Annotated in this window: 68 protein-coding genes (1 of these 68 running past the window's edge); 23 read left to right on the top strand and 45 right to left on the bottom strand. The window is 75.5% G+C overall.

The window, feature by feature from the left end:
* The 4 genes in view from ACFVXN_RS06300 to ACFVXN_RS06285 are tightly spaced (at most 52 nt apart) and all read right to left on the bottom strand, a layout consistent with a single transcriptional unit that may run on beyond the window.
* Window positions 1–806 carry the 5' portion of a siderophore-interacting protein gene (locus ACFVXN_RS06300; RefSeq protein ID WP_389228994.1) on the bottom strand. Its footprint begins 43 nt before the window's first position, so 806 of the gene's 849 nt are visible here — the first part of the coding sequence; the start codon lies at window positions 804–806; the stop codon falls past the left edge of the window.
* Between the two features lie 43 nt (window positions 807–849).
* Entirely contained in the window at window positions 850–1,428 is a 579-nt protein-coding gene (locus ACFVXN_RS06295; protein WP_389228991.1) for a hypothetical protein, read from the bottom strand.
* Between the two features lie 52 nt (window positions 1,429–1,480).
* On the bottom strand, window positions 1,481–1,882 hold the full coding sequence (locus ACFVXN_RS06290) for a pyridoxamine 5'-phosphate oxidase family protein (RefSeq protein ID WP_389228988.1): 402 nt from the start codon (window positions 1,880–1,882) through the stop codon (window positions 1,481–1,483).
* Window positions 1,883–1,927: 45 nt separating this feature from the next.
* Window positions 1,928–2,359 (bottom strand): Lrp/AsnC family transcriptional regulator, encoded by a 432-nt coding sequence (locus ACFVXN_RS06285; protein WP_389228985.1) that lies wholly within the window; start codon window positions 2,357–2,359, stop codon window positions 1,928–1,930.
* Between the two features lie 69 nt (window positions 2,360–2,428).
* On the opposite strand from ACFVXN_RS06285, the gene ACFVXN_RS06280 reads away from it, so the two are divergent.
* Complete coding sequence (locus ACFVXN_RS06280; protein WP_389228982.1) at window positions 2,429–3,109, top strand: LysE family transporter; 681 nt, start codon at window positions 2,429–2,431, stop codon at window positions 3,107–3,109.
* A 21-nt stretch (window positions 3,110–3,130) separates the two neighbouring features.
* Here ACFVXN_RS06280 and ACFVXN_RS06275 read toward each other — a convergent pair whose 3' ends face one another.
* The 6 genes from ACFVXN_RS06275 to ACFVXN_RS06250 form a co-directional block, all read right to left on the bottom strand.
* Complete coding sequence (locus ACFVXN_RS06275) at window positions 3,131–3,643, bottom strand: GNAT family N-acetyltransferase (RefSeq protein ID WP_389228979.1); 513 nt, start codon at window positions 3,641–3,643, stop codon at window positions 3,131–3,133.
* A gap of 25 nt (window positions 3,644–3,668) precedes the next feature.
* Window positions 3,669–4,346: a response regulator gene (locus ACFVXN_RS06270; RefSeq protein WP_389228976.1), complete on the bottom strand. Its 678-nt coding sequence runs from the start codon at window positions 4,344–4,346 to the stop codon at window positions 3,669–3,671.
* Window positions 4,343–5,689, bottom strand: a complete 1,347-nt coding sequence (locus tag ACFVXN_RS06265) for a sensor histidine kinase (protein WP_389228973.1) — start codon at window positions 5,687–5,689, stop codon at window positions 4,343–4,345. The genes ACFVXN_RS06270 and ACFVXN_RS06265 overlap by 4 nt, the downstream gene beginning before the upstream one ends.
* Before the next feature lie 35 nt (window positions 5,690–5,724).
* Entirely contained in the window at window positions 5,725–6,573 is an 849-nt protein-coding gene (locus ACFVXN_RS06260) for an ABC transporter permease (RefSeq protein WP_389228970.1), read from the bottom strand.
* Entirely contained in the window at window positions 6,570–7,523 is a 954-nt protein-coding gene (locus tag ACFVXN_RS06255) for an ABC transporter ATP-binding protein (RefSeq protein WP_389228967.1), read from the bottom strand. The genes ACFVXN_RS06260 and ACFVXN_RS06255 overlap by 4 nt, the downstream gene beginning before the upstream one ends.
* A 146-nt stretch (window positions 7,524–7,669) precedes the next feature.
* Window positions 7,670–8,113, bottom strand: coding sequence for a MarR family winged helix-turn-helix transcriptional regulator (locus ACFVXN_RS06250; protein ID WP_389228963.1), 444 nt, complete (start codon window positions 8,111–8,113; stop codon window positions 7,670–7,672).
* 60 nt (window positions 8,114–8,173) lie between these two features.
* Between ACFVXN_RS06250 and ACFVXN_RS06245 the strand changes: the two genes are divergently transcribed.
* Window positions 8,174–8,548, top strand: coding sequence for a VOC family protein (locus tag ACFVXN_RS06245; RefSeq protein WP_389228960.1), 375 nt, complete (start codon window positions 8,174–8,176; stop codon window positions 8,546–8,548).
* 3 nt (window positions 8,549–8,551) lie between these two features.
* Here the strand turns inward: ACFVXN_RS06245 and ACFVXN_RS06240 are convergent, their stop codons facing one another.
* The 5 genes from ACFVXN_RS06240 to ACFVXN_RS06220 form a co-directional block, all read right to left on the bottom strand.
* Complete coding sequence (locus ACFVXN_RS06240) at window positions 8,552–8,989, bottom strand: VOC family protein (protein ID WP_389228957.1); 438 nt, start codon at window positions 8,987–8,989, stop codon at window positions 8,552–8,554.
* 275 nt (window positions 8,990–9,264) lie between these two features.
* On the bottom strand, window positions 9,265–9,738 hold the full coding sequence (locus tag ACFVXN_RS06235; protein ID WP_282944100.1) for a hypothetical protein: 474 nt from the start codon (window positions 9,736–9,738) through the stop codon (window positions 9,265–9,267).
* Window positions 9,739–10,229: 491 nt separating this feature from the next.
* Entirely contained in the window at window positions 10,230–10,742 is a 513-nt protein-coding gene (locus ACFVXN_RS06230; protein ID WP_389228953.1) for a PspC domain-containing protein, read from the bottom strand.
* 2 nt (window positions 10,743–10,744) lie between these two features.
* Window positions 10,745–11,062 carry a PadR family transcriptional regulator gene (locus tag ACFVXN_RS06225; RefSeq protein ID WP_389228950.1) on the bottom strand — a complete coding sequence of 106 codons (318 nt, stop codon included), beginning with the start codon at window positions 11,060–11,062 and terminating at the stop codon, window positions 10,745–10,747.
* A gap of 317 nt (window positions 11,063–11,379) precedes the next feature.
* A complete protein-coding gene (locus tag ACFVXN_RS06220) occupies window positions 11,380–11,973 on the bottom strand; it encodes a TetR/AcrR family transcriptional regulator (RefSeq protein WP_389228947.1) in 594 nt (197 codons plus the stop codon).
* A gap of 98 nt (window positions 11,974–12,071) precedes the next feature.
* On the opposite strand from ACFVXN_RS06220, the gene ACFVXN_RS06215 reads away from it, so the two are divergent.
* On the top strand, window positions 12,072–13,028 hold the full coding sequence (locus ACFVXN_RS06215) for an NAD(P)-dependent alcohol dehydrogenase (RefSeq protein WP_389228944.1): 957 nt from the start codon (window positions 12,072–12,074) through the stop codon (window positions 13,026–13,028).
* A 58-nt stretch (window positions 13,029–13,086) separates the two neighbouring features.
* Here ACFVXN_RS06215 and ACFVXN_RS06210 read toward each other — a convergent pair whose 3' ends face one another.
* Complete coding sequence (locus ACFVXN_RS06210) at window positions 13,087–13,716, bottom strand: TetR/AcrR family transcriptional regulator (protein ID WP_389228941.1); 630 nt, start codon at window positions 13,714–13,716, stop codon at window positions 13,087–13,089.
* Between the two features lie 98 nt (window positions 13,717–13,814).
* On the opposite strand from ACFVXN_RS06210, the gene ACFVXN_RS06205 reads away from it, so the two are divergent.
* Both ACFVXN_RS06205 and ACFVXN_RS06200 read left to right on the top strand, forming a co-directional pair.
* Window positions 13,815–14,738, top strand: coding sequence for an ABC transporter ATP-binding protein (locus tag ACFVXN_RS06205; RefSeq protein ID WP_389228938.1), 924 nt, complete (start codon window positions 13,815–13,817; stop codon window positions 14,736–14,738).
* 1 nt (window position 14,739) lies between these two features.
* Entirely contained in the window at window positions 14,740–15,495 is a 756-nt protein-coding gene (locus ACFVXN_RS06200; RefSeq protein WP_389228935.1) for a hypothetical protein, read from the top strand.
* A 57-nt stretch (window positions 15,496–15,552) separates the two neighbouring features.
* Here the strand turns inward: ACFVXN_RS06200 and ACFVXN_RS06195 are convergent, their stop codons facing one another.
* The 5 genes from ACFVXN_RS06195 to ACFVXN_RS06175 all read right to left on the bottom strand — a co-directional run bounded on the left by ACFVXN_RS06195 (window position 15,553) and on the right by ACFVXN_RS06175 (window position 19,422).
* The gene (locus ACFVXN_RS06195) at window positions 15,553–15,888 is read right to left on the bottom strand and encodes a VOC family protein (protein WP_389228932.1); all 336 of its coding nucleotides are present in this window, start codon (window positions 15,886–15,888) and stop codon (window positions 15,553–15,555) included.
* Between the two features lie 104 nt (window positions 15,889–15,992).
* A complete protein-coding gene (locus ACFVXN_RS06190; RefSeq protein ID WP_389228929.1) occupies window positions 15,993–16,505 on the bottom strand; it encodes a hypothetical protein in 513 nt (170 codons plus the stop codon).
* Between the two features lie 146 nt (window positions 16,506–16,651).
* Window positions 16,652–17,431: a DUF4184 family protein gene (locus ACFVXN_RS06185; RefSeq protein ID WP_389228926.1), complete on the bottom strand. Its 780-nt coding sequence runs from the start codon at window positions 17,429–17,431 to the stop codon at window positions 16,652–16,654.
* Window positions 17,432–17,520: 89 nt separating this feature from the next.
* Entirely contained in the window at window positions 17,521–17,937 is a 417-nt protein-coding gene (locus ACFVXN_RS06180; RefSeq protein WP_389228924.1) for a DoxX family protein, read from the bottom strand.
* Between the two features lie 75 nt (window positions 17,938–18,012).
* Window positions 18,013–19,422, bottom strand: coding sequence for an MFS transporter (locus ACFVXN_RS06175; RefSeq protein ID WP_389228921.1), 1,410 nt, complete (start codon window positions 19,420–19,422; stop codon window positions 18,013–18,015).
* A gap of 75 nt (window positions 19,423–19,497) precedes the next feature.
* On the opposite strand from ACFVXN_RS06175, the gene ACFVXN_RS06170 reads away from it, so the two are divergent.
* Window positions 19,498–20,175, top strand: a complete 678-nt coding sequence (locus ACFVXN_RS06170; protein WP_389228918.1) for a TetR/AcrR family transcriptional regulator — start codon at window positions 19,498–19,500, stop codon at window positions 20,173–20,175.
* A gap of 22 nt (window positions 20,176–20,197) precedes the next feature.
* On the opposite strand, the gene ACFVXN_RS06165 is transcribed toward ACFVXN_RS06170, so the two are convergent.
* The 4 genes from ACFVXN_RS06165 to ACFVXN_RS06150 form a co-directional block, all read right to left on the bottom strand.
* A complete protein-coding gene (locus tag ACFVXN_RS06165; RefSeq protein WP_389228915.1) occupies window positions 20,198–20,548 on the bottom strand; it encodes a hypothetical protein in 351 nt (116 codons plus the stop codon).
* Between the two features lie 444 nt (window positions 20,549–20,992).
* Window positions 20,993–21,703, bottom strand: a complete 711-nt coding sequence (locus tag ACFVXN_RS06160) for a helix-turn-helix transcriptional regulator (protein ID WP_389228912.1) — start codon at window positions 21,701–21,703, stop codon at window positions 20,993–20,995.
* Window positions 21,704–21,743: 40 nt separating this feature from the next.
* Window positions 21,744–22,139: a nuclear transport factor 2 family protein gene (locus tag ACFVXN_RS06155; protein ID WP_389228909.1), complete on the bottom strand. Its 396-nt coding sequence runs from the start codon at window positions 22,137–22,139 to the stop codon at window positions 21,744–21,746.
* A gap of 68 nt (window positions 22,140–22,207) precedes the next feature.
* Window positions 22,208–22,933 (bottom strand): alpha/beta fold hydrolase, encoded by a 726-nt coding sequence (locus tag ACFVXN_RS06150; RefSeq protein ID WP_389228906.1) that lies wholly within the window; start codon window positions 22,931–22,933, stop codon window positions 22,208–22,210.
* 91 nt (window positions 22,934–23,024) lie between these two features.
* On the opposite strand from ACFVXN_RS06150, the gene ACFVXN_RS06145 reads away from it, so the two are divergent.
* The 5 genes from ACFVXN_RS06145 to ACFVXN_RS06125 all read left to right on the top strand — a co-directional run bounded on the left by ACFVXN_RS06145 (window position 23,025) and on the right by ACFVXN_RS06125 (window position 27,093).
* Entirely contained in the window at window positions 23,025–23,744 is a 720-nt protein-coding gene (locus tag ACFVXN_RS06145; RefSeq protein ID WP_389228903.1) for a helix-turn-helix transcriptional regulator, read from the top strand.
* The gene (locus ACFVXN_RS06140; protein WP_389228900.1) at window positions 23,741–24,190 is read left to right on the top strand and encodes a MarR family winged helix-turn-helix transcriptional regulator; all 450 of its coding nucleotides are present in this window, start codon (window positions 23,741–23,743) and stop codon (window positions 24,188–24,190) included. Before ACFVXN_RS06145 ends, ACFVXN_RS06140 begins: the two co-directional genes overlap by 4 nt.
* Window positions 24,187–25,170 carry an alcohol dehydrogenase catalytic domain-containing protein gene (locus ACFVXN_RS06135; protein WP_389228897.1) on the top strand — a complete coding sequence of 328 codons (984 nt, stop codon included), beginning with the start codon at window positions 24,187–24,189 and terminating at the stop codon, window positions 25,168–25,170. The genes ACFVXN_RS06140 and ACFVXN_RS06135 overlap by 4 nt, the downstream gene beginning before the upstream one ends.
* A 951-nt stretch (window positions 25,171–26,121) precedes the next feature.
* Entirely contained in the window at window positions 26,122–26,379 is a 258-nt protein-coding gene (locus tag ACFVXN_RS06130) for a hypothetical protein (protein ID WP_389228895.1), read from the top strand.
* Between the two features lie 141 nt (window positions 26,380–26,520).
* Window positions 26,521–27,093, top strand: a complete 573-nt coding sequence (locus ACFVXN_RS06125; RefSeq protein ID WP_389228893.1) for a VanZ family protein — start codon at window positions 26,521–26,523, stop codon at window positions 27,091–27,093.
* Here ACFVXN_RS06125 and ACFVXN_RS06120 read toward each other — a convergent pair.
* Window positions 27,090–27,773 (bottom strand): SDR family oxidoreductase, encoded by a 684-nt coding sequence (locus ACFVXN_RS06120; protein ID WP_389228890.1) that lies wholly within the window; start codon window positions 27,771–27,773, stop codon window positions 27,090–27,092. The genes ACFVXN_RS06125 and ACFVXN_RS06120 overlap by 4 nt on opposite strands.
* Window positions 27,774–27,839: 66 nt before the next feature.
* Between ACFVXN_RS06120 and ACFVXN_RS06115 the strand changes: the two genes are divergently transcribed.
* Window positions 27,840–28,220 carry a MerR family DNA-binding transcriptional regulator gene (locus tag ACFVXN_RS06115; RefSeq protein ID WP_389228887.1) on the top strand — a complete coding sequence of 127 codons (381 nt, stop codon included), beginning with the start codon at window positions 27,840–27,842 and terminating at the stop codon, window positions 28,218–28,220.
* A 30-nt stretch (window positions 28,221–28,250) separates the two neighbouring features.
* On the opposite strand, the gene ACFVXN_RS06110 is transcribed toward ACFVXN_RS06115, so the two are convergent.
* The 6 genes from ACFVXN_RS06110 to ACFVXN_RS06085 form a co-directional block, all read right to left on the bottom strand.
* On the bottom strand, window positions 28,251–29,147 hold the full coding sequence (locus ACFVXN_RS06110; protein WP_389228884.1) for an oxidoreductase: 897 nt from the start codon (window positions 29,145–29,147) through the stop codon (window positions 28,251–28,253).
* Window positions 29,148–29,181: 34 nt separating this feature from the next.
* Complete coding sequence (locus tag ACFVXN_RS06105) at window positions 29,182–29,859, bottom strand: uridine kinase (protein ID WP_389228881.1); 678 nt, start codon at window positions 29,857–29,859, stop codon at window positions 29,182–29,184.
* Entirely contained in the window at window positions 29,856–30,500 is a 645-nt protein-coding gene (locus tag ACFVXN_RS06100) for a methyltransferase domain-containing protein (protein WP_389228878.1), read from the bottom strand. Before ACFVXN_RS06100 ends, ACFVXN_RS06105 begins: the two co-directional genes overlap by 4 nt.
* Before the next feature lie 5 nt (window positions 30,501–30,505).
* On the bottom strand, window positions 30,506–30,844 hold the full coding sequence (locus tag ACFVXN_RS06095) for an ArsR/SmtB family transcription factor (protein ID WP_389228875.1): 339 nt from the start codon (window positions 30,842–30,844) through the stop codon (window positions 30,506–30,508).
* Window positions 30,845–30,848: 4 nt separating this feature from the next.
* Window positions 30,849–32,075 carry an MFS transporter gene (locus ACFVXN_RS06090; RefSeq protein WP_389228872.1) on the bottom strand — a complete coding sequence of 409 codons (1,227 nt, stop codon included), beginning with the start codon at window positions 32,073–32,075 and terminating at the stop codon, window positions 30,849–30,851.
* Between the two features lie 151 nt (window positions 32,076–32,226).
* Window positions 32,227–32,625: a hypothetical protein gene (locus tag ACFVXN_RS06085; protein ID WP_389228869.1), complete on the bottom strand. Its 399-nt coding sequence runs from the start codon at window positions 32,623–32,625 to the stop codon at window positions 32,227–32,229.
* A gap of 116 nt (window positions 32,626–32,741) precedes the next feature.
* Between ACFVXN_RS06085 and ACFVXN_RS06080 the strand changes: the two genes are divergently transcribed.
* From ACFVXN_RS06080 to ACFVXN_RS06070, 3 genes are all read left to right on the top strand, one after another.
* Entirely contained in the window at window positions 32,742–33,272 is a 531-nt protein-coding gene (locus ACFVXN_RS06080; RefSeq protein ID WP_389228866.1) for a PadR family transcriptional regulator, read from the top strand.
* Entirely contained in the window at window positions 33,269–34,654 is a 1,386-nt protein-coding gene (locus tag ACFVXN_RS06075) for a DHA2 family efflux MFS transporter permease subunit (protein WP_389228863.1), read from the top strand. The genes ACFVXN_RS06080 and ACFVXN_RS06075 overlap by 4 nt, the downstream gene beginning before the upstream one ends.
* Before the next feature lie 88 nt (window positions 34,655–34,742).
* Window positions 34,743–35,318: a hypothetical protein gene (locus ACFVXN_RS06070; RefSeq protein ID WP_389228860.1), complete on the top strand. Its 576-nt coding sequence runs from the start codon at window positions 34,743–34,745 to the stop codon at window positions 35,316–35,318.
* A gap of 323 nt (window positions 35,319–35,641) precedes the next feature.
* On the opposite strand, the gene ACFVXN_RS06065 is transcribed toward ACFVXN_RS06070, so the two are convergent.
* On the bottom strand, window positions 35,642–36,022 hold the full coding sequence (locus ACFVXN_RS06065; RefSeq protein WP_389228857.1) for an HNH endonuclease: 381 nt from the start codon (window positions 36,020–36,022) through the stop codon (window positions 35,642–35,644).
* A 34-nt stretch (window positions 36,023–36,056) separates the two neighbouring features.
* Between ACFVXN_RS06065 and ACFVXN_RS06060 the strand changes: the two genes are divergently transcribed.
* Window positions 36,057–36,443 carry a YciI family protein gene (locus tag ACFVXN_RS06060; protein WP_389228854.1) on the top strand — a complete coding sequence of 129 codons (387 nt, stop codon included), beginning with the start codon at window positions 36,057–36,059 and terminating at the stop codon, window positions 36,441–36,443.
* A gap of 25 nt (window positions 36,444–36,468) precedes the next feature.
* Here ACFVXN_RS06060 and ACFVXN_RS06055 read toward each other — a convergent pair whose 3' ends face one another.
* Complete coding sequence (locus ACFVXN_RS06055) at window positions 36,469–36,930, bottom strand: ATP-binding protein (RefSeq protein ID WP_389228851.1); 462 nt, start codon at window positions 36,928–36,930, stop codon at window positions 36,469–36,471.
* 116 nt (window positions 36,931–37,046) lie between these two features.
* On the opposite strand from ACFVXN_RS06055, the gene ACFVXN_RS06050 reads away from it, so the two are divergent.
* On the top strand, window positions 37,047–37,433 hold the full coding sequence (locus ACFVXN_RS06050) for a hypothetical protein (protein ID WP_389228848.1): 387 nt from the start codon (window positions 37,047–37,049) through the stop codon (window positions 37,431–37,433).
* 11 nt (window positions 37,434–37,444) lie between these two features.
* Here ACFVXN_RS06050 and ACFVXN_RS06045 read toward each other — a convergent pair whose 3' ends face one another.
* Both ACFVXN_RS06045 and ACFVXN_RS06040 read right to left on the bottom strand, forming a co-directional pair.
* Entirely contained in the window at window positions 37,445–37,615 is a 171-nt protein-coding gene (locus tag ACFVXN_RS06045) for a DUF1059 domain-containing protein (protein WP_389228845.1), read from the bottom strand.
* 68 nt (window positions 37,616–37,683) lie between these two features.
* Window positions 37,684–38,721 (bottom strand): EAL domain-containing protein, encoded by a 1,038-nt coding sequence (locus ACFVXN_RS06040; protein ID WP_389228842.1) that lies wholly within the window; start codon window positions 38,719–38,721, stop codon window positions 37,684–37,686.
* A 248-nt stretch (window positions 38,722–38,969) separates the two neighbouring features.
* Between ACFVXN_RS06040 and ACFVXN_RS06035 the strand changes: the two genes are divergently transcribed.
* The gene (locus ACFVXN_RS06035; RefSeq protein WP_389228839.1) at window positions 38,970–39,623 is read left to right on the top strand and encodes a maleylpyruvate isomerase family mycothiol-dependent enzyme; all 654 of its coding nucleotides are present in this window, start codon (window positions 38,970–38,972) and stop codon (window positions 39,621–39,623) included.
* A 64-nt stretch (window positions 39,624–39,687) separates the two neighbouring features.
* Window positions 39,688–40,140 (top strand): hypothetical protein, encoded by a 453-nt coding sequence (locus ACFVXN_RS06030; protein WP_389228836.1) that lies wholly within the window; start codon window positions 39,688–39,690, stop codon window positions 40,138–40,140.
* A 10-nt stretch (window positions 40,141–40,150) separates the two neighbouring features.
* Here the strand turns inward: ACFVXN_RS06030 and ACFVXN_RS06025 are convergent, their stop codons facing one another.
* Window positions 40,151–42,274, bottom strand: a complete 2,124-nt coding sequence (locus ACFVXN_RS06025; protein ID WP_389228833.1) for an EAL domain-containing protein — start codon at window positions 42,272–42,274, stop codon at window positions 40,151–40,153.
* Between the two features lie 235 nt (window positions 42,275–42,509).
* Here ACFVXN_RS06025 and ACFVXN_RS06020 point away from each other — a divergent pair, with 235 nt between their 5' ends.
* Window positions 42,510–43,289 carry a glycosyltransferase family 2 protein gene (locus tag ACFVXN_RS06020; RefSeq protein WP_389228830.1) on the top strand — a complete coding sequence of 260 codons (780 nt, stop codon included), beginning with the start codon at window positions 42,510–42,512 and terminating at the stop codon, window positions 43,287–43,289.
* Window positions 43,290–43,312: 23 nt separating this feature from the next.
* Here ACFVXN_RS06020 and ACFVXN_RS06015 read toward each other — a convergent pair whose 3' ends face one another.
* The 4 genes from ACFVXN_RS06015 to ACFVXN_RS06000 all read right to left on the bottom strand — a co-directional run bounded on the left by ACFVXN_RS06015 (window position 43,313) and on the right by ACFVXN_RS06000 (window position 46,336).
* A complete protein-coding gene (locus ACFVXN_RS06015; protein WP_389228827.1) occupies window positions 43,313–44,146 on the bottom strand; it encodes a phosphotransferase family protein in 834 nt (277 codons plus the stop codon).
* Window positions 44,136–45,368 carry an RNA polymerase sigma factor gene (locus ACFVXN_RS06010; RefSeq protein ID WP_389230498.1) on the bottom strand — a complete coding sequence of 411 codons (1,233 nt, stop codon included), beginning with the start codon at window positions 45,366–45,368 and terminating at the stop codon, window positions 44,136–44,138. The genes ACFVXN_RS06015 and ACFVXN_RS06010 overlap by 11 nt, the downstream gene beginning before the upstream one ends.
* Before the next feature lie 53 nt (window positions 45,369–45,421).
* Complete coding sequence (locus ACFVXN_RS06005; protein WP_389230495.1) at window positions 45,422–45,835, bottom strand: YciI family protein; 414 nt, start codon at window positions 45,833–45,835, stop codon at window positions 45,422–45,424.
* A gap of 165 nt (window positions 45,836–46,000) precedes the next feature.
* Window positions 46,001–46,336, bottom strand: coding sequence for a cupin (locus tag ACFVXN_RS06000; RefSeq protein ID WP_389228824.1), 336 nt, complete (start codon window positions 46,334–46,336; stop codon window positions 46,001–46,003).
* 112 nt (window positions 46,337–46,448) lie between these two features.
* Here ACFVXN_RS06000 and ACFVXN_RS05995 point away from each other — a divergent pair, with 112 nt between their 5' ends.
* Window positions 46,449–47,183 (top strand): class I SAM-dependent DNA methyltransferase, encoded by a 735-nt coding sequence (locus ACFVXN_RS05995; RefSeq protein WP_389228822.1) that lies wholly within the window; start codon window positions 46,449–46,451, stop codon window positions 47,181–47,183.
* A 21-nt stretch (window positions 47,184–47,204) separates the two neighbouring features.
* Here ACFVXN_RS05995 and ACFVXN_RS05990 read toward each other — a convergent pair whose 3' ends face one another.
* On the bottom strand, window positions 47,205–48,326 hold the full coding sequence (locus ACFVXN_RS05990) for an AI-2E family transporter (protein WP_389228819.1): 1,122 nt from the start codon (window positions 48,324–48,326) through the stop codon (window positions 47,205–47,207).
* Between the two features lie 238 nt (window positions 48,327–48,564).
* On the opposite strand from ACFVXN_RS05990, the gene ACFVXN_RS05985 reads away from it, so the two are divergent.
* Window positions 48,565–49,560, top strand: coding sequence for a LacI family DNA-binding transcriptional regulator (locus ACFVXN_RS05985; protein WP_389228816.1), 996 nt, complete (start codon window positions 48,565–48,567; stop codon window positions 49,558–49,560).
* Between the two features lie 18 nt (window positions 49,561–49,578).
* Here ACFVXN_RS05985 and ACFVXN_RS05980 read toward each other — a convergent pair whose 3' ends face one another.
* Window positions 49,579–50,247: an MBL fold metallo-hydrolase gene (locus tag ACFVXN_RS05980; RefSeq protein WP_389228813.1), complete on the bottom strand. Its 669-nt coding sequence runs from the start codon at window positions 50,245–50,247 to the stop codon at window positions 49,579–49,581.
* A 102-nt stretch (window positions 50,248–50,349) separates the two neighbouring features.
* Between ACFVXN_RS05980 and ACFVXN_RS05975 the strand changes: the two genes are divergently transcribed.
* On the top strand, window positions 50,350–51,117 hold the full coding sequence (locus ACFVXN_RS05975; RefSeq protein ID WP_389228810.1) for a ParA family protein: 768 nt from the start codon (window positions 50,350–50,352) through the stop codon (window positions 51,115–51,117).
* Between the two features lie 264 nt (window positions 51,118–51,381).
* Here ACFVXN_RS05975 and ACFVXN_RS05970 read toward each other — a convergent pair whose 3' ends face one another.
* Together ACFVXN_RS05970 and ACFVXN_RS05965 are read right to left on the bottom strand one after the other, a co-directional pair.
* Window positions 51,382–51,966 carry a MerR family transcriptional regulator gene (locus ACFVXN_RS05970; RefSeq protein ID WP_389228807.1) on the bottom strand — a complete coding sequence of 195 codons (585 nt, stop codon included), beginning with the start codon at window positions 51,964–51,966 and terminating at the stop codon, window positions 51,382–51,384.
* A 196-nt stretch (window positions 51,967–52,162) separates the two neighbouring features.
* Window positions 52,163–52,633: bifunctional nuclease family protein (locus tag ACFVXN_RS05965; RefSeq protein ID WP_389228804.1), on the bottom strand; the 471-nt coding region annotated here is incomplete at its 5' end.

Genomic DNA, 52,633 nt, shown 5'->3' with positions numbered 1-52,633 from the left:
GCGGGGTCGAGGCCGGCGCCGTCCCACGCGTCCCGGACGGCGCGCACCCGCGTGCTCTCGGTCGCCGCCCACGCGTAGAACCCCGTCCCCAGGTCGGCGGCCGCGGCGCCGTGCTCGTCCACCCAACGACCGAGTGCCGCCGTCAGCGCCACCCCGCCCGGCGCGCCCGCACGGAGCACCACGTGCGCGGACCGGCCGGGCCCGTGCGTCACGTCGTCCAGCGTCGCGGCGTCGGCGGGGTCGCCCGCCTCGAGGAGGACGTCGGCGCGGACGGACCGGGGGAGGGCGGCGAGGATGCCGCGGATCGCCGGGTACGCGGTCTCGTCGCCGGCGACCAGCACCCGGCGGACGTCCGGCCCGGGCTCCCACTGGATGCCGTGCGCGGGCCGCCCCGCCGTCACGTCCGGGCCCGACACCAGGAGCGGGTCCCCGGGCGCGGCGCCCAGCGCCCAGTCGCTCGCCGGACCCGCGGGGTCGTGGACGTAGAAGTCGAGGTCGATCTCCCGGGTCGCGGGCCGCACCTCGTAGGCCGTGTAGCTGCGCAGGACGGGTCGACGGTCCTCGGGGACCGCGCGCCAGACCCGTCGCCACTCGCGTTCGGGCAGGCCGGGGGCGAGCTCCGGGCAGGGACCGCCGAGCAGGATCTTCACGCGCTGGTCGAGGCCGTACGGGGCGAACCGGTCCAGGTCCGGCCCGGTCAGCGTGAGCCGCACGAACCCGGGCGACAGCCGGGCCGTCCGGGCGACGTGCGTCGCGAACAGGGCGTTCGGCGACGCGGTGAAGCTGCGGGTCGGGTCGGGTGGCACCCACCGATTGTGCCCGTGACCAGCCGACCCGCGCCGGGCCCGGTCAGAAGTCGATGAAGCCGGCGACGACCTCCGGCGGCACGCCGTCCGGGCCGGGCGTGCCGTAGAAGTACACCGACCCGAAGCCCCAGAGGTACTCGTCGACCACGTCCGCGAGCGCGCCGTCCTGCGGCCAGCCCTCCTCGTCGACCTGGAACAGGAACCGGTGCCCGTCGGCGAGCACCGCCGCGGCGTACTCGGGCCGACCCTGGATCAGCGCGGGCTGGTCGGCGACGCGGACCAGGCCCGGGCGGTCGTCGTCGTCCGGCAGGGCGGTCAGGGCGGTCGCGCGCAGGCCCGGCCAGCCGAGGTCGGACCGGGAGCCGCGCGGCGCGGGTGCGTGGACGAGGGCGCGCATCGCCATCGCGGGGTACTCGAGGTCGTCGTCGCCGATGTCGAACCCGGCGCGGAGCAGCACGGACACCTCGACGTCCGTGGCCCACGGCGCGCAGCCCGCCGGGAGCGTCAGCACGTAGCGGTGCGTCGCGAGCAGCGGGTGGCTCTCGAGGACGGCAGGAGGCGGGCCGCCGAGCCGTCCGCGGTCCGCGCGGTCGGGCAGGGAGGGCGCGAGTCGCAGGGTCACCCCGGCACGGTAGCGGCAGCTCCGCGGCGCTCGCTCAGGCCGTTGTGCGCGCTCAGGCCAGGTGGGAGGAGGACATCACGCGGTCGACCGCGACGCGCAGCACGACCCGCTCCGGGTCGAAGTCGCGCGGCCGGTACCGCTCGCCGTAGCGGCGCACCGCGTCCGCGATCTCGACGGGGTCGTCCACGACCTCGACGGTCCCCTCCAGCGTCAGCCACCGCCGGCCGTCGACCTGGCACAGGGCCGCGCGGCCCAGCGGCTCGCCCGGTGCGCGGCGGGCGTTGCGCACCTTGCGGGAGGCCCGGTTCGCGGTGACGCGGGCGACGCCCTGGTCCTCGTCCCAGGTGAACGCGACCGGCACGACGTGCGGGGTCCCGTCGGGGCGCAGGGTGGTCAGGGTCGCGAGGTGCCGGTCGGTGACGAACTCGAGCCGCACGGGGGAGAGGTGGAGCACCGGGCGAGCGTACGCGGACCGGCCGGGAGCGGCCCGCCCGCGCGGTCAGTCCCGTCCGACGACGCCGAGGACGAGCCGGGTCTGGGTCGCCTCGACGCCACCGGTTCCCTTGAGCCGCCGGACGAGCGCGTCGATGTGCTGCGCGCTCGGCACCCGGACGCGCAGCTGGTAGTCCCACGCGCCGGTCACGTGCAGCGCCTCGACGACCGCCGGGTCCGCGCGCAGCGCCGCCTCGGCGGACGCCGGGTCGGTGTCGGGGCGCAGGCGCGCGTCCACCAGCAGGTCGAGCCGGGCGTCGGGCACCGCGTGCTCGTCGACGACCACCGTGAACGCGCGGATCACCCCGTCCGAGGTCAGGCGCCGGACCCGGTCCGCGGCGGCGTTCGCCGAGAGGCCGACGTGCGCGCCGAGCTCGCGGAACGAGCACCGCGCATCCTGGCGCAGGCGGTCGAGGATCGCGAGGTCGAGGGCATCCACGCCGCGATTATCGCAGGATCACCGTGGATCCGACAGGGCATCCCGCAGTGCCCCTGCACGCTGGGCGACATGGTGCTGCACGGGGTGGTCGACGGGTCGGGTGGCTGGGTGGCCGCGACGGCGGCGGGTGCCGCGGCCGGTCTGGGCGTGGCGGTGCCGCTCGGCGCGGTGGGCGTGCTGGTGCTGCAGGAGTCGCTGACCCGAGGGCGGGCGCACGGCCTCGCGGCGGCCACCGGCGTCGCGCTCGTCGACCTGCTGTACGCCGTCGTCGCGGTGGTCGCCGGTGGTGCCGCGGCGGCGTGGATCGCACCGCACGAGCAGGTCGTCCGGCGGCTGGCGGCGGCGGTGCTGCTGGCCGTCGCGGGGTGGGGGATCCGCGGGGCGTGGCGGATGCGTCGCGGCGCGGTGCTCGACCCGACCCCGAGTGGGCGCACGCGCGCCGCACCGGACGGGCGCGCGCGGGCCGTGGCGACCGCCGCGCGGTTCGCCGCGGTGACGCTCGTCAACCCCGCGACGGTCGTCGCGTTCGGCGTCGTGGTCGCGGGGCTCGGTGGCGCGCTCGGCTCCGGTGCCGAGCGGACCGGGTTCGCGGTCGGGGTGCTGGCGGGGTCGGCGGGGTGGCACGTGCTGCTGGCGCTGACCGCCGCGCGGCTCGGCCCCCGGATGTCGCCCGGCGTCCGCGCCGGCACCGCGTACGTCGGGCACGGCGTGGTGCTGCTGCTCGCCGTGGGGCTGGCGCTGCCGGGCTGATCGGACCCGAGTCGGTGCGGCTCAGAGGTCCTTGGCGAAGCACCGCGACTGCGGCAGCGCCGTGTCGTACGGCGGGTAGGTGGGGATCCGCGTCCACCCGAGCGCGAGGTAGAGCGCCTCGGCATCGGGCTGCCGGTCGCCGGTCTGGAGCACCATCCGGGTCACGCCGGCCGCGCGGGCGAGGCGCTCGGCCTCGGTCATCAGGGCCCGGCCGGTCCCGCGGCCCCGCGCCGCCGCGGCGACCACCACACGCTTGACCTCCCAGGCGCCGTCGATCGCCCGCAGCGCGAGGTGACCGACGGGCGTGCCGTCGGCCGCGAGGGCGAGCACGGTGTGCCGCACGCTCGCCGGGTCGACGGCCAGCGCCGCGCGCACGGTCTCGCTCATCCCGCTCGTGCCCCCGAGATCGGCGTAGCGGACGGACATCTCGGCGTCCATCTCCGCGCGCATCCGGACGGCGCGGGGGTCCGCCCACTCGACGAGGGCGAGTGCGAGGGCGGTCGCGGGCACGTCGTGCCTCGTGGTGTCGGACATGGCGACGAGGGTACGGCGTGGCCGATCACGGGGGCCCGGCGCGCACCAGGCCCGTCTCGTAGGCGATCACCACCGCCTGCACCCGGTCGCGCGCGCCGAGCTTGGGCAGGATGCGCGCGAGGTGGGTCTTCACCGTCGCCTCCGAGAGGTGCAGGCCCGCGGCGATCTCCGCGTTCGAACGTCCCTGCGCGACGTACCGGAGGACCTCGACCTCGCGGGGGGTCAGCACGGCGAGCCGCGGGTGCACGGCGCCGTCCGGCACCGACCCGGCGCCTGCGGGCAGGGCGTCGGCGAACAGCTCGAGCAGGCGCTGCGTCACCCGGGGGGAGACGACGGCGTCGCCCGCGGCGACGGTCCGCACGGCGGCGACCAGGTCGTCCGGTGCGGAGTCCTTCACCAGGAACCCGCTCGCCCCGGCCCGGAGCGCCGCGAACGCGTACTCGTCGAGGCCGAAGGTGGTCAGCACCAGGACGCGGACCTCGGGGTGCTCCGCCACGACACGTCGGGTGGCCTCGATGCCGTCGGTGCCGGGCATCCGGACGTCCATCACGACGACGTGGGGCCGCATCGCGGCGACGTCCCCGACGACGGCGCCGCCGTCGGACGCCTCGCCCACGACCTCGATGTCGTCGGTGCTGTCCAGCATCAGCCGGAAGCCCATCCGCACCAGGGGGTGGTCGTCGACCAGCAGCACCCGGATCATGTCGGCTCCGACGTCGTCGGGAGGTGCGCGCGGACGGTCCAGCCGGTGGCGGAGCGTCCGGCCGAGACCGTGCCGCCGAACGCAGCCGCGCGTGCGCGCACGCCCACCAGCCCGCGGCCGGACCCGGGGCTCGCCGCCGACGCCGCGGTCACCCCGGGTCCCTCGTCGGCCACCACGACCTCGACCCCGCGGGGGCCGAGACGGACGGTCAGCGTGACGCCGGGGGTGCCCGGGGCGTGCCGCAGCACGTTGGTGAGCGCCTCCTGGGTGATGCGGAACGCGGCGAGCTGGACGCTGGCACCCAGCCGCGCGACGGCGGCGTCGTCGGGGATCGTGGCCCGCACCGGGAGGCCCGCCGCACGGAACCGCTCGACGAGCGCCGTCAGCTCGACGGCGCCGGGCTGGGGCTCGAGCGGGGCCGCGCCGTGCCGGTCGACCTCGTGCAGCACGCCCAGCACCCGGCGCATGTCGTCGAGTGCCGCCTGGCCCGTGGCGACCAGCTCGCGCAGCGCCGCCCGGGACTGGGCGGGTGCGCGGTCCAGCGCGGCGTCGGCGCCGCCCGCGAGGGTCACCATCACCGAGACGCTGTGGGCGACGATGTCGTGCATCTCGCGGGCGATCCGGGCCCGTTCGGCGGCCTGGGCCAGGCGGGCTCGCTGGTCCCGGTCCCGGGCGAGGGCGTTCGCCGCCTCGAGGAACCCGGCGACGTGCAGCCGGCGGGCACGGACCTGGGTGCCCGCCGCCACCGCGACGAGCGCGAGGACCAGGACCGGCGCGGCGGTGTTCTGCACCCACACCGCGTTCCGGGGGGCGTCGGCGGGGTCGAACCCGAGCATCACGGCGCCGACGGTCGTGGACAGGGGCAGCAGCCAGGCGGCGGACAGCAGCGCCGCGACCAGTCCGGCGCACGCTGCCCACGCGACCCGCGGTGGCCGTGCGGCGGCGAGCGCGTACAGCGCGACGGCGGCGCCGACCTCGAACCCCGAGGTGGCGCCGGTGGTCGCGAGCGCGGCGACCCCGAGCGCGGCGAACGCGGCGGCGACCAGCACGGGGCGGTGCCGACGCCAGATCAGGGCGAGTGCGCCGGCGGTCGTGAGCGTGAGGGACGCCAGCTGCATCTGGAGCACCCGCTCCCCACCGAACCAGGCGTGCAGCACCCACATCGAGTCCGCGCCGACGCCGATCAGCAGCGCCCAGCCGGTGAACCCGGCGATGAGCACCACGTCGGTGACCAGCGGGCGGGCGACGAGGAACCGGCGGACCGGCCCGAGCCGCCGCGCGGACAGCTCGGTGAACTCGGGCGCGGGGGCGCCCCCGGGATCGTCGCTGCGCTGGTCCTGCACCACCGCATCGTGCCAGGCGTCCCGGGGGTGCACGGTCAGGCGTCCCGGCGGCGCAGCAGGACGGTCGCGACCGCGAGGACGGCGGCGACCCAGACGAGCATGACGCCGTAGCCCTGCCACGGTCCGAGGTCGGCGACTCCCGACGTGGTGATGACGGACCCGACCGCGTCGGACTGGAGCAGCCGGCTGCCGGCGGTGCCCGGCAGGAGCGCCGCCGCGGCCTGGATCGGCTCCCACGGGATGAGGGACAGGCCGTTCTCGACGACGAGCAGCAGCCCCAGCACGATCGCGATGCCGGCGGCCGAGCTGCGCACGATCGCGGCGACGCCGAACGCGAGGGCGGTGGCGGCGCCCAGGTAGAGGGGCACCCCGAGCAGGAGGCGCGCGTCCTCGGCGCTGGTGAGGTCGATCGACATGCCGGTCTGCTCGAACCAGGGGGAGCTGCCGGCCCACGCGAGGGCGACGGCGGCGACCGACGCGACCATGACGGCACCGACCGTGACGACCAGCTTGGCGGCGAGGGCGGTCGTCCGGTGGGGGACCGCGGTGAAGGTGGACCGGATCTGGCCGGTGCCGTACTCGCCGGCGACCGACAGGACCCCGAGCGTGCAGAACACGAGCTGGGTCAGCGCCACGCCCGAGGTCACGTAGACGGCCCCGACGAGCGAGTCGGCCCCGACGGCCTCGGGCACCTGGGCGATGCTGACCATCCGCGTCACGGCGAACAGCGGCACGAACAGGACCCCCACCGCGAGCGCCCACCAGGTGGAGCGCAGCGTGCGGAGCTTGACCCACTCGGCGGCGAGCAGCCGGCCGAACGTGACGGGACGCACGCGGGGCGTCCGGTGGGCGGGGAGGGTGCCGGCTGGGGCGGGCGTCGTCATCGGGTGCCTCCTGCGGCGGTGCGGGTGCTGGTGCCGGGTCCGGTCGTGGTCGAGCGGTACTCGACGTCGTCGGCGGTGAGCTGCATGTACGCGTCCTCGAGGGACACCTGCAACGGGGTCAGCTCGTGCAGGACGACGCCGGCGTGCGCGGCGGTGGTCGCGATCTCGGCGGCCGCGCTGCCGGTCACCTCCAGCACGCCGGGCTCCACGGCCCGGACGTCGACGCCGGGCAGCCGACGCAGGACGACCGCGAGCTCGTCGGTCGTCGCCGTGCGGACCCGCACCGTGGTGGTCCGGGCCCGCTGCACGACCTCGGAGACCGGCGCGTCGGCGATGACCCGGCCGCGGCCGAGCACGATGAGGTGGTCCGCGGTCAGCGCCATCTCGCTCATCAAGTGGGACGACAGCAGCACGGTCCGGCCCTCGGCTGCGAGGCCCCGCAGCAGCGTCCGGACCCAGCGGACGCCCTCGGGGTCGAGGCCGTTGACGGGCTCGTCGAGGATCAGGGTGCGCGGGTCGCCCAGCAGTGCGGCTGCGATCCCGAGCCGCTGGCCCATGCCGAGCGAGAAGGTGCCGGCACGCTTGCGTGCCACGGCCTGCAGGCCGGTGGCGGCCATCACCTCGTCGACGTGCCGCCGCGCGATGCCGTGGGTGGCCGCGAGGGCGAGCAGGTGGTTCCGGGCGGCGCGGCCCGAGTGGACGGCCTTCGCGTCCAGCAGGGCGCCGACCTCCCCGAGGGGTGCGCGGTGCTGGGCGAACGGCCGGCCGTTGACGGTGACGGTCCCTGCGGTCGGTCGGTCCAGGCCGACGATCATCCGCATCGTGGTGGACTTCCCCGCCCCGTTGGGGCCGAGGAAGCCGGTCACCACACCGGGTCGGACGGTGAACGAGATGTCGTCGACGGCGACCTTGTCGTCGTACCTCTTGGTCAGTCCCGCTGCCTCGATCATGCGTGCTCTCCTCCGTCTGGGCTGTGCTTCGACGGTAGGAGCGGGGTGATCGGCGGCGAGACCGTCCCCGGGACGAGATCGTGCGCGGAGCGGCCTACACCACCTGGATGACGGCGTGGTCCTCCCGGTGCAGGCGGAGGCGCAGGTCAGGGGCGCACGGGGTCCAGCGCGGCGGTGAAGGCGGCGAGGTCGCGACGCACCCGGGCCAGGTCGGTGGGGGAGAGGGCGCCGGTCATCGTCCGCTCGACGGCGGCGACGGCCGTGCTCGCGGACGCCAGGGCGGCCCGGCCGGCGGGGGTCAGGGCGGTGGGCAGCGCGCGTCCGCGGGGGGCGGCGTCCGGGCGGGTCAGCAGGCCGCGGTCCTCGAGGCCGCGCAGCAGGGTGTGCATCGACTGCCGGGTCACGAACGTGGACCGGGCCAGCTCGGACCCGGAGAGCCCGGGTCGGGCCGCGAGCTGCTCCAGGCAGGCGTACTGGGACACCGTGAGGTCGAGCGGTCGCAGCGCCGACTCCATCGCGGCGCGCAGGGCGGCTGCGGCGCGCTTGAGCGCAAGCCCGACGGAGGTCTCGAGGTCCACGGGGGTTGCCATGTCAGAAGTCTGACATAGACTGCGTGATGTCAACCATCCTGACATCCAGAGGAGCACCTCATGCCCACGGTCACCGGACCCGACTTCCTCGCGCTCCAGGTGCGCGACCTCGACGCGGCCGCCGCGTTCTACGAGACCCGCCTCGGTCTGCGACGGGCCGCCACCAGCCCGCCGCACGCCGTCGTGTTCGACACCGCGCCCATCGCCTTCGCCGTCCGGGAGGCGGCGCCGGGCGTGGACCTCGACGCGGCCGCACCCCGGCCCGGCACCGGGGTCGCGCTGTGGCTGCACGCCGACGACGCGCAGGGCCTGCACGACGAGCTCGCCGCCGCGGGCGTGGCGATCCTGACCGCGCCGGTCGACGGGCCGTTCGGGCGCACGTTCACGTTCGCCGACCCCGACGGGTACGCGGTCACCATCCACGACCGGGCGTGACGCTCAGGCGGGACGCAGCTCCTGGGCGAGCATCACGATGATGCCGCTCGGGCCCCGGACGTAGGTCAGCCGGTAGGTGTCCTCGTACGTCGCGACGCCGCGCAGCGGGTGGCAGCCGTGCCGCGCGGCGACCGCGAGGGCCGCGTCGAGGTCGTCGACCGAGAACGCGACCCGGTGCATCCCGACCTCGTTCGGCCGGGTCGGCTCCGTCTCGATCGCGGCGGGGTGCAGGTACTCGAACAGCTCCAGCCGCCCGGCCCCGTCGGGCGTCCGCAGCAGCGCGATCCGCGCGTGGTTGCCGTCCAGGCCGACGGCGGTGTCCGCCCACGTGCCGCTGACCGTGTCGCGGCCCTCGACGGTCAGGCCGAGGTCGGTGAAGAAGGCGATCGCCGCCTCGATGTCCCGGACGGCGATGCCGACGTTCTCGAACCGGATGGTCATGCGGTGCACCGTAGCCGCGGGCGTCGGACGGGACGCGTTCTCGGTGGTCTCCTGTACGCCGATAATGGACGTTATGTCAGATCGTAGTCTGCGTATCGCTCTGACGTGCACGTTTACCGATCCGGCGCGCTCTGTTCGGCTCGGAGCGATGCATCGCCGTCGGGGATCTCGTCTATCCCCGATGGGGCCCACGAGTCGGCGAGCCGATCAGCAGCTGAGTGGTCGCCTGCGTAGCGCGCTTCAGTGCAGCGTCACCTCTCGCCGGTGCGGGACGCCTAGACCGACGCCTCTGCGTCGTCGTAGGCGTCGGGTGTGACGTTCGCGATGAGGTCGCTGGCGACCGCCCGCAGCCGGGCGGCGTCCTCGGGGGCGGCCCCACCGTCCCGCTGGAGACCGAGCCGCATGGTGAGGTCGTCCCCCGACCAGGTGGCGTAGAGCTCCGATCCGGCGGCGTCGAAGGCGGTGTCCTGGCAGATGCTGCCGGTAGCGCCCTCGACGTCGAGCGGCTGAGGTGTCGCGCATCCCTCGGCCCACCGGGCAGCGGCCGCCGGGGCGTCGTCGTCCTGGGTGCGGGTGACGGTCACCGTGAGGGCGGTCCCGACCGCGGTTGTCCATCGACAGCCCAGCAGGTCGGGGGCGTCGGTGAGCCGGGTGGTGGCATCGGTGGGGTCGTTGACTGCGTCTCCGAGAGCCTCGCGGACCGTGGCGTCGTCGACGAAGCTGCACGCCGCGGGCTCTGTGGAGCGCACGGGGTCGGGTTCGTCCCCGGTGCAGGCACTCAGGGTCGTGACGCAGGCCATGCCGGCAACGATCGAGTGCGCCACCACTCGCCAGGCACGGGAGGACGCCTTCGGGCAGCTATCGGTCGTGGGACAGTGCGCGGTACGGATCGACGTGCTCCCCTTCGATGAGGCCACCGGACGAGTCCGAGGGCCGACGCCCGTGGTGCAGACGGGAGGGATCAGCCCCCCCGGCACACGAGGCTAAGAGGTTCCAGGTGCAGCGGCCACCGCGTCGCACACGGGTTCGCTGCGCGAGCACGCACGCGAACTGGACCGATCGGTGCGGAGGTGCCGCGACCGAGTATGACCGAACGTGATACGCAGAGGTGCCAGTAACGACCTGCGTCGTGCACCTGATGTCAGACGCCGCCAGCGCTGTCGCTCCTCGACGCACGAGCCGGCCCTCTCCCCGAGCAGCACGAACGTCACGACGTCCTGCTCGCGCCACGTGGTGCTCGTCAGCGCTGCTTGCGTCGCCGGTCGGCTTCGAGCGCTCGTCGGTACTCGCCGGTGGTGCGGATGCGCGGCGCGAACGGCAGTGCGACGAGGTACGCGACGACGAGCAGTCCCCCGCTGAACAGGCCCAGGATGACCGCGATGCTGCGCAGCCAGTCGACGCGAACGTCGGCACGGGTCGCGAGCCCGAGGCAGAGGCCGCTGATCTGCTTCCCCTCGACGATTCGGCAGAGGAAGGGAGCGCGTGCCACGGGCGCGGCCTCCTCGTCCGGGGAGATAGGACCGAACTGCTCCAGAACGCGCGTCGTCGCGTTCCTGTCGATCTGGCCTCCGTCGTCGAGGACGCGCTGGAGCTGATCGCCGATCGCTGTCTCGACGTCGCGGACGGTCTCATCACCGGCGGCGCTGGCTCCCATCGCCGTGCGCGCCCGTGCGAGGTAATCGAGGATCAGCTCCCGCGCTTCCGCGCTCATCGGGAACGCACCGCCGTGTCCGGCGAGAGCGAGATCAGTCATGGTCATCGTCCTATCGAGTCGAGCGTCGTCGCGAGGGTGTGGATGTATGTGCGGAACGCCTCGAGCTGTCGCCGGCCGAGGTCGGAGATCGCCAAGTACTTCCTGGGCGGACCCGTGGGCGACTCGCGCCACTCGTGCGTGACGAGCCCCTCTCGGCGCAGCCGGCTGATCAGGGGGTGAAGCGTTCCGTCCTGGACCGGGAACCCTGAGGCTCGAAGGGTCTCCGCGATCTCCCCCGCATAGCGCTGCTCGTACTCGACGACGGCGAGGACGGCCGGCTCGAGCATTCCGCGGCGGAGTGCTGCCAGCTTGGCTTCCATATCGGTACCTTACTTCCGCACGGTACCTGGCACAAGCAACGGCCGTGCCCGCACCGGTTCCGTCCATGGCCACGTCACCGCTGTCCTGCGTCGCAGGACGCCCGAGGCCGGAGCGCCGCAGCCGCTCCCCCTCCTGGACGTCGACTCCCGAAGCCGAAGACAGCGGCACGGGCTGACGACGGGCACGCCACCGGGATCGGATCGATGTGCGAGCGTCAGACCCGTCGTCGAGCCGCCACCCGTGGCCGCCGGGGCGCGTGGCCCCTTCCGCTCGATGCGCGGCCCTGCCGCACCCGCCGCAGAGCAGATCCGTCCCGTCAGGTCTCCAGCGAGCGAAGTGCCAGGTCGACGTACCGGCGTGACGCGGTCGCCACGGATGCCGTCGGCGTCGCCGCGATGACCCCGGCGTTCCCGGCGACCAGCAGCTCCAGGTCCTGGAGCCGGACGTCGGCGCGGAGTGCTCCGGACTCCTGGGAGCGCCGGACCAGACCCTCCAGCCGCCCGGCCTCGGCGGCGAACTCCCCTGCTGTCCCGGGCGGGGCGTCGCCCGAGCACGCGCTGAGCACCACGTGGGCCGTGAAACCCCGGTCGCGCACCTGGTCAGCGCAGAACTGGCGGACGACCGCCCGCAGCGCGGACCACGGGTCGTGGTGCGCGTCAGCGGCGGCGAGCAGCCTCGAGCACTCGGCGTGCTGCTCGGCGAAGGCCGCCGCGACCAGGTCCTCGCGAGTCGGGAACCGCCGGTAGAGCGTCGCCGGCGCGACGCCGGCGCGCCGGGCCACCCGCCTGACGGGGGCATCCGTGCCGACTTCGGCGAACACGGCGCGCGCGGCGCTGACGATCGCGGTGCGGTTGCGTTCGGCGTCCGCGCGCAGCGCCGGGGTGCCGCCGGGCAACTGCGACGAACTCACGCCAGCTCCTCCCACATCGCCCACGCAGGTCGTTCGCGGGGACCGTCGCCTTCTACGTTCACGGCCTCACCGTACGTGTCCCACCTGGAGGTCATCCCGTGCTCGCCGCTCGTTACCACCGCCCCGGCACGCCCGACGTGCTCCGCCTCGAGGAGGTCCCGGTCCCGGTGCCCCGGCGAGGTCAGGTGCTCGTGCGGGTGCGCGCCACGAGCGTGAACGCCGGCGAGATCCACCTGCGGTCGGGTCGCATGCGCTGCGCGACGGCGGGACGGCGGGCGATCGGCGTGGGCATGGACCTCGCCGGCGTCGTGGAGGCGGTCGGCGACGGCGTCACCGGCGTCGACACCGGGCAGCGGGTCTGGGGGGTGCTGCCCGCCCGTGCGGCGCTCGCGCCGCTGGGAAGCGCTGCGGAGCTCGTCGTCGTGGACGCAGACCGCCTCGGGACCGTCCCGGACGTCCTGGACGATCCCGGTGCCGTCGCGCTGCTGGGGGGTGGGACCACCTCGCTGACCGCCCTGTTCACGCACGGCCGGCTGCAGAGCGGCCACCGGGTGCTCATCCGCGGTGCTGCCGGTGGTGTCGGGTACGTGGCCGTCCAGCTCGCCCACGCGGCGGGTGCCCACGTCACGGCGGTGGCTCGCGGGTCGGCCGCCGCTGCCGTCGGCGATCTCGGGGCCGACGTGGTGCTGGACTACCGCACTCCCCTGCCGGCGGACCTGGGACCGTTCGACCTGGTGCTCGACACCGTCGGCGGCTCGGGACTCGGGCGGTTCCGACGACTGGTCGCCCCCCGCGGGCGGATGGTGACGATCGCGCCCACGACGCCCGCCGCCGCCGCTGCGGTGGCGGCGTCCGCGGTCCACGGGTCCCGGCGCGTGCGGTTCTTCAGCGGCAACCCGACGAGCGCCGACCTCGCGGCCCTGTCCGAGCACGTGCACCGGGGCGCCCTGCGACCCGTGATCGCCACGACATGGCCACTGGCACGGATCGCCGACGCACATCGGGCGATGGAGGCGGGCGGCGTGGTGGGCAAGCACGTCGTCCTGGTCGCGTGACGTGCTCATCGTCGTCGTGACCGGTGCTGCGGGCGTCGTTGCTCTGCCGGTGGGCCGACTACGCGGCTGCTCCGCGCGCGCCGTAGGCGCGGATGAAGGCACGTGCGCCGTCGGTCATGATCTGGCGGACGTGCGCCGCCTCGGTGCGTCGGCGGGGTGGTTCGTTGAGCACGCGCAGCGCGGTCAGGGCGTGGAAGTGGGCGGCTGCGAGGCGGGGATCGTCGGCGTCGAGCAGGCCGGCGCGGGCGAAGTGGCTGACGCGCTCGGTGAGGACCTGCGCGTGGGCCTCGTCGAGCGGATGGTCCTCGAGCTCCGGCAGCAGCGCCTCGTTCTCGTTGATCAGCCGGACCGCGGCGAGGTAGTCCGCCGACAGCAGCAGCGACCGACCGAGGGCGGTGGCCAGGTCGGTGAGGGCCTGCTCGAGGTCGTCGAGCTCGCGGATGCCTGCCGGGTCGAGGTGCTGCTCGACCAGCCCGCGCAACGTGGCCAGCGCCCTCTCCCCCGCGTCCTCCACGACGCCGAGCAGGAGGCCGCGCTTGTCCCCGTAGTAGTCGTAGACCGTCCGCTTCGACACGCCGGCGAGCGCAGCGACCGCGTCCATGCTGGTGCGCTCCACGCTCGTCTGCACGAACAGCTCCTTGGCCGCCGCCAGGATGGCCGCACGCTTGTGCGCCTGCCCCTGTCGCACGGACCTGCCTCCTTCTGTCGCCATCGCTCCCCTCCGAGCTCCTCGGTGACGGTACACCGGCCGCTCGACATCTACACGACACGGTGTAGTTTACCCACGTGCACTCCTCGAACCCGGTGTTGTTGCAGGCTCACTCCCTGGTCAAGCGGTACGGACGGCTCACTGCTGTCGACGATCTGTCGTTCGCGGTCAGACCGGGCGTCGTCACCGGCTTCCTCGGCCCCAACGGGGCGGGCAAGTCCACGACGTTGCGGATGTTCCTCGGCCTCGACAGGCCGACCAGTGGTGCGGCGACGGTCGGCGGGCTGCGGCTCGCCGAGACGCCGCACCCCATGCGGGTCGTCGGCGCGATGCTCGATGCCCGGGCGGTCCACCCCCGGCGCACGGCCGGGGACCACCTCGCGGCGGTCGCACGCGCCGGCGGCGTCGCGCGGTCCCGCGTGGCGCCGACCCTCGAGCGCGTCGGCCTGGGTGCGGTCGCCGACCGGCCGGCCGGCGACTTCTCCCTGGGGATGAAGCAGCGGCTGGGGATCGCCACCGCGCTGATCGGAGACCCGTCGGTCGTGATCTTCGACGAGCCGCTGAACGGCCTCGACCCCGAGGGGATCCGGTGGGCGCGCTCGCTCATGCGCGACCTGGCGGCAGAGGGTCGCACCGTCCTGTTCTCCAGCCACCTCATGGGTGAGATGGAGCTGACCGCCGACCACCTCGTGGTCGTGCACCACGGGCGGCTCCTCGCCGACCAGCCCCTGACCGCGTTCATCGCGGATCGCACCACCGAGCACGTCCGCGTGCGCACACCGGACCGGCACGGACTTCTCCAGGCGCTCTCCCGCGCAGGCGTGCGCGCCGCACCCGACGCAGCGAGCGCGGACGGGCTCGACGTCCAGGGCGCCACGACGGACCAGGTCGGTCGCGTCGCCGCCGGCGCCGCCGTCGCGCTGTCCGAGCTGAGCTCGGTCCGCGACTCGCTCGAGGACGTCTTCCTCGCCATGACATCGACCCAGAAGGAATCTGCCTGACATGGACCTCTTCGCCTCGGAGTGGATCAAGGCCCGCAGCGTCCGCACCACGTGGCTCCTGGCGGCCGGCACCGTCCTGGTCACCGTGGTGGTCAGCCTGCTCGGCATCAGCGGACTCATGGCCGACTGGCAGGCCGACCTTCCCGCGGACTTCGATCCGGCAGGGATCAGCTTCAAGGGCATCCTCGTCGGCCAGATCCTCGTCGCGACCCTGGGGGCCCAGACGTTCACCAGCGAGTACGCCACCGGTCAGATCGTCACGAGCCTGACGATCGCACCCCGGCGTGCCGTCCTGCTGGCCACGAAGCTGGCCGTCACCGCGGTCGTCGCCCTCGCGACCGCCGTGCTGACCGTGGCGTGCAGCTTCGGCGGGAGCCAGGCGGCACTCGCCGCCGCCGGGCTGCCGACGGCGGACCTCGCCGACGCCGGCAACGTCCGGGCGCTGCTGTGCGCGGCCGGCTACCTGGTCCTCACCGCGGTCCTCGGCGTCGCGCTCGGGGCCATCACCCGCTCGTCCTCCGGCGCGCTGGCCGTCGTCGTGACCGTGGCGCTGCTCGTGCCGGCGCTCGCGCCCGGGCTGCCCGGCGTCGTGGGTGATCTCGCCGGGACCTACTGGCCCACCACCGCCGGGCAGGCCTCGTACACGACCGTCGGGATCGGAGGCCTGAGCGGCTCGGGAGGGCTCGCCGTGATGGCGGTGTTCACCCTCTGGACCACGCTCGCCGCTCACCTCACGCTCAGGACCCGGGACGCATGACGCCCGGTACCCGACCGTGTGCGCCCGAAGGGCCGCCTCGGCCCGCCTCCCCCGCGCTCAGCCCACGCAGAGCTCCCGCCCGTCGGGATCGAGCAGCACGCTCCACGTCCCGTGGGAGTCGGACCGGTGCTCCACGAGCACCGCGCCGAGGGCGCACAGCCGGGTGACCTCCGCCGCCCGGTCGTCGGCGCGCAGGTCCAGGTGGACGTCGGTGACCGTCGTCGGGTCCCGGTCGGGTGCCGGCTGCACGATGAGCAGGAGGTCGTGGGAGCGGACGTGCACGAACCCGTTCCCGCCGTCGACGGCGACACCTGCGAGGGCGGCGGCCCAGAACGCCGCGGTCCGTCCGGGGTCGCGGCTGTTCATGGTCACGGCGCTGAGGGCGAGCGGCATGCCCCTGACGCTAGGCCGCGGGTGCGTGGGACGCCCGGGACCTCGGTCGGTCACGCAGCGCGGACGCCCCGACCGGAGGCCGGCCGACGGGCGTGCGGTCCCGGTCAGAAGTGGTAGGTCGGCGTCCGCACGAGGGTGCCGTCCTCGAGGGGGAAGTCGATCCTCGTCTGCCGGATGTCCGTGAGCAGCCGGATCCGCACCTCGCCGGCGAACTCGTCGTCCGCGTCGCTCCCGTGGCTCTTGAGCGAGCTCATGCCCCCGTGGGGCGGCGTCCGGAGCCCGAGGGGGCGCGGCCAGTCCGACGGGCCGTACGCCGCGAGGTCGCGCGGGATGAACCAGGCCGTGGCGGTCCCGCGGGCGTGGTCCACCCCGGTGATCCGCATGCCGACGCCACGCCACACCGCGAAGGTCCGGACCCCGAAGACCGCGGACGCCTGCGCGCAGGGCACGCGCTCCACCACCGGGTCGGACGACAGGTCGGGCTGCCAGGCGCCGCTCCGGTCGTGCGCGCCGCGGTGCACCAGGAGCGCCTCGGGGCTCACGACCCGGACCTGGTACGTCACGTCGTCGAGCGTCGCGAAGTGCCCCTCCATCAGAGGGTCCGAGGTGATGTCCACCCAGGTCACGGTAGTCGGGCCCTCCCGTCCTGCACGCCCCGGCGATGCTCGCCGACTGCGGGCACTACCCGTGGGTCGAGCAGCCGGCCGCGTTCCGCGAGCGCCGCTCCTCCGGGCTGTCCCGCTCGCTCGCGCCGTGCCGTGCGTCACGTGCGACGCAGTGCCACGGCCACCCGACCCCGCGTGGACCACCACAGCGACGCCGCGACGAGGACCGCCGCCGCGAACGCCGCCAGGCCGACCTTCGCCGCGCCGGACAACGTCGCCTCGAGCCCGGAGCCGGCGCTGCCCGAGCCGCCGAGCACCGCCCCCGTGGCACCCGCGACGACGAGCGCCACCACGACCGCGACCCGCGACCGGTCGAGCGCCAGCCGGCCTCCCCCGCGGTGCCACGCCCGGACGGCCCGCGCGGCCCACACGACCAGGACGAGCAGACCGGCGGCCGTGCTCAGGTGCTGCAGGACCCGGCCTGCGGGCACGTCGCCGACCAGCGGCTCGCGGAACCACGCCACGTGCTGCACGATCACGCCGTCGCCGTGGGTGAAGGCGTCCCAGACCACGTGGGTCAGGACGCCCAGCACGAGCGAGAGGGCGACCCAGGCACCCCGGACCGCGATGCCGGAGTGCGCCCGTGACTCCCCCGCCGGACGCGCGTCCCGTCCGAGCAGGGCGCGCAGCGGCCCCCGGAGGAGGTGCCACAGCCCGAGCAGGACCGCTGCGGTCGGCACCGCCACCGTCAGGGCCCCGGGCCAGGCGTGGGTGGTCGTGGCGTTGACGAACGGCTCGTACCAGGCGTCGGCCGACCTGGTCACCGGGACGAAGTACGGCACGTCCGGGCTCAGCGCACCGGCGACCAGGGCAGCGGGGACGAGTGGACGGCGAGCCAGCGGGAGGACGGCCGCGGGGTGGGCGAGCGTGAAGGGCACCGGGACATGGTGCTGGCGACGACGACGCGCGGTCGTCCACCTGCGGTCGGATCCTGCCGTTGCGGTCGGCCCTCGGTCGCGACGGCTCCTCAGGCTCGCCGCGGCCGGACGGGGGCGACCGGAGCCACCCGCCACCGCAGCCAGGCGACGCTCAGCGACAGGACGATCAGCGCGGCGTTGAGGGCCAGACCGTCGGTGTCGCCCGCGGTGACGTGGAACACCACCGCGCCGGCCTGGAGCAGTGCGCACCCCAGCGCCGCCCAGACGGTCAGGCCCGGGAGGATCCGGGTGAGCGTCGGCAGCAGCACCCCGATCCCGCCGATCACCTCCAGGACGCTGGCGGTGACCACGAGGCCCTGCGGGATGTCGCCGAACTGCTCGACCACGTCCGCGTAGGGCGTGACGAGCTTGTACGCACCGCCTCCGGCGAAGACGAGCACGACGAGGAGCTGGGGGATCCACACGAGCGGGGTGAGTCGGCGTCGGGCGGGAGCGGCGTCGTGCACGTGGTCCTCCGGGGCGGGGCGGGGTGGGTCGGTCGGGATGCGTCGGGCGGCGAGGTGAAGGTCGGTGCGACCCGGTCAGTGCTCGAGGTCGGCGACGGCCGTCCTGGGCAGCAGCGGGACGGCGAGCAGGCAGAGCCCGATCAGCCCGAGCAGGGCCAGCAGCGTCACGGTGACGGCGTCGACGTCACCGCGGGGCAGCACCGCCAGGAAGATGCTCGTCACCAGGGCGGAGCCGACGCCGTTGGCCACCTGCTGCACCGCGCTGAGCGACCCGCTGGCGGACCCGGCCTCCTCGGGGTCGACGTCGCCGAGGGCGGTGTTGAAGATCGAGCTGAAGCAGATGCCCGCCCCGAGACCCATGAGCAGCGTCGCGATCGCCATCTGCCACCACGCCGCGCCGGTCCCTGCCGTCTGGACGACGAGGAGCATCGTGGCGATGCCGGCCAGGACCGCGACCAGCCCCAGGACGACGAGCCGGCGCGCGAGCCGGGCGATCAGGGCGGCCGCGACCCCCGACCCACCCATGATGCCGACCGTGAGCGGGATGAGGTTCAGCGAGGTCTGGGTGGGCGTGTAGCCGAGTCCGAGCTGGAAGAACAGGGAGATCACGTACATCAGCCCGCTGAACCCGGCGAAGACGAGCAGGCCGACGACGAGGCCGGCGGTGAACCCGCGGTTGGCGAGGAGGGTGCGCGGCAGCAGCGGGTCCGCGGTGCGGGCCTGGCGTCGCACGAACGCGGCGAACACGGCCAGCCCGAGGACGATGGCGCTCAGCGAGACCGCGTTCCACCCGGCGCTGGAGCCCTCGATGAGGCCGTACAGCGCCCCGAACAGCGCGACCGCGAGCAGCACGCTGCCGAGGACGTCGATGCGCGTACCGGGGTGGGCGGGCACCGCCGGGAGGTACCGGACCGCCAGGACGAGGGCGAGCCCGCCCAGCACCACGTTGATCAGGAAGATCGGGCGCCACCCGAGCCCGAGCAGGTTCGCGTCGATGAGCACTCCCCCGAGGATCGGGCCCGCGACGGCGAACACGCCGAGCATGGGGGCGAAGACGCTGAACGCCTTCTGCAGCATCGGCTTGGGGAACGTGGCGGTCATGATCGCCATGCCCTGCGGGATGAGCAGGGCCCCGAAGAGGCCCTGGACGGCCCGCGAGGTGATCAGCATGCCGGGCGAGAGCGCGAGCCCCGCCGTGGCCGACGCGATCACGAACCCGCTCATCCCGATGAGGAAGGTCCGTCGCTGGCCGAACCTGTCGCCGAGCCTGCCGCCGAGCACGAGGAGCGATCCCAGGGCCAGGGCGTACGCGGCGCCGAGCCACTTGATGAGGCTGTCGTCGGCTCCGAGGTCGGCGACGATCGACGGCGCCGCGATGTTCGTGATCGTGGAGTCGATGAGGTCCATCGCGTCCGCGAGGAGCACGACGATCAGGATGAGCCACACGCTCCGTGCCGTGATGGTCGGAGTCTGGGTCGTCGTCATGGCGGCCCCCTTTCTGGAGACGAACGGAATCGTAGCGAACATGTTCGTCACGAGCAACGATGGTTCAATGGGCGCATGAGGCGCCCCGAACCGGTCAGCAGACGAGACCGCCCCGCGAAGCCCCCGTTGTCCCGCGCGGCGATCATCGACGCGGCGATGGAGCTCGTGCGGCGGGAGGGGGCGGCGAAGCTGACGATGCGCCGCCTGGCCGCCGAGCTCGACACCGGCCCGGCCTCGCTGTACGTCTACGTGCGGAACACGACCGACCTGAACGCGCTGCTCATCGACCGGCACCTCGCCGACCTGGACCTGCGGTGGGACGCCCCCGAGCCCGCCCGCGAGCGCCTGTACCGGGTGCTCAGCGACTACACGCACCTGCTGTCGCGCCAACCCGCCCTCGCGCAGGCCGCGCTCGTCACCTGGCCCGAGGGGCCGCACTACCTCGACCTGCTGGAGCTGCTGCTCCGGCTGCTGCACGACCTCGGGCTCGAGACCGCGGTGGCCGCGCGCGCCGTCGACCTCCTGCTCCAGCACGCCACGGCCTCCGCCGCCGAGTGGGCCGGGCACGCCTCGGACGACTCCCAGGAGCTGAGCGACCTCGAGTCGACGCTCGCCGCCGCGGACCCGGTCCGCCATCCCACCCTCACCGCGGCCGGGCCGGCGGTCTTCACCGCGGGCAGCCCGGACGAGCGCACCGCCTGGGCGGTCGGCGTCCTCGTCGACGGCATCCTCGCCGGCGCGGCGTCGTCGTGAGGCGTCCGCGTCGGACGAGAGGTCACTCCCGGCAGTCGATCGGCTCCCCGTCGTCGAACCAGACCGGTGCGTCGGCGGTGCCGCGGAGGTCGAGGTGCGCGACCTCGCCGTCCCACGCGAGCGCGTACGCGCCGCGCGAGACCGGCGCGTAGCCGTCGTCGGCGCTGTACGTGCCCACCCGCACCGGGGTCGTCGCACCCGGGGCCAGGACGGCCACCGTGCCTCCGCCCAGGCCCTCGAGGACCGCGACCCGGCAGCCGCTCGCACTCGCGGGGTCGAGCACCCGGAGGTCGGACGAGAACGAGCCGGACCAGAACACGACGACGGCCGCGCACCACGCGACGGCCACGACGAGCGCCTTGCGCGCGTTCACCGGCCACCGGACGGACCAGCGACGGCTCCCGGCGCGCGCGCCGACGTCCTGCGCCCGGAGCTCCGCCAGCGCACCGAGGACCGCCCCGGTGCTGCCGAGCGAGGGCCGCCCCGGCGTAGGTCGGCTGCACCACCAGGTCGCCCAGGACGACCGGCAGGCGGTCGGTGAGGGCCCACCGGGCGACCGGCAGGGTCGTCAGGAGCAGCGCACCGGCGGACCAGCGCAGCGTGCGGGCCCGGCGGTGCCAGCGGGCCGCGCTCGCGGGGTCGTCGGGCAGCGCGGATGCGGGGGCGATCAGCCACCCGGCACCCGTCGAGGCATCCACGCGGCGCACGCTAGGCGGTGCCGCACCCCCGCGTCCGGCACGTCGGCGGGGACCGGCGCGATCGCCGCAGGACCTTCACCGGAGTCCCTCGCGGGTGACGCGCCGGCACCGCCGGCGGCTCACGCGAGGCGCCGGATCGGCCACCGTGCCTGGTCGGCCTCCAGCAGCGCGGGGTCGCGGTCCGGCGCGACCTCGTCGAGCAGCTCCAGCCGGGTGATCCGCTCGATGCGGAAGCCCCTGATCGCGTCGCGCAGCCGGCACCACCCCACGAGCATCCAGGTGTCCGCCCCGCGCAGGAGCCCCATCGTCTCGACGTCGCGCACCGTCGTCGCCGGGTCGCCGTCGCCCGCGTCCTCGCCGACGTAGGTCAGGCGGACCACCCGCCGGGCGGCGATCGCGTCGGACAGCATCCCGAGGGGGACCCCGCCGTCGGTCGGCACGGCGGCGTCGATGACCTGCATCCGCCCGAGCAGCTCCTGGACCGGCGCCCGGTGCTCCTCCCCCATCACCGCCGCGATCTTCGCGCGGGCACGGCGGGTGGCCGCCTGGTACGGCGAGGAGTCGAGCAGCGCCAGCCCGGCGAGCACGGCCAGCGACTCGGCGGCGGTGAGGTTCAGCGGCGGCAGCGAGTACTCCGGGAGGATCGCGTAGCCGCCGGTCGCGCCGTGCTCGGCGTAGAGCGGGACGCCCGCCAGCTGGAGCGACCGGATGTCGCGCTCGATGGTGCGGGTGGACACCTCGAGCTCGCGGGCGAGCCGAGCGGCCGACCACGGTCGACGCGCTCCACGGAGCAGGTCGACGAGGGCGTACTGCCGCTCGGCTCGCTTCATTCGGCCAGGGTGCCAGAGGTGCGGGCGCCGGTCGCGCCGCTCAGGACCGCATGCTCCGCCGGCCGCCCACGGACCAGACGCGTCGGACCCGGCCGTCCAGGTCGAAGTCGAACACGTCCACGCCCCCCGCGCGCGTGCCGCCGGACTCCACGTCCCAGAGCAGCCGGCCGTGGTCGCCGTCGATCGCATCGGCGACCGGGGTGAACACCACGTCCGGGTTCTGGCCGTGCCACCAGGCGAGGTACCGCGCGAAGTCGTCGGCGGTGCGGATGTCGTCCGCCGGGGTGGAGCCGTCGGGCTCGGTGACGGCGAAGTGGATCCGGAAGTCGTCGGCGCAGATCTGGCGGGCGATCTCACCGTCCGTGTTCCACATGGTCAGCCACAGGTCCAGCGAGCGGCGGGCGGACGGGGTCGAGGGGTGCGTGGTCTCGGTCATGCGTCCAGGCTCGGACGTCGGTGCGACAACGGTGTGTCGGTGTTCCGACCGGCTGCCGGCACGCCCGCTCACGACGCCGCGGCGGCGATCACCCGCGCGAGGTCGGCCGGGCGGCTCCACATCGGCCAGTGCCCGGTCGGCAGGTCGACCACGTCGACGTCGTGGAGGCGCGCGACCTCGGCGAACACCGGGTGCCCGGCGCCGGCGAGCTCCATGACCTGCGCGCCGGGCAGCGAGCAGCAGACCAGCGTCGTCGGGACCCGCAGGCGGGCGTCGTCCGTGAGCTCGACCGCCTGCCGGAGCACGCCGACCGGCTCCGGGACGGCCCGGGCGCGGAACCGCTCCAGCGCCGCGTCGTCGAGGCCGTCCAGGGAGGCCTGCTGACCCAGCGCCTCGAAGGGCGGCAGCGGCAGCTCGCCGACGGCGTCGGGGGCGAGCACGGTGCCGGGGGCGACCGGCCCGCTGTCGACCCAGACCACTCGCCGGACCTGCTCGGGGTGCCGGTCGAGCACGAGGCTGACCGGGGCGTTCGCGCCGCTGTGCGCCACGACCACCACGGGTCGCCCGGCGCCCGTCTCGTGGATCGCGCGCTCGACCGCCGCCACCTGGTCGTCGAGGGTGGCCGAGGCTCGCTCGGCGTCGGTCGCGTCGAGACCGGGGAGGGTGAGCGGGACGGCGTGCCGGCCCGCTGCGGTCAGGTGGTCGACCACCTCGTCCCAGGCCCACGCCCCCAGCCAGTGGCCGGGGACCAGGAGGATCGTCGTGCCGTCGGTGGGCTCGGTGTGGTTCGTCATGGGGCGATGCTCGCAGCCCCTGCGGACACCGGTGTGTCACGATCTCTGACATGAATTCGACGGGTTCGACGGGTTCGACGGGGCCGTCGAGGTGAGGCGGGTCGAGCGGCTGCACGCGCTGACCGAGATGCTGCGCCGGTCCGGCCCCCGTGGCTGCACGGCCGACCGGCTGGCCGCCGAGTTCGGGGTGTCGGTGCGGACCGTGAAGCGGGACATCGCCGCGCTCGAGAGCAGCGGCGCGCCGGTCTGGTCGCGCCCGGGACCCGGCGGCGGCTACGGGCTCGCCGCCCGGGCCACCCTCCCGCCGGTCAGCCTGTCGCCCGCCCAGGCGGTGGCGCTGCTCGCCGCCGTCTCGGCCGCCCACGACGCCCCCTACGCCGACCTGGCGACCGCCGGGGTCCGCAAGATCCTCGACGTGCTCGACCCGGTGACCCGCAGGAAGGCGGACGAGCTCGCCGCCCGGGTCTGGGTGGACGCGCCCCCGCCCGCCTCCCGCGCGATCCGGTCGGCGCTCGAGGAGGCGATGGCCGAGCAGCGCGTGCTGCGGATCCGCTACGGAGCGGGCGACGGCGGGACGACCACCCGCGACGTCGAGCCGATCATGTTCGGGTCGCGCGGCGGGCGGTGGTACCTGATCGGCTGGTGCCGGCTGCGCGGCGCCGTCCGGTGGTTCCGGGTCGCGCGGATCGAGCGCGCCGACGTGACGGCGGCGCCCTGCGGCGACCACGGCGTCGACGAGGTGGGCACTCCCCCGCCGACCGCGCGGTCGGTGCGGCATCACGATTCCGGGGAATATACTTCCGTGTCATGAAGTCGACGCGCGGCACGCAGTTCCTCGACGCCCTCGTGCGGTACGAGACGTACCTCTGGAACCATCTCGACCACTGTCTCGCCGAGGCCGACGAGGTCGCGCTCTCGACCCTGTCCGCCCTGCGGGTGGTGCGACGGCACGCCGGAGAGTGCCGGGTGCAGGACCTGCGCGCGGACCTGGGCATCACCGTCGGCGCGGCGAGCAAGCTGGTGGACCGGCTCGAGCGCGACGGCCTGGCAGTGCGCCGCCCGCACCCGCACGACCGCCGGTCGTCGCTCGTGGCGCTCTCCCCCGCCGGCGAGGCTGCGCACACCTCGGGGGTGGCGGTCGTCGACGCCGCGCTGGCGGAGCACCTGGCGGACGCGGTGGGCGTCGACGAGGCCACGGACCTCCTGACCCGCCTGATGGCACGGCTCGGCGCCCCGACGACGGGGGTGTCCCGATGACGACGATGCGTGCTGTGGTCGTCGACGAGCCCGGCGGCCCGGAGGTGCTGCGGGTGCGCGACGTCCCGGTGCCGGTCGCCGGCCCGGGCCAGGTGCTGATCCGCGTGCACGCGTTCGGGCTCAACCGGTCCGAGCTGCACTTCCGCCGCGGGCAGGCCGCCACCGGGTCGTTCCCGCGGATCCCGGGCATCGAGGCCACCGGGGTCGTGGCCGCCGACCCGAGCGGGGCGCTGCCGGTCGGCACCCAGGTCATGACGATGATGGGCGGGATGGGTCGCACCTTCGACGGCGGGTACGCCGAGCTCGTCGTGGTGCCCGCCGGCCAGGTGGTGCCGTTCACCAGCGACCTCCCGTGGGACGTCCTGGGCGCCGTCCCCGAGATGCTCCAGACCGCCCACGGGACGCTCGCGGTCGGCGTGCGGCCCCAGGCCGGGCAGACGCTCCTCGTCCGCGGCGGCACGTCCTCCGTCGGTCTCGCCCTGGCCGCGCTCGGCCGGTTGCAGGGGCTGACCGTGCTGTCGACGACCCGGCGACCCGGGCGCGTGGCCCTGCTCCAGGAGGCGGGAGCGCACCACGTGCTGGTCGACGACGGCCACGTCGCCGACCAGGTCCGGCGGCTGGTGCCGGGCGGGGTCGACGGCGCCGTGGAGCTGGTGGGGACGAACGTCATCGGCGACACCCTGCGCGCCGTGCGCCCCGGGGGCACCGTGTGCTTCACCGGCATGCTGTCGGACGAGTGGGCGATCCCCGACTTCTACCCGATGGACTGGATCCCCAACGGCGTGCGCCTCACCGCGTACTCCGGCGAGGCCGCCGACCTGCCCGCGCCCGTGCTCCAGGCGTTCCTCGCCGACGTCCGGCGAGGCCGGGCGCGCGTCCCCGTCGGCCGGGTCTACCGGCTGGACGACATCGCCCGGGCGCACGCCGACATGGAGGCCGGGGTCGTCGGCGGCAAGGGCGTGGTGCTGGTGCGTCCCTGACCTGCCGGGCAGGCGCGCGGGGGCTCGACCGGTGCGGGCTCCTCGACCGGTCCCCGGAACCTCACCGGCGGGCCGGTCGACCCGGCTCGCGTGACCGGTGTGCCGTGGACGCGCGCTCGTGGCTCTGTCCTGGGTCCCGGGGGCCGCGCCCCCCCCGGTCGAGCAGTCGACGTCCAGCCGTGCGGGACGAGCCTCGTCGTCGCCGTACGAGAGGGACACGCCCTGCAGCGTCAGGCTCGCTGTCTCCCCGTCCCACGTGAGGGTGTGCGTCCCCAGCGTGACCGGCGCGTGACCGGCGTCCGCCAGGCGGCCCGCCATCCGCGACCGGATCGCGCCGGCGGGGGCGACGTGCACGCTGACGGCGCCGGACATGTGCTGGACCACGACCACCCGGCAGCCCTCCGCGCTCACCGGGCGGAGCATGGAGGCGTCGGCGAGGCCGAGCCCGAGCTGGAACGCGACCAGCGCACCCGTCCACCCGGCGACCAGCAGCGCGAGCTTGGCCGCGTTGACCGGCCACCGGATGATCCGCCGTCGGCTCCCCTCGGGGGCTCCCGCCTCCTGCGCGGCGAGGCCCGTCGCGGCGGCGCCGACCGCGACGACCGTCCCGACCAGGGCGACCGCGGGTCCCACGACCACCGGGCCGACCACGACCGTGCCGAGGACCACCGGCACGTCGACCTCCGCTGCCCACACCGCCACCGCGACCGCCAGGAGCAGCAGCAGCGCGGCGGACCACCGCAGGACGCGCGACCACCGCAGCAGGACCGTGGACCGGTGCGGGTCGGTCTGTCCGAGGGCGTGCATGCGGCGAACGCTAGGTCGCGGCGGTGGGGCCGCACGGACGGTCGCCGCCGTCTGAGCAGGACCTCCACCCCGCCCTCGCGTCGTCTCGACCCCACCCGCCCGGATCCCGGACGGCGCGACGACAGCGCCGGTACCGTCGCCCTCGTGGAGACCCAGCCGACCCGTGACGCCGAGCCGACCAAGCCGTGGTGGCAGATGACGCGCACGCCGGCCCCCGGGTTCTGCCTCGGTGCCCTCTGGCTGCTGCTCGGCGTCCTGCGCTGGTGGGGGCTCGACCCGGACCGGGGGTGGGTCGAGCCCACGATCGCCGCCCTGTTCACGCTGCTCGGGCTCGGCTACCTCGCGAGCGCGGCCGCCACCGTGCGACGGCGTGGCGCGACCCGGCCGTCGTCCGGCGGCTGACCCGCAGCCGACGGTCGGACACGTCGGTCGACCACGTCCGACCACGGGTGGATGCCCGGACCCGCTGGTCGGTGCCACGGTGGCACGTCGCCGGGTCACGCCGGCGCGTCACCGCACCCGCGTCCGAGAGGTCCGTCCCGCGTGTTCCGCCAGGTCCCCGTCCTGCCCGTCGTCGTCCCCCTGGCCGCGCTGGTCGCCGCGGTGCTCCTCGCGGCCCTGGCCCGGCGCGGCCGGCTCTCGGCACCGCGCGCCGCGGTCGCCCTGGCGCTGGGGGTGTACGCGGCGGGGATCGTGGCGAACACCGTGTTCCCGATCTTCCTGGACAAGCCTGCTCGCGCCGGAGGCTGGATGCACCACCTGACGCTCGTGCCGCTGGCCGGGTACCAGGTGGACGACGCGCTGATCAACGTCGCGGTGTTCCTGCCGCTGGGGATGCTGGTGCCGCTGCTGACCGCCCGGCCCTCGTGGCGGCGGACGCTGCTGGTCGCGGCGGCCATCAGCGTGGGCATCGAGGCCACCCAGTACGTCACGGCGCACGTGCTCGGCGGCGGGCACCTCGCCGACGTGAACGACCTGCTGTTCAACGTCGTCGGCGGCGCCGTCGGGTACGGCGTGCTCGCGGCGCTCGTGCGGGTCCCGGCGGTCGCCGGGGTGGTCGACCGGTTCCGCTGGGCGGACGCGCCCCGCGCCGCCGCCACCCCGGCGCCGGTCTAGAGGAACCGGGCGTAGAACGCCCGCGGGTCCTCGGCCAGCGAGGCCTTGACCATCGCGCTCCACGCGTCGACGACCACCTCGATCTCACCCTGCGCGGTGGCGTCGAGCACCGTGCGGACGACCTGGGCGGGGTCGGTCTTCGGGCCGTCGATCGCCCGCGCCATGTCGGTGTCGGCCAGCCCGAGGTGCACGGAGGTGACCTGGGTCCGCTGCGCGGCCAGCTCCAGGCGCAGGGCGTTGCTCATGTTCCAGTTCGCCGCCTTGGACACCGCGTACGCGCCGGCGCCCGGCGCCGCGAACCACGACAGCGCCGAGGCGACGTTCACGATCGTCCCGCCGCCGTTGGCCGCGAGCACCGGGGCGAAGGCGCGGACCATCGACAGCGTGCCCCAGAAGTTGACGTCCATCTCGGCGCGCACCCCGTCGAGGTCGCCGAGCAGCGGGGACCCGGTCGAGATGCCGGCGTTGTTGACGAGGAGGTCGACGTCCCCGGCGAGCTCGGCGGCCGCCGCGACCGCCTCCGGGTCGGTGACGTCCAGGGCGAGGGTCCGGGCCCCGGGCAGGTCGATCGAGGCAGGCTCGCGGGCCGCGGCGTAGACGGTGGCGCCGCGGGCGAGCAGCTCGGCGGCGAAGTGGTGGCCGAGGCCGCGGTTGGCCCCGGTGACGAGTGCAGTGGTCATGTCTGGCACGCTAGGACCTCACGCTGACGTCAGGGTCAAGTCCGGGCGACGAGTCGGGGGTACGCGGTGCGGATCGGGGAGGTCGCCGCGCAGGCGGGCGTCAGCGTCCGCGCGCTGCGCTACTACGAGGAGCAGGGCCTGCTGCCGGCCGAGCGCACCGCGAGCGGGCAGCGCCGGTACGCCCCCGGCGCGGTCGAGCGGGTCCGGTTCATCCAGAACCTCTACGCCGCGGGCCTCGGCAGCCGAGCGGTCCTGCGGATCCTGCCGTGCATGGAGCACGGCGTCCTCACCGACGAGATGCACGACCGGCTGCTCGCCGAGCGCGAGCGCGTCCAGGCCCAGCTCGACGAGCTCACCGCGACGCGCGACAAGCTCGACGACGTCATCCGGCTCGGGCAGGCGAACCGCACCGGACCCGGGCGTGGCCGGTGCGAGGAGTCGTCGTGACCGCCCGGTCCCCCGCGAGCGCCGGGTCGCTCAGCCCGGTCCGTCGCTGATCGCCGCGAGCAGCGGCACGACGACGTCGCTGACCGGCGTCGGGATGCCGTGCGCCCTGCCCAGGCGCTGCACCACGCCGTTGCGGGTGTCCCACTCGAGCGGCTGCCCGTGCTCGCGGTCGGCGAGGATCGACGTCCCCCGGTCGACCGGCGCGGTCTGGAACGCCTCGAGGAGCCGCTGCGGCTCGTCGTCGCCGAGGAACGCGCCCTCGGCGCGCGCGACGGCGAGGCACTCGGTCAGGTAGGCGAGCGTCAGCGCCGCGACGTTGTCACGCCGGAACATGCCGGACCGTCGGCCGGTCACCGCCATCAGCCCGGCGGCGGCGTTCTGCAGGAGCTTGCGCCAGGCCACCGTCGGGAAGTCGGCGACGGCGTCGACGGCGACCCTCGTGCCGGCCAGCGCGCTGCCGACGACCTCGGCGCCGGGGAGGTCCGGCACGGTGATCCGGGGCTCGGCGAGCAGGCGCACGGCACCGTCGGGCTGCCGCACGGCCGGGAACCAGACCACGGCGGGGAGGACGACGCTCCCCCGGACCAGCGGCGCGACCGTCCCGACCTGCTCGACGCCGTTCTGCAGCACGCACACGACGGTGTCCGGCCCGCAGAGCGCCGCGAGCCACGATGCCGCCGCGGAGGTCTGCGTCGCCTTCACGGCGAGCAGGACGAGATCCACCGGCTCCCCCACCTCGGTCGGGTCGGTGCGGACCGGACCGGGCACGACGACGACCCCGTGCTCGGACTCGAGCCGCAGCCCCGCCCGCGCCGAGCGCCCCGCGACGAACGGCGTCCGCCCGCGCTCGTGCAGCGCGGCGGCGACGACCGTGCCGATCGCGCCGGGTCCGACGACCGCGACGCGCGGGTGCGGGGCTGTGGTCATGCGGTCCTCCTGCGGCGGGGTGGGCGACTGGTCGCTACGGTGCCACACGCCCTGTCCGGTCGGTGCGGCCGACAGCGGCCGCCGCGGAGCGTGCGGGATCGATCAGCTGCGGGTGATCGAGATCCGCGTGGTCGAGGACGACGTCGGCCCGCGACCACGGCGCGTCGCTGCGGAAGTAGATCCGCTGGGCGCCGAGGTATCTCGCGAGGAGCCGGTCGTCCAGCGGGGCTCCCGCTCGCACGTGCAAGCGCCGAGCGGCTTCGTCCAGCGGGACGTCGAGGAACACGGAGTAGTCCCAGGTCGCACGCAGCTCACGGCGGAGCAGGAACGTGCCCTCCACGAGGACCAGCGTCCTCGTGGCAGGTCCCGCTCCAGCACCGCGCCGAGCTCGGTCGGGGGTCGAGTGCGCGTGGCACCGCACCGGCTCCAGCGCCGCCTGGATCAGGCGTGCGTGGTCGTACGTGTCGAGCCAGAAACCCTCGGGCGAGAACCGGCCGCGCGCGTGCCGGACCGCTGCGGGGCGGAGGTGGTCGTCCGCGTGGACGGCGGTCACTGCGTGGGTGCGGATCGCCACGGCCAGCTCGTCGGCGAAGGTGGTCTTGCCACTTCCGCCGACGCCGTCGACGGCCACGAGCGCGTCGCGGCCCCGTACCGAGTCCGAGATCGAGCGAGCGAGGTCCGCGATGACCTGTGCCCGGGCACTCGGGGTCACGGCGCCCACCGCCCGCTCGGTCGAGCGCTCTCGCCCGTCCTCCGGCACAGCACCGCCGCGTGCGGCCGGTGCCCGGGCCCGGTCCGGCGGTGGGTCTCGACGACCTCGAGGCCATGCTGCTCGAGCGCCGACCGCATGCGCGGCAGCGGCCACCGGTAGGCCGGCGCCACCACATGGTCGAACGCCTCGACCGACGCACCGTCTGCGTCGAAGTACCCCAGGAGGAGCGTCCCGCCGAGTCGCAGCGTGCGGGCGATCTCCGCGAGCGCAACCGGCATCCGCTCCGCCGGGTGGTGGATCGTCGAGTACCAGCAGAGGATCCCGGCGACCGACCCGTCGGGTTCGGCGAGCGCATCGATGTCCCCCACGTCGAACCGCACACCCGGGTACCGCGACCGCGCGTGCGCGACGAACTCGGGCACGAGGTCGACCCCGTGGACGTCCGCGCCCCGTCCGGCGAGGTGCTGCGTCCAGTGCCCCGGGCCGCAGCCCGCGTCGAGCACGCGACCGTCGACACCGGCGACCCAACGGTCGACGAGCTCGCGGTCCGCAGGGTGCGCGGCCGACACGGAGCCGAATCGGTCGGCGTACTCCACGGACCGGCGCGCGTACGCGGCGGCGACGTCCCCGGGCGAGCCCACGGCGGTCAGCGGTGGTGCGGCGGGGTGTCGTAGCGGAGGTGCTCGGCCTGGTGCAGGACGTTCAGCACGAGGGCGTCGACGTGCTCGTTGGTCAGCCGGTAGTGCACCGTCGCGCCGTCGCGGCGGGTCGCGACCAGGTGACCCGCGCGCAGCCGGGCGAGGTGCTGCGACACGCCGGGCACCGGGCGCCCGAGGCGGTCGGCGAGGGCACCGACGGAGAGCTCGCCGTCGTGCAGCAGCGCGAGGATCGCGAGCCGGGTGCGGTCTGCCAGCAGCCGCAGCACGTCGACGGCGGTGTCGAGCTCGGCGTCGGGCACGGCTGCCCGGGTGGTCTCGGCGCTCATCCGCTCAGCCTGCCACGTCCACCGCGGGCTCCGGGGTCGGCCACAGCGTGGCGGTCGCGGCGGTCGCCACGGCGCTCACCGCCGCCAGGACCAGGGCGGCGGTGCCCGGACCCCAGCCGCCCAGCGCCCCGGCGACCGGGTACGTGACGAGCCAGCAGGCGTGCGACAGCGCGAACTGGGCGGCGAACACCGCCGGACGGTCGGCGTCCGGGGTGCTGCGCGTGATGATCCGGCCCACCGGCGTCTCGGCGGCGGCCCACCCGGCGCCGACCAGGGCGAGCAGGGCGCCGACCAGGACCAGGCCGGGGGTGCCGGGCACGCGCAGGGCGGGCGCGATCGCGGCCGTGGCGACGACCAGCGCACCGCAGCCGCCGAGCACCAGCACCCGCTCGGGCAGCGACGCGAGCAGGCGTGGCAGGACCACCGCCACGGCGATCGAGCCGGCGCCGAGCGCCGCCAGCAGGAGCGCGGCAGCCCCGTCGCCGCGGCCGTGCACGTCGCGGGCGATCACCACGTACTGGACGAGCGCGTAGGCGCCGGCGGCAGCGACGGCGAGGTTCAGCGCGAGCACGGCCCGCAGCGCCGGCGTCCGGACCATGTGGGCGACCCCGCGCCGGGCGCGCGCGGCGAAGGCCGTGCGTGTGTCGTCGTCGGTGGGCGCCGGCCCGTCCAGGCGCAGCCGGGAGACCAGCAGCGCCGACGCCGCGAACCCGACGGCGGTGCCCACGAACAGGTCCGACGCGGGCAGGACGACGAGCAGCGCCGCCGCGAGCAGCGGCGACAGCAGCATCTCCAGGTCGTCGGTCAGCCGGGACAGCGACAGCGCCTGGGTGTAGCGCCGCTGGTCGGGCAGCACGCGCGGCAGCACCGCCTGGTACGCGGGCGTGTGCACCGCGGAGGCGGCCTGGAGCAGCAGGACCAGGACGTACACCTGCCACACCGACGACACCACCGGCAGCCCGAGCACGAGCACGACGCGCACCAGGTCCGCGGCGACGAGCACCGTGCGCGGGGCGACCGCGTGCAGCAGGGCCGCGGCGACGGGCGCGACGGCCACGTACGCGAGCATCTTGATCGCGAACACGGTGCCCAGCACGAGGGCGGCGCCCCCGCCCGCGAGGTCGTAGGCCAGCAGGCCGAGCGCGACGGTGGTAAGCCCGGTCCCGGCCAGCGAGATCGCCTGGGAGCCGAGCAGGCGGCGGTAGGTCGGTTCGGCGAGGGCGGAGACCACCCGACAATCCTTGCATGCTTGCGCGACCACGCAAACCCCGCAAACCCCGCAAACCCCGCGCCCGGCACCCCGCCCCTCACGCCCCTCCCCCGACGAGAGGTCACGACACGCTGGCTCGAGGTCCCGGCGGCCGGCGTGTCTTGACCTCTCGTCACCCCCACGGGTCGTGGGGGGCGTCGCGCGGGGGCATCTCGATCTCGTGGGGGGTCGCGGACCAGGTGAGGCCGAGCGTGTCCTCGACCTGCTCGGCGACCGCGTGCGCCGCCTCGATCACGTCACGGACGAACGTCGTCGCGGTGACCGGGCGCGCCGCAGCAGCCCGCAGCTCGGCGAGACGAGCCGCCAGGTCCGGGTCGGCGGTGGTCGACGGGTGCGCGGCGAGCCGTTCCGCGGCGGCCAGGAGGCCGGCGGCCTTGTCGTGCAGCATGAGCCCGAACCGCGGGATGTCGTCACCGACCGAGCGGTTCCAGCTCGCGAGGTCGGCGAGCAGACGGCAGTGCTCCAGCAGCAGCGGCCGGGCGGTCACGGGTGCCTCGTGCGGGGTCGTCACGACGACATCGTCCCGCGGTCCCGGCCGTCCGGGTCGGGACCGACGTGGGACGCCAGGTCCCCGACCGCGCCTCGCATCCGCACCTAGTCCAGTCACGACTAGGTTACGGTGGACGCATGACGGTCGAGATCTACGCGCTCAGCGTCCTGCGCAGCGCCCCGGCGCACGGCTACGAGCTCAAGGCCCGGATCCGGCGCCCGTCCATCGCGCCGGTCAACAACAACGCGCTCTATCCCGCGCTGAAGCGCCTCGAGCGCGACGGCGCGGTGACGAAGACCGTGGAGCAGCAGGAGGGGCGCCCGGCCCGCACCGTCTACACGATCACCGACGCGGGCCGGGCGCGGCTGCGCGACCTGGTCTCGACGCTCCCCCGCGAGCTCGCGGGTGACGACGAGGAGTTCCTGCTGCGGGTCAGCTTCTTCGACGAGCTGCCGGTCGACGCGCGGCTGTCCGTGCTGGGATCGCGCCGCGACGTCGTCGACGCGGCGCTCGCGCAGGTCCGGCACCTGCTCGCCGAGCCGGCACCGCCGCCCGCGCCGCAGCAGCCCCGGCCGTGGCGGCGACGGGCGCAGCAGCAGCTCGTCGACCGGTTGGAGCAGGAGCTCCGCTGGATCGACGACCTGCACGCCGAGGCGCTGCGACCGTGACCGGCCCCGCCCCAACACCGACGGCCCCGCGGCTCGGCACCGCCGCCCGCTACGGCCTGCTCATCGGCCCGGCGCTCAGCATGCTCGATTCCAGCATCGTCACGGTCGCGGTGCCGGACATCGCCCGCGAGCTCGGCGTCGGCCTCGGCTCAGTCCAGTGGGTGGTCTCGGGGTACCTGCTGTCGCTCGCCGTCGCGCTGGCGCTGACGGCGTACCTGTCGCGGCGGTTCGGCACCATGCGGGTCTACCTGGTCGCCATGTCGCTGTTCGTCGTGGCCTCGGCCGTCTGCGCGCTGGCCCCGAGCGTCGAGCTGCTGGTGACCGCACGCGTCGTGCAGGGCTTCGTCGGGGCACCGCTGATCCCCCTGGCGCTGAGCGTGCTGCTGGGCAAGGACGGGCTCGGGGGCGGCGGGTCGGTGCCGGTGTCGGCCGCGGTGGTGCTGTTCCTCGCACCCGCGCTCGGGCCGACGCTCGGTGGCCTGCTGATCGGCGCCGGCGGGTGGCGGTGGGTGTTCCTGGTCAACGTGCCGGTGGGCGCCGTCGGCCTGCTGCTCGCGCTGCGGCTGCGGGGCGTCGGGGAGCCCGCCCGGGCCGGCACCCGGTTCGACCCGGTCGGGTTCGTGCTGCTCGCGGGCGGGCTGGTGGCGACGCTGCTGGGCGCCACCCGCGGCGCCGCCGCCGGCTGGGACCGGGCCGCGCCGGCGATCCTGCTCGCCACGGGCCTGGCCGTGCTGGTCGCCTACGCCAAGTGGGCGTCGGGACGCACCGAGCCGGCGGTGCGGCTCGACGTGGTGCGCGGCACCCGGTCGGTGCTCGCCCTCGTGCTCCAGGTGCTCGCCTCGGTGATCGCGTTCGGCACGGTGTTCCTCATGCCGGTGTTCACCCAGCAGGTGCAGGGGCGCACCGCCTTCGCCACCGGGCTCGCCCTGCTCCCCCAGGGCGTCGTCATGGGGCTGGGCACCGCGCTCGGCCAGCGCGTGTCGGCACGCGTCCCGCTGCGGACGCTCGTCACGGCGGGGTTCGTGGTGCTCGCGGTGTCGAGCGCCGTGATGCTGCTGCTGGACCACGGCACGCCGCTCTGGGCCACCGCGATCATGCTGTGCGGTCGCGCCCTCGCCGCCGGGTTCGTCACGACGCCGCTGCTCACCGCGTTCCTCGCGCCCCTCGCCGAGGACGAGCTCGCCGACGGCAACACGCTCTACACGATCACGCAGCGGCTGGGCGGTTCGGTGGGCGTCAGCGTGCTCGGCTCGCTCGTCGCCACCGGGGCGGGCGGAGCCGCTGCGCTCGCGTCGTTCCACCAGGTCGGCGGGGTGCTCGTCGGGCTCGCGCTGGTGGCGGCGGTGCTCGCGGGCGTCGGGCTCACCCCCCGTGGCCGCTGACGCACGCACGGCACGACGGTGCGCGGAACGCCCTCGCGGGCACCCTCGCGGCCGGTACCGTGGCGCGGGTCACGAGGAGGGTGGGGACATGCGTCGACCGAGGAGCGCCACGGAGGACCTGCTGCGGGTGGCCTCGGCCTCGGCGGCGGGCCTGGGGGTCGTGTACGCCGTCAACGGCCTGACCCGCAAGGACGCGCACCCGACGGTGACGCTCACGGACGCCGCCTACCCCCCGCTCGCCGACCTCCACGTCGAGTCGCTGGGCGGCCCGCTGGCCGAGGTGTGGGTGTCGGACCTCACCCGGGTCGAGTCGTCGGTCGCGCGGATCGGGCTGTGGGGCACGCTGCTGCTGGTCGCCGGGTTCGTCGCGCTGCTCGCCCTGCACGCGGGGCACGCGGACCGGCGGGCGGCGGGGCGGCTGGTGGCGCCCGGGCCCTACCTCCGGGCGGCTGCCGTCGCCGCCGTGGTCGTGGCCGTCGCGCAGCCGCTGCTCCAGCGCCTCGGCGGCGAGGTGGTGCTCGCGGCGATCGGGTCGCCCCCGGGGTACGTGCCGCACGGGACAGTCGCGTGGTTCTGGCCGGCCTTGGCGGCGCTGCTGCTCCTGGGCACGAGGATCCCCCTCCGCCCGCGCCGCGCGCACGTCCCGCTCCCCCGGGCGACCTGACCCGGGCCCCGGGTCGACCCCGACGCGGACCTCGGGCGAGAGGTCACGACACGCGGGGTCGAGGCCCGGACGACCAGCGTGTCGTGACCACTCGCCCGGCGCCCGACGGGCCCGGGGCGCGGGGGCTGGTTACCCTGCGGGCGTCGCCCTCGACCGGGCGGCCCACCGAGCCCGAGGAGATCACGCCCGTGTGCTACCCCGTCACCTGCACCACCTGCGGCCGCACGACGTGGGACGGTTGCGGCCTGCACGCCGACGACGTGCTGGCGTCGGTCGCACCCGAGGCGCGCTGCACCTGCCGCTGACCCCGGCGCGGCTGCGCCCTACGGCGTCGCGGGCGGCAGCAGGTTGCTCAGCACCGCCACGTGCCGTTCGAGGAACGTCCGCTCGTCGAGCCGCTTGCGCCGGAGCCACCCCGTGACCTCGTCGTTGTGCTTGCTCGCGTTGCAGGAGCCGCACGCCGGGACCACGTTCGCCAGCGTGTAGCGGCCGCCGCGCGAGATCGGCTGGACGCAGTCGCGCTGGAGCAGCCGGTCGGGCGCCCCGCAGTACGCGCACCCGCCCCATGCCGCCACGAGGGCGTCCCACTGCGCCGGGGTCAGGTCGTTGTCGGCCGCCGCGACCCGGCGAGCACGGCGCTTCGCGTACCGTGCGCGCGTCGCCGCGGACGCGGTGGCGGACGAGGTCCTGCGGCGGGGTGGCACGCGCCGACGCTACCGCGCGAGGTGCCGCCCTAGGGTGAGGCTGCCCCAGCTGGTACGACCCCGACGGACGGAGCTCCCCGTGCAGCGCTACCTGGTCTCGTTCGACGACGGCGCGATGGACCACCTCGGCGAGGACGAGCTCGCCGCGGCGGGCGTGGAGTCCCACGCCGTCGTCCGCGAGGCGAAGGCCGCCGGGGTGTGGGTCTTCGGCGGCGGGCTGCAGCGGCAGCGGGCCGCGCTGGTCGGCGTCGACGGGTCGGTGACCGACGGGCCCGAACCCGGGGCGAAGGCGGCGGTCGGGGGCTTCGCGGTGCTCGAGGTCGAGTCGCGCGCGGACGCGCTGCACTGGGCCGGGCGGATCGCCGCGGGCTGCCGGTGCACGCAGGAGGTCCGGGAGATCATGTTCGACCCGGAGTCGTAGCCGGGGGTGCGGACCGACGCCCGGTTCAGCCCTGGGCGGCGAACACCGCCCAGACGTGCTTCGTGGTCGACGTCGCGTACCAGCCGACCTCCTGCGCGAGGCGGCGGGCGATCTGCAGCCCGAACCCGCCCGCACCCGCCGGCCGCTCCCCCGCGACGCGCGGCTCGGTCGTCAGGTCGTGGTCGGCCACGTCGAGCAGGAAGTCCCGCCCGTCGGTCTTGAGCAGCACGATCGTCGGCGGCAGGCCGTGCGTGAGGGCGTTGGTCGCGAGCTCGGACGCGACCAGGATCATCCGCTCCGGCACGCCGGCGAGGACCTCCTGCCGGGCGGCGCTCTCGGCCGTGATCTCGTCCAGCAGCTCACGGCGGACCGTCGTGAGCCCCAGCGTGTCCAGCAGCACCCACTCGCGGACGGGGCGGAACCGCTCCGGCGGCGTGGCGGCGCGGAGCCCCTCGTCGCGGGTGGTCGGGTCCAGCGCGTCAGTCATCGGGGCACCTCGGGGTCGTCGTCAGCGGGTCTGGGGAGAGCCTGCCCGGTCCGCGGGCCCGCTGCCACCCCAGTCGGCGGGCTCGCGTCATCCGCCCGGCAGGAGATACTGGGGCGATGCCTTCTCTTCCCGACGGCCCGCAGCCGGACGAGGTCGCGCACGGCCGCATCCGGCTGGACGCCTCCGACGCGCGCGTGCTGCACATGTCCGGCGACGTCGACCAGCCCGTCGTGGTCGCGGCCCGGCGCGCGCTCACGGACGAGCAGCTTGTCGACGTCGACGTGATCGACCTCGCCGGGGTGACCTTCGTCGACTCGTCGCTCATCTCGCTCGTGGCCACGATGGTGCTGAACCGCCCCGCGGGGCGCGACCCTCTGACGGTCCGGGACGTGCCGGAGCTCGCCCTGGTCGTGCTGGAGATCTCCGGGCTGCTGCCCCTCGTCGCCGTGACGGGCCGGACCCCCGGGCCGGCCGGAGCCGCCCCGGAGTCCGACGCGTCCTGAGCCCGCCTCGGTCAGGCGGGCACCATCGCGGAGCGCACCTGGGTCACCAGCGCGTCGGGGACCTCGGCCAGCCCGTGGTCGTGCCGCGCGTGCTGCGCGACCTCCGCGAGGATCTCGTTCTCGGTGCCGGTGAACGTGCGGGCGCAGCCCGGCACGACGTCGCCGCAGCGGAAAGCCTTCATGTGACGCGGTCCTCCTGGTTCGGTCGGCCCCGTCGGTCCGGGCCGTCGCGTTCCTATCGGCCCGCGGGTCAGGTCCCTGACGAGTCGCAGACCGCCAGCACGAGCGCGTCGAGCGGAATCACCCCCACCACGCCCCCGTTCGTGTCGGTGCACACCAGCGGGTCCCACCGGCGCCCGGCCGGCCGGACCAGAGCGCGGCGGGTCACCTCGACGACGGACGCGCTGGGGGCGACGGTCATCGCCGGGACCCAGTCTCCGGCGGCGTCCCGGACCTCCGTGACGAGGCCACCCGGCCCGAGGAGCACCTCGCAGTCGGCGCGGTCCTGGCCCGCGCGTGCCGTCCGGACGACGCTCGCGACGTTGCCGGTGAGCGACGTGCGCGCCGCCGTGGCACGGATCGCGGCCTCCTCGTGCGCCGGCAGCGCCGGGACCATCCGCGCCTGCGGGCGCCCCAGCACCCACCCCTGACCCAGCGGGACGCCCAGCCCGATCAGGACGTCCAGCTCCGCGCGGGTCTCGATGCCCTCGGCGAGGACCCAGGCGTCCATCCGGCCGACCAGCTCGCCGAACACCTCGACCAGCGCGCGCTTCACCGGGTCCGTGTCGATGCCGGTGATGAGCGCGCGGTCGAGCTTGACGATGTCCGGGCGCAGCTCGAGCAGCAGCTGCAGGCCCGCGTACCCGGTCCCGGCGTCGTCCATCGCCACGAGGGCGCCCGCGGCCCGCACCTGGCCGAGGACCGCCATCGCCCGACCGCCGGCGTCCACCTGCGTGTGCTCGGTGAGCTCCAGGACGACGCGCTCCAGGTCGCCGTGCCGCAGCAGGGCGTCCGCGACCAGGTCGTCGGCCAGCAGGTGCGGGTCGACGTTCACGGTGAGGAACGTGTTCGGCGGCAGGTCGGCGCGCGCGGCGACCGCCTTGGTGAGCACGCGCGCCTGGAGCCGGGCGTTCAGGCCCCACCGGTCCGCGGCGGCGAACCAGACGTCCGGGGTCGCGCGCCAGGGGCCGTCGAACCGGGACAGCAGCTCGTAGCCGGTGACGAACCCCGTCCCGAGCTCGACGACCGGCTGGGCGTGCAGCACGTGCGCGGCGGGGTCGTCGAGCACGCCGTGCAGGACGTCGCGCCACCGCGGGTCCTCGACCGGCGGTGCGGGCGGCTGGCTGTCGATGGCGGTCGCTCCTCGGGGCGCAGGACGGGGCGGGTGCCCGTGCAGGGTCCCGGGCTGCCCATCGGCGCCGCGCGGGACGGTGTGAGCCGGCCCCCGGGTGAGGTCGGCCCCGGTGGCCTACGGTGCAGGTGTCCCGCCCGCGACCGCGTGACCTGCCCGCCCGACGGACACCAAGGAGCCCGCCGATGGACCGCTGGACCCCCGACCGCTACTGGGAGGCGATCGCGGCGGAGCGCGCCCGGCTCCTCGTCGACCTCGACCACCTCGGGCCGCGGGACTGGTCCGCACCGACGCTCTGCGGGACCTGGACCGTCGAGGAAGTCGTCGCGCACCTCACCGCCGCCGCGAGCACGGGGCGCTGGCGGTGGCTGCGCAGCATCGTCCGCGCGCGGTTCGACGCGGACCGGCACAACGAGCGGCGGCTCGCCGAGCACCGCGGGGCGACCCCGGCGGAGACGCTCGCGCGGTTCGAGTCCGTGGTGCGCTCCCGGGTCGCACCGACCGGCGACCTGTGGGCCTGGCTCGGCGAGGTGGTCGTCCACGCCACCGACATCCGGGTGCCGCTCGGGCTGACGGCCGAGCCGGCGGCGGACGCCGTGGTCGCGGTCGCCCACGGGTACGCGCGCAAGGACCTCGCGGTCCGGTCCCGCAGCACGGCGCAGGGCCTGCGCCTGGTCGCGACCGACAGCGAGTTCCGCGCAGGCCACGGCCCCGTCGTCGAGGGGACGACGCTCGACCTGGTGCTGGCGATGGCCGGGCGCACCGCCGCGGTGGGGCGCCTCGCCGGCGAGGGGGCACCGTTGCTCGCGGCGGCGACACCCCGGGCGGCCAACCGCTGAGACCGGCGCGGGCGACCGACCGGGCCTCCGCGCGGCCCGCGAGCCGGTGCGGGACGATCGCGGCATGACCACGCCGAGCGACGCGCCCCCTGCCCGGGCCTCCCGCGCGCGCCCGGTGCTGCGGTGGGCCCGCGCGCGCCCGGAGGACGTCGTCGACGTGCTGGTCTACGTGGTGGTGCTCAACCTCGCCGTGGAGCACGTGCCGGTCGTCCTCAGCGAGGGGTTCACGCTGTCGCTGCTGACGGCGCTGCTGCTCAAGGTGGCGCTCGAGGTCGTGCTGCGGGTCAAGGGCGTGGTGCTCGCGCGGCTGCGGGCGGCGAGCACCGTGCGGCACCGGGTCGTCGCGGCGGTCGGGCTGTGGGTGGTCGCGGCGGGGAGCAAGGTCGCGGTGCTCGAGCTGGTCGCGCTGGTGTTCGGGGACGCCGTGCAGCTCGGGGGCTTCTGGTCGGTGACCGCGCTGGTGCTGGTGCTCCTGACCGCCCGCGCGGGCGTGCGCGCCCTGCTGCGACCCGCCTGACCCGGGGGGCTCAGCCCGCCGCCGGGAGGGCGGTCGGCTGCAGCGGGGCGTGCAGCGGGCCCTGGGTGCGGTCGCAGCCCAGGTCGACCAGCAGGCGGCGCGTGGCCTCGTCCGCCACGCCGTCGGCGACGACCCGCACGCCGAGCCGGTGCGCCAGGTCGACCGTGGCCGCGACCACCTCGCGCGTCCGCGGGTCGTCGGCCACCCGGACCGTGCAGGTCGCGGCCAGGGTGATCGACCGGACGGGCAGGTCGCCCAGGTGCGCCCAGGTGGCGTGACCGGTGCCGAAGTCCGCGATCCCGACCTGCGCGCCGAGCGCGATGATCCGGCCGACGACGTCGAGCGCGAGCGCCGGGTCGCGGACCAGGTCGGCCTCGACGACCTCGACGCCGACCAGCCCCGCCGGGAGCTGCCACCGGGCGAGCGCCTCCTCGAGCGTGCCGACCAGGCCGGGCAGCTCCAGGCTCCCCTCCGGCAGCGCGATCAGCACCGGCAGCTCCTGCCCGGCCGACCGCCGGCGGGCCGCCTGGCGCACCGCGGCGTCGACGAGGTGCGCGGTCAGCGGCTCGAGCAGGCCGTGCTCCCCCGCGAGCGCCACGACCTCGGCCCCGTCGACCGGCCCGCGCCGCGGGTGCTCCCAGACCTCGTGCGCCACGACGGCGAGCACCTCGTCGTCGGCGGCGGTCTGCGGCCGGGTGTCCAGCCGCAGGCCGCCCGCTCCGGTCCCGCCGGCGAGCAGCGTCCGCAGGTCGGCGACCAGCTCGCGGCGGTCCCGGACCCGTGCGTCGGCCTGCGCGTCGTGGACGCGCACGCCGCCGCCGGACCGCTTCGCCGCGTACATGGCGGCGTCCGCGCGGCGCAGCAGGTCCCCACGGTCCGCCGGTCCGAGCCGCGTGCTCGCCACTCCGACGCTGGCCTCGACGACCAGGGCCAGACCGTCGACGTCGAGCGGGTCGGCGACCGCGGCGCAGACCAGGTCGCCGACGGCGACGGCCCGCTCCGGGTCGGCGTCGTCGAGCACGACCGCGAACTCGTCGCCGCCCAGCCGGGCCAGCAGCCCGTGCCCGGCCGTGACGGCTGCCACCCGCGCGGCCACCACCTGCACCACCCGGTCGCCGGTGGCGTGCCCGTAGCGGTCGTTGATCTCCTTGAACCGGTCGAGGTCGATGACGAGCAGCGCGGCGCCGTCCGGTCGCGCGGTCCCCGCGTCCACGGCCTCGAGCAGGGCCCGCCGGTTGGCGACGCCGGTCAGGGTGTCGGTCCGCGCCTCGGCACGCGAGGTCGCGAGCGCCTCCAGGTCGCGCACCAGCCGCGAGACCCGCAGCGAGCCGCCGAGCACGGCTGCGGTCGCGAGCACGGCTGCGGTCGGGGACTCGCGGGGCAGCAGCAGGCACAGCAGGAGGACCACGGCGCCCGCCACGATGACCACCACCGAGCCCCAGGTGGTCGCCTGCGGTGTCGCGTCGTGGGTCGCCACGGGCGCGGGCGCGGGGCGGCCGGTCGTCGCGACCAGCACGGCGAACCCGGCCCACGCGGCACCCAGGACGCCGGTGGCGGGCGCCTGCGCGCCGGTGCGCACGGCGAGAACCAGCAGCACCACCTCGACGGCGAGCAGGACCGCGGTGGCCACGGCCAGCGCGACGGCGCGCGGTTCCCGACGCAGGTCGGCGATGGCCGCGACCGTCCCCGCGGTGCCGAGCAGCACCGTGAGCACCGCGACCCGGACGAGTCCGCCGGCGAGCGTCACCGGCGCCGGGGCGTCCACCCCGGGGACCTGGTCCACCACGAGGAACCCGACCGCGAGCGCGCCCAGCACCCCGCTGACGCCGTTGAGCCAGTCGCTCGGGTCGGACATCGCGGTGCCGTTCCGGTTCCACAGCACCAGCCCCTGGTACGCGAACCCGCAGCCGAGGAGCGCCCCCACGGTGAAGCCGGCCCCGTGGCCGGCGGGCGGTGCCAGAGCGAGGGCCGCCTCGGCGGCGAGTCCCGTCCCCAGGGCGGTCCCCGCGCGGACGAACCACGCCTGCACCCGGCGCGCGTCGCGGTCCTGCGCCGCGGCGCGACGGTGCACGAGCCCGGTGCACAGCAGCACGGCGGCGGCGGCGAGCCCGAGCCACATCGGCGACCACTCCATCCTCGTGGGACCGCTCGCGCGGGATGCCCTGCGGCGGCCGTGCGAGCCGGCCCCGCGCGCCGTGGTGGCGCGGGCGTGGCGACCGTACGCGCTCGGTGACGTGTCAGCAGCCGGGGCGACCGGAAATCACCCGCTCGGTCAGGCGGGCGTGCGACGGGACCGCGGCCCCGGTTGCGCCGCTGCCGCCCCCGTGAGCCGATGGACGGGTGCACTCCCCCGACCGTCCGCGGCCCGCGTGACCCCGCTGCGCCTGACCCTAGTGATCCCCGCGCGGGACGAGGTCGACCGGCTCCCCCGCTGCCTGGCCTCGGTCGCGGCCCAGACCCGCCCGCCGGACGAGGTGGTGGTCGTGGACAACGGCAGCACCGACGCGACGGCGAGGATCGCCGCGGCGGCGGGTGCACGGGTGGTCCACGAGTCCGAGGTGGGCATCTGGCCGGCGGCCGCGGCCGGCTACGACGCCGCGACCGGCGACGTGATCGCCCGGGTGGACGCCGACACGGTGCTGCCGCCGGGGTGGCTGGCGCGGGTCGAGGAGCTGCTGGTCGCCGATCCGTCCTGCGACGCGGTCACCGGGCCGGGACGGTTCCGGGGTCTGGGCCGGCCCTCCGCCCGGCTCGCGCAGCTGTGCTACATGCAGGCGTACTTCCTGCTCGCCGGCATGGCGCTGGGCGGGCCGCCGGTGTTCGGGTCGGCGTTCGCGGTCCGGGCGGCGGCATGGCGCGAGGTGCGCCTGCACGTGCACCGGGACGCCGACGTCCACGACGACCTCGACCTGAGCTTCCACCTGCGCCCCGGCGCGATCCGGTACGACGAGGGGCTCGCGGTGTCGATCTCGTCCCGGCCGTTCGACTCGCGGCGCGGGATGCTGCGCCGCGTCGCGCGCGGCTGGCGGTCCGTGGTGCTGCACTGGCCGCAGCAGGGGCCGTGGCGGCTCGCGGGCGACCGGGTGCTGGCGCGGGCCGGCGCGGTCCGCGACCGGTGGGGTCGGGCGCTCGGCCGGGTCGGCGGCTGAGCGCGTCGGCGACGGGGTCCCGCTCAGCCCGCGGCCCCGACGCCGAGGTGGTGCAGGAGCCGGGCGGTGTCGGCCCGGTGCCGTGGCGTGCTCCCCTCGTGCTCCAGGCACCAGAGCACCTGCTGGACCGCCGCGCGCACGCCGACGGGCTCCGGGTCGCCGGGCATGTGGTCCCACAGCGCGGCACGGGCGGTGTCGGCGTCGGCGGGTCCCGCCCACGCGCTGTCCCAGTCGAGGACGGCGGCGAGCCGCCACCCGCGTGGCCCGGGCCGCACGAGGACGTTCGCGTGGTGCAGGTCGCCGTGCACGAGCACCGCTGCCGTGCCCCGGAACGCGGCCGCGTGCGCGGTGAGCACGGCGTCGGCGAGCGCCGCCCGGGTGGGGTCGGCGATGCGTGCGCGAGTCCGGGCACGTATCGCCGCGAGCTCGCTGCGCGCCGGGGCGCGGGGGCTGGTGGCGTCGTCGGCCAGGTCGCCGAACGCGGGCGACGACGCTCCCCGCAGCCGCACGAGCACCTCGGCGAGCTCGTCGAGCACCCCGGCCCGGTCCGCCGGGTCGAGGGTCGGCGCGACCTCGTGCCAGGGGCGACCCGCGACCCGCTCCATCACGAGGTGCTGCCGGTCGCCGCGGACGCCCGCCCCCACCACCCGTGGCACCGGCACCCCCAGGCTCGCGGCGCGCTCCTGGACCCGGGTGGAGCGCAGCAGCGCCGGCCCGGACGCGTCCGCCACCTTGAGCACCAGCGGTGCGCCGCTCGCGGTCGTCACCCACCACGTCCGGGCACCGCCGTCGCCGGACGTCTCGGCGTCGACGCGCGCACCGGGCCCGACCAGCTCCGCGACCAGGTCAACCCGCACGGTGGTCCTCGGTGATCGTCGCCAGCCGCCGCAGCAGGACCGCGCGCTCGGCCGCGTTCCCGCACAGCGCCACCGCGCGCTCGGTCTCGGCCCGGGCCTCGGCGTCCCGCCCGAGGCGGCGCAGCAGCTCGCCGCGGACGCTCGGCAGCAGGTGCGACCCGGCGAGCGCGCCGTCCGCGACCAGGGCGTCCACCACCGGCAGCGCGGCGGCGGGGCCGCGGGCCTGGGCGAGCGCGACGGCGCGGTTGAGGTCGACGACCGGTGACGGCGCGAGCCGGCCGAGCGTTTCGTAGAGCAGCACCACGCGCTCCCAGTCGGTGGCGGCGACCGACGGCGCGACCGCGTGGCACTCGGCGATCGCGGCCTGCAGCCCGTACGCGCCGAGCCCCCGCCCGACGGCCCCCGCCGCCGCCAGCGCCGCACGGCCACGCCGCACGGCCGCGCGGTCCCACCGCTGCCGGTCCTGCTCGTCCAGCAGCACCGGGCTGCCGTCGGCGGCGGTGCGCGCCGGGAACCGGGCGGCGGTGAGCTCGAGCAGCGCGAGCAGCCCCAGGACCTCGGGCTCGGTGGGTTGGAGCCGCGCGAGCACCCGGGCCAGCCGCACCGCCTCGTGGGCGAGGTCCTGGCGGATCCAGTCGTCGCCGGAGGTCGCGGTCGACCCCTCGGTGAACACGACGTAGACGACGCTGAGCACCGGACCCAGGCGCTCGGCGCGCTCGTGCGGCTCGGGCACGGCGAACGGCACCCGTGCCGCGGCGAGCGTCTTCTTCGCGCGGGTGATCCGCGCCTGCACCGTCGCCGTGGGCACCAGGAACGCGCGGGCGATCTCGTCGCTGGTCAGCCCGCCGACCACCCGCAGCGTGAGCGCGACCTGCGCCTCGCGGGACAGCACCGGGTGGCACGCGACGAACATCAGGGCGAGCACGTCGTCGTCCACGCGGTCCGGGTCCCACGCCTCCTCGGGGCCCGGGACCGCGGGCCCGCCCGGGTCGAGGTCGCGGGCGAGCGCCGCGTACCGGTCGTCGAGCGCCGCGCGGCGCCGGAACGCGTCGACCGCCCGACGTCGACCCGTGGTCACCAGCCACCCGGCGGGGTTGGCGGGGGCACCCGTGCGCGGCCAGGTGACCAGCGCCTCGGCCAGCGCCTCCTGCGCGACGTCCTCGGCGAGCGCGAGCTCCCCGGTGGACCGCGCCAGGGTCGCGACGATCCGGGCGGAGTGCATCCGCCAGACCGCCTCGACCGCGGCGCGGCCCGTCCCCGCGTCGGTCGGGGTCGTCAGAGCTGGCCCGTCGCCTCGCGCCACGCCCGCTCCTTCTGGATCCACACGTTGTCCTGCGGGAACTCGTCGATGCTCGGCACCCGGCGGATCTCCGTCTTGATCCCGGGACCGGCCAGCGGCGCGCGCTTCGCCCACTCGACGGCCTCCTCCTTCGACGCGACGTCGAGGATCCAGAACCCGCCGAACAGCTCCTTGACCTCGCCGTACGGGCCGTCGGTGACCACGGGGGGCGTGGACGAGTAGTCGACGACGACCCCCTCGGCGGCGTCGTCCAGCCCCTCCGCGGCGACCAGCACGCCGGCCGAGATCATCTCGTCGTTGAACCGGCCCATCGACTCGAGGATGTCGTCGAACGTGAGGCCCGCGGCCTCCTCCGGGTTCCACGCCTCGCTGGACCGCATGATGAGCATGTACTTCACGGTGTGCCTCCTGGTGCGTCGGGCGGGTCCCGTCCGGACCCTCTCACCCCGGAGTCGAACGGGGAAGCCCCGGATCGACACCCCGGGCGGACCGGGTTCCCCGTGCGTGCACCGCCCTCGGCGCGCTGCTCGCGGCCCGAGCCCGCCCGGCCGAGGTCACGGGTGCGTGGGGTCCCCCTGGCTGGTCACGGTGGTGAGCAGGATCGCCGCGTCGCTGAGGGCCTCGACGCCGTGCCGGTCGTGCGTCACCGCGGTGAGGAACCCGGTCGGCAGGGTGTCGACCTGGTCGGCCGTGCTGACCGCGACCGTGCCGCGCAGCACGAGGATGCTCCCCGCGGGCGGGCTGTTGTGCTCCGCGAGGCGGGTGCCCTTGGTCAGGGCGATGACGGTCTGCCGCAGCGGCCCGTCGTGCACGACGAGGTGGGCGCTGCGCCCGTGCGGGTCCTCGTGCGCGGCGGCGATCTGGTCCTGCGCGAGCTGGTGCACGTCCATGCGGGTGTGTCCTTCCGGCGTCGTCGGCGGTCAGGACCCTACTCAACACGTCCCGGCGGACGACGGCTATTCCGGTGGCGCCCCGCGCGCCCCGGGTGCGACGGTCGGGGCCATGACGGACACCATCTGGACGGCGGAGGTCGCGGCCCGGTACGACGCGTCGAGCGCGGCGATGTTCGCGCCCGAGGTCCTGGGCCCGGCGGTCGACTTCCTCGCGGAGCGGGCGGGCGGCGGTGCGGCGCTGGAGCTGGCGGTCGGCACCGGGCGGGTCGCCCTGCCGCTCGCCGCGCGGGGCGTGCCCGTGCACGGCATCGAGCTGTCCGCGCCGATGGCCGCGCGGCTCGCCGCGAAACCCGGCGGCGACGCGGTGCCGGTCACGCTGGGCGACATGGCGACGGCGACCGCGCCGGGCCGGTTCCGGCTGGTCTACCTGGTCTTCAACGGCATCACGAACCTGCTGTCGCAGGACGAGCAGGTGGCGTGCTTCCTGAACGCGGCCCGGCACCTGGAGCCGGGCGGCGCGTTCGTCGTCGAGGTGTTCGTCCCGCAGCTGCGGCGGCTGCCACCCGGGGAGGTCGCGCTGCCGTTCGACGTGAGCGACGACCACCTCGGGTTCGACCGGTACGACGTCGTCCGGCAGCGGCTGGTGTCGCACCACTACACGGTCGAGGCCGACGGCTCGACGTCGACCGGCCGGTCCCCGCACCGGTACGTGTGGCCCGCCGAGCTGGACCTGATGGCCCGGATCGCCGGGATGGCGCCGACCGAGCGGTACGCGGACTTCACGGCGGCGCCGTTCACCGCCGAGAGCACGTCGCACGTCTCGGTGTGGCGGACCTCGGCCTGATCGCCGCGTCCACCGACCTCGTCAGCGTCCCTCGACGGCCTCGCGCCGCTTCTGCTGCACGGGCCGCGCGGCCTCGTGCGGGCCGTTCCAGACGGTCATCGCGCCCCACACGGACGCGGCGATCGGCACCGCCAGCACCGCGCCGGTGATCCCGGCGAGCACGGTGCCGACGGTCAGGGCGACCAGGATGACGAGCGGGTGCAGCGCGAGCGAGCGGGCCATCACGACCGGCTGCAGGAAGTTGCCCTCGAGCTGGTTCACCGCGATCACGATGCCGACGACGATCAGCGCGTCGACGGGTCCGTTGGCGACCAGGGTGACGAGCGCGGCGAGCACGCCGGCCAGGGTCGCCCCCACCAGCGGGATGAACGCCAGCAGGAACACGAGCACCGCCAGCGGGATGGCCAGCGGCACGCCCATCACCGCGAGGCCGATGCCGATGCCGATCGCGTCGACGGCCGCGACGATCGCGGTGCCGCGGACGTAGCCGCCCATCGTGCTGACCGTCTTCGCGCCGACCCGCTTGCCGCGCTCGTAGTGCGCGCCCTCGAACGGGCGGAGCAGGAACTCCCAGATCCGCGGACCGTCCTTGAGGAAGAAGAACAGCACCACGATCATCAGGACGAGACCGGTGACGAAGTTCGCCCCCGCGGAGAACCCGGCGATCGCGCTGGAGCCGAAGCTGCTGCTGGTGAGGAAGTCGCCGACCGACGACTGCAGGTCGGTGAGCTGCTGCTCGGAGACCTCGAACGGCAGGCCGTCCAGCGAGTCCTGCAGCTCGCCGAACCCGGCGACGGCCTGGTCCGCGAGGTCGTCCCACTGGTGCACGACGGCGTAGACCACCGCGGTGAGCACGCCGCCGAGCACCCCGACGATCGCGATCAGGGCGATCCACGTCGCGAGGATCGACGGCAGCCGGTGCCGGCGAAGCCACGAGACCAGCGGGTGGATGGCGCTGGCGAGCACCAGGGCGATGAGCACGGGGATCACGACCAGCGTCAGCTGCGTCACCGCGAACACCAGCACCGTGACCAGGGCCAGCAGCGCGAGCGCCTGCACCGACCGGGTGCCCACGCGGCCGAACCCGTCGGCCCAGAGCGCACCGGCCGAGGTGTCGCGGGGGTCGTCGACGCCCCGGGTCACCCGACCCGCGCGCGCTGCGTCACCCTGCGTCGGCGCGTCCGACCTCCGTCGTCCGAACATCTGCCCGACCACCTTCTTCCGCCGTCCGACCTCGGAGGCTACGGGGCGGGCTCGGGCGGCGCGAGCGGGCTCACCGACGCGTCGGGGGCGTCGTGCGCGCAGATCGGCGCCACATCCGCCCGCCACGCGCGGTGTGAAACGTTATCGATAACGGTTTCGGCGCGCTACGATCCTCCGCATGGGGCAGCGAGTGACCATCTCCGACGTGGCGCGGACCGCGGGTGTCTCCGTGGCGACCGTCTCGAAGGTCATCAACGGACGGTACGGGGTGGCGCAGTCCACCTCCTCGCGGGTCCAGGAGGTCATCGACGACCTCGGGTACGAGTCGAGCCTGGTCGCCCGGTCGCTGCGCTCGCACCGGACGCACGTGATCGGCATCCTCGTGGCGGAGTTCGAGCCGTTCAGCGCCGAGATCCTCAAGGGCGCCGCCACCGCCCTCGCCGACACCGGCTACGAGCTGCTCGCCTACACCGGCGGACTGCAGGGGCGCGGCGCCGGCTGGGAGCGCCGCTACCTGTCGCGCCTCAGCGGGACGCTGATCGACGGCGCCGTCCTGGTCACGCCAACGGTCGTGGACGCCGACGCCGGCGTCCCCGTCGTGGCGATCGACCCGCACACCGGCCCGACCGGCCTCCCCACCGTCGACTCCGACAACCTCGCCGGCGCCGTCCTGGGCACCCGGCACCTGCTGGAGCTCGGCCACACCCGGATCGCGTTCGTCGGCGGACGCGCCGACCTCGAGTCGTCCCGGCTGCGCGAGCAGGGCTTCCGCGAGGCGATGGCCGCCGCCGGTGTCCCCGTGGACGAGCAGCTGGTCCGCGCCGGCGACTACCGCAAGGAGTCGACCCGCGAGCCGGTGCGCGAGCTGCTCGAGCTGCCCGACCGGCCGACGGCGATCTTCGCCGCCAACGACCTGTCCGCCATCGCGACGCTCGAGGTCGCCCGCGACGCCGGCCTCGACGTCCCCGGGGACCTGTCGGTGATCGGGTTCGACAACATCCCCGAGTCCGCGATGACCGAGCCGCCGCTCACGACCGTCCACCAGCCGATCCAGCAGATGGGCGCCGCCGCGATCCAGATGCTCGTCGCCCTGCTCGACGGCTCCCCCACGCCGGACCCGCACGTCCGGCTGCCCACGGCGCTGGTCCGCCGCGGGACCACCGGCCCGCGCTGAGCAGCACGACCGCTCCCGTCAGACCGCGGTGTACGCGACCGGCTCGCCCGGCGTCAGCCGCCGGTACTCCTGCGCGCCGCCGAGCCCTGAGACCAGCCGGTCGCACAGGGCCTTGCCCGTGTCGCTGAGGATCGCGTCGTGGATCGGCGACGCCACCCGCGGCCCGACGGCCCGCACGTAGTCGATCGCGTCGGCGAGGCGCAGCCAGGGCGCGCTCACCGGGACCAGCAGCAGGTCGACCTCGACGCCCGCCGGCGGGAGCGTGAACGAGTCGCCCGGGTGCAGCACCGTGCCGTCGACCAGGTACGCCACGTTCGTGACAGGCGGCAGGTCCGGGTGGATCACGGCGTGCGCCTCGCCGACCGCCCGGACGTCGAACCCGGCCGCGGTGAACGCGTCCCCGTCGGCGGCCGCGTGCAGCCGCTCCGCGGGAGCGCCGGCCGCCACCAGCTGGTCGACGACCCCCGCCGGCGCCCACACCTGCAGCCGGTCGCGCCTGCCCAGGGCAGCGACCAGCGCTGCGGGGTCGACGTGGTCCGGGTGCTCGTGGGTGACCAGCACGGCGTCGGCGTCGTCCAGCAGCGCGAGGTCGCTGAACGACCCCGGGTCCACGACGAGCCGGCGCCCGTCCCGCTCGAACCGGATGCAGGCGTGGCCGCCCAGGGTGAGGGTCATCGGGTCGCTCATGCCGCCAGCATCACCCCGCGGGGCGGCGTCCGTCGACCCGGGAGCCGACCGCGGGTCGACGCCGGATTCCCCTGAACGGCCTGGTCCGGCTACCGTGTCCGCGTGCTGGTGCTGGGAGTGTGCTCGCTCAAGGGCGGCGTGGGGAAGACGTCGGTGACCCTCGGGCTCGCCTCGGCCGCGCTCGAACGGGGTCTGCGGACGCTCGTCGTCGACCTCGACCCGCAGGGCGACAGCACCCTCGCCCTCGCCACCGCGCCCGCCGCGAGCGACGTGGCCGGGCTGCTCGACTCCCCCACCGCCGAGACCCTCGCCGCCGCCACCGCCCCGAGCGCGTGGGCCGAGTCCGGGCTGGACGTCCTGGTCGGGTCCGCCGCGTCCTCGCGGCACGACGCCTACGACGGGGCCGTCGCGGACGTCGACCGGCTGCGGTTCGCCCTGGCCTGGGTGCACGACTACGACCTCGTGCTCGTCGACTGCCCGCCGTCCCTCGGCGGGCTCACCCGCACCGGGCTGACCGCCTGCGACCGCGCCGTCGTGGTGACCGAGCCGGGCCTGTTCTCCGTGACCGCCGTCGGCCGCGCGATGCGCACCATCGACGAGCTGCGCCGCGGGCCCGCCGGCCAGCTCCAGCCGCTCGGCGTGGTGGTCAACCGCGTCAAGGCGCGGTCGGTCGAGCAGGCGTTCCGGCTCGAGGAGCTCCGCGGGCTGTACGGGCCGCTGGTGCTGACGCCGTTCGTCCCCGAGCGCGCGGCCCTCCAGCAGGCGCAGGGCGCCGCGCAGCCGGTGCACGCCTGGCCGGGCGCGGGGGCGCGGGAGCTGGCGTCGACGTTCGACGAGCTCCTCGACCGCGCGCTGCGCGCCCCGCGCTGACCCCGGGCCGTCGCCCACGCCACCCGGGCTCGCGGGCCTGCACCCGCCGCCGGCCCCCGCCATCCCGTGCCGCCGGCGCCCGCCATCCTGCGCCGAGTCAGGACCGTCGCGCCGAGACAGGACGCCCGGTCGCCCTGTCTCGGGGCGACGGTCCTGACTCGGCGCGCGGGCGGACGCGCGGGCGAGCGCGTGTGCGGACCGGTGGCAGGACGACGCAGGCCCGGAGCTCGCAGCAGCGGGGTCCGGGCCTGGGAGTCGTGCGGGTCAGCCGGCGGTGCGGGCCTTGCGGCGCGCCGCGAGCTCGTCGTGGCCGGTGCCGACCGGGGCGTCGTCCTCGGCGCGCTCGGTGGGCAGCTGCGCCAGCGTGCCCTCGACCTCGCGCCAGACGCGACCGACCGCGATGCCGAACACGCCCTGCCCGCCCTGGACCAGGTCGATGACCTCGTCGGCCGAGGTGCACTCGTACACGCTCGCACCGTCGGACATCAGCGTGATCTGGGCGAGGTCCTCGACGCCGCGCTCGCGCAGGTGGCCGACGGCGGCGCGGATCTGCTGCAGGGAGACGCCGGTGTCGAGCAGGCGCTTGACGACCTTGAGCACGAGGATGTCGCGGAACGAGTAGAGCCGCTGCGTGCCGGACCCGGTGGCGGGGCGGACCGACGCCTCGACCAGGCCGGTGCGGGCCCAGTAGTCGAGCTGGCGGTAGGTGATGCCGGCCGCACGGCACGCGGTGGGGCCGCGGTAGCCGGTGGTGACGTCCAGGTCCGGCAGGTCGTCGCCGAACAGCAGGCCCTGGGCACGCTGGGGAACGCCGCCGGCAGCGTCTGCTGCCTGCTCGGTGCCGGTCACGGGGTCCTCCAGTCGTCGCGTCCGCCCTCGCCGGTCCGGCGGTCGCGGTCCACACATCGTGCGGTGTTCTGAGGGCAACGCTAGGGCCGCCACCAGGGCCGGTCAACGACCGCCGCGCCCGCGGTTCCCGGCGTGTCGCGCACGGCGTGTCTTACCTTCGACTTGAAGTTGAACCTAGGGGTCCCGGCGGCCGCGGTCACGGCCGCTCGCCCGGCTCCCCGCGCTCGAAGTCGACGGGCTCCACGTGGTCCAGGAACTCGCGGAACTGCGCCACCTGCTCGTCCGGGTCCGCGACCCCGGCGCCGGTGCCGGCGGCCTCCTCCACGCTCACCGGCGCCGCCTCCAGGCCGACCTCGGCCAGGACGTCCGTGGCGCACATCACCTTGCAGCCGACCCGCACCGCGAGGGCGATGGCGTCCGACGCCCGCGCGTCCACCCGGGTCCCGTCCCCCAGCACCAGCGCCGCGTGGAACACGCCCCCGACGAGCTCGGTGATCTCGACCCGGCGCACGGCGACGTGCACCGCCGCGAGGACGTCCCGCAGCAGGTCGTGCGTCATCGGCCGTGGCGGGACGACGCCGGCCTGCGCCGTGGCGATGGCCCCGGCCTCGGTGGGGCGGGTCGGCCTCGGGACGGTCAGGGGCCCCGCCCGCTGCGGGGGGAGCCC

The organism is Cellulomonas sp. NPDC058312, from assembly GCF_042880135.1.
Classification (GTDB): Bacteria; Actinomycetota; Actinomycetes; order Actinomycetales; family Cellulomonadaceae; genus Cellulomonas.
This window is presented reverse-complemented; position numbering and strand designations above follow the sequence as displayed.

Excerpts from the sequence above, each read along its gene's own strand:
- ACFVXN_RS06170 (WP_389228918.1), top strand. The coding sequence starts at position 19,498 with ATGAGGCGCCCCGAACCGGTCAGCAGACGAGACCGCCCCGCGAAGCCC.
- ACFVXN_RS06225 (WP_389228950.1), bottom strand. The coding sequence starts at position 11,062 with ATGGAAGCCAAGCTGGCAGCACTCCGCCGCGGAATGCTCGAGCCGGCC.
- ACFVXN_RS06030 (WP_389228836.1), top strand. The coding sequence starts at position 39,688 with ATGACCACGCCGAGCGACGCGCCCCCTGCCCGGGCCTCCCGCGCGCGC.
- ACFVXN_RS06095 (WP_389228875.1), bottom strand. The coding sequence starts at position 30,844 with ATGAGCGCCGAGACCACCCGGGCAGCCGTGCCCGACGCCGAGCTCGAC.
- ACFVXN_RS06275 (WP_389228979.1), bottom strand. The coding sequence starts at position 3,643 with ATGTCCGACACCACGAGGCACGACGTGCCCGCGACCGCCCTCGCACTC.
- ACFVXN_RS06035 (WP_389228839.1), top strand. The coding sequence starts at position 38,970 with ATGGACCGCTGGACCCCCGACCGCTACTGGGAGGCGATCGCGGCGGAG.
- ACFVXN_RS06160 (WP_389228912.1), bottom strand. The coding sequence starts at position 21,703 with ATGAAGCGAGCCGAGCGGCAGTACGCCCTCGTCGACCTGCTCCGTGGA.
- ACFVXN_RS06280 (WP_389228982.1), top strand. The coding sequence starts at position 2,429 with ATGGTGCTGCACGGGGTGGTCGACGGGTCGGGTGGCTGGGTGGCCGCG.
- ACFVXN_RS06025 (WP_389228833.1), bottom strand. The coding sequence starts at position 42,274 with ATGGAGTGGTCGCCGATGTGGCTCGGGCTCGCCGCCGCCGCCGTGCTG.
- ACFVXN_RS06250 (WP_389228963.1), bottom strand. The coding sequence starts at position 8,113 with ATGGCAACCCCCGTGGACCTCGAGACCTCCGTCGGGCTTGCGCTCAAG.
- ACFVXN_RS06175 (WP_389228921.1), bottom strand. The coding sequence starts at position 19,422 with ATGACGACGACCCAGACTCCGACCATCACGGCACGGAGCGTGTGGCTC.
- ACFVXN_RS06050 (WP_389228848.1), top strand. The coding sequence starts at position 37,047 with ATGCCTTCTCTTCCCGACGGCCCGCAGCCGGACGAGGTCGCGCACGGC.
- ACFVXN_RS06240 (WP_389228957.1), bottom strand. The coding sequence starts at position 8,989 with ATGACCATCCGGTTCGAGAACGTCGGCATCGCCGTCCGGGACATCGAG.
- ACFVXN_RS06010 (WP_389230498.1), bottom strand. The coding sequence starts at position 45,368 with ATGCACTCCGCCCGGATCGTCGCGACCCTGGCGCGGTCCACCGGGGAG.
- ACFVXN_RS06150 (WP_389228906.1), bottom strand. The coding sequence starts at position 22,933 with ATGACGAACCACACCGAGCCCACCGACGGCACGACGATCCTCCTGGTC.
- ACFVXN_RS06140 (WP_389228900.1), top strand. The coding sequence starts at position 23,741 with ATGAAGTCGACGCGCGGCACGCAGTTCCTCGACGCCCTCGTGCGGTAC.
- ACFVXN_RS06005 (WP_389230495.1), bottom strand. The coding sequence starts at position 45,835 with ATGCTCATCATGCGGTCCAGCGAGGCGTGGAACCCGGAGGAGGCCGCG.
- ACFVXN_RS06070 (WP_389228860.1), top strand. The coding sequence starts at position 34,743 with ATGCGTCGACCGAGGAGCGCCACGGAGGACCTGCTGCGGGTGGCCTCG.
- ACFVXN_RS05985 (WP_389228816.1), top strand. The coding sequence starts at position 48,565 with ATGGGGCAGCGAGTGACCATCTCCGACGTGGCGCGGACCGCGGGTGTC.
- ACFVXN_RS06260 (WP_389228970.1), bottom strand. The coding sequence starts at position 6,573 with ATGACGACGCCCGCCCCAGCCGGCACCCTCCCCGCCCACCGGACGCCC.
- ACFVXN_RS06055 (WP_389228851.1), bottom strand. The coding sequence starts at position 36,930 with ATGACTGACGCGCTGGACCCGACCACCCGCGACGAGGGGCTCCGCGCC.
- ACFVXN_RS06200 (WP_389228935.1), top strand. The coding sequence starts at position 14,740 with ATGGACCTCTTCGCCTCGGAGTGGATCAAGGCCCGCAGCGTCCGCACC.
- ACFVXN_RS06195 (WP_389228932.1), bottom strand. The coding sequence starts at position 15,888 with ATGCCGCTCGCCCTCAGCGCCGTGACCATGAACAGCCGCGACCCCGGA.
- ACFVXN_RS06135 (WP_389228897.1), top strand. The coding sequence starts at position 24,187 with ATGACGACGATGCGTGCTGTGGTCGTCGACGAGCCCGGCGGCCCGGAG.
- ACFVXN_RS06270 (WP_389228976.1), bottom strand. The coding sequence starts at position 4,346 with ATGATCCGGGTGCTGCTGGTCGACGACCACCCCCTGGTGCGGATGGGC.
- ACFVXN_RS06045 (WP_389228845.1), bottom strand. The coding sequence starts at position 37,615 with ATGAAGGCTTTCCGCTGCGGCGACGTCGTGCCGGGCTGCGCCCGCACG.
- ACFVXN_RS06120 (WP_389228890.1), bottom strand. The coding sequence starts at position 27,773 with ATGACCACTGCACTCGTCACCGGGGCCAACCGCGGCCTCGGCCACCAC.
- ACFVXN_RS05980 (WP_389228813.1), bottom strand. The coding sequence starts at position 50,247 with ATGAGCGACCCGATGACCCTCACCCTGGGCGGCCACGCCTGCATCCGG.
- ACFVXN_RS06080 (WP_389228866.1), top strand. The coding sequence starts at position 32,742 with ATGACGGTCGAGATCTACGCGCTCAGCGTCCTGCGCAGCGCCCCGGCG.
- ACFVXN_RS05995 (WP_389228822.1), top strand. The coding sequence starts at position 46,449 with ATGACGGACACCATCTGGACGGCGGAGGTCGCGGCCCGGTACGACGCG.
- ACFVXN_RS06245 (WP_389228960.1), top strand. The coding sequence starts at position 8,174 with ATGCCCACGGTCACCGGACCCGACTTCCTCGCGCTCCAGGTGCGCGAC.
- ACFVXN_RS06155 (WP_389228909.1), bottom strand. The coding sequence starts at position 22,139 with ATGACCGAGACCACGCACCCCTCGACCCCGTCCGCCCGCCGCTCGCTG.
- ACFVXN_RS06230 (WP_389228953.1), bottom strand. The coding sequence starts at position 10,742 with ATGACTGATCTCGCTCTCGCCGGACACGGCGGTGCGTTCCCGATGAGC.
- ACFVXN_RS06110 (WP_389228884.1), bottom strand. The coding sequence starts at position 29,147 with ATGACCACAGCCCCGCACCCGCGCGTCGCGGTCGTCGGACCCGGCGCG.
- ACFVXN_RS06255 (WP_389228967.1), bottom strand. The coding sequence starts at position 7,523 with ATGATCGAGGCAGCGGGACTGACCAAGAGGTACGACGACAAGGTCGCC.
- ACFVXN_RS06000 (WP_389228824.1), bottom strand. The coding sequence starts at position 46,336 with ATGGACGTGCACCAGCTCGCGCAGGACCAGATCGCCGCCGCGCACGAG.